This is a genomic window from Streptomyces sp. SCSIO ZS0520, from assembly GCF_025643355.1.
GTDB classification, from domain to species: Bacteria; Actinomycetota; Actinomycetes; order Streptomycetales; family Streptomycetaceae; genus Streptomyces; species Streptomyces physcomitrii.
In genome coordinates this window covers 7608848-7666518 of sequence record NZ_CP092644.1, presented here as the reverse complement: position 1 = coordinate 7666518, position 57671 = coordinate 7608848, and the positions used below count along the sequence as shown (strand labels likewise).

At 73.4% G+C, this 57671-nt stretch carries 45 protein-coding genes (2 of these 45 running past the window's edge); 25 read left to right on the top strand and 20 right to left on the bottom strand.

Annotated features, from left to right (window positions below):
* Nucleotides 1-560, bottom strand: the 5' portion of a protein-coding gene (locus MID12_RS31445) for a TetR family transcriptional regulator (protein ID WP_052482895.1). The gene continues 172 nt to the left of window position 1, outside the view; only the first 560 of its 732 coding nucleotides appear in the window; its start codon is at nt 558-560; its stop codon lies beyond the left edge, outside the window.
* A gap of 106 nt (nt 561-666) precedes the next feature.
* Nucleotides 667-1587: an ROK family protein gene (locus MID12_RS31440; RefSeq protein ID WP_263172568.1), complete on the bottom strand. Its 921-nt coding sequence runs from the start codon at nt 1585-1587 to the stop codon at nt 667-669.
* Nucleotides 1588-1979: 392 nt separating this feature from the next.
* On the opposite strand from MID12_RS31440, the gene MID12_RS31435 reads away from it, so the two are divergent.
* Together MID12_RS31435 and MID12_RS31430 are read left to right on the top strand one after the other, a co-directional pair.
* Nucleotides 1980-3011, top strand: a complete 1032-nt coding sequence (locus MID12_RS31435; RefSeq protein WP_263172566.1) for an oxygenase MpaB family protein — start codon at nt 1980-1982, stop codon at nt 3009-3011.
* 70 nt (nt 3012-3081) lie between these two features.
* Entirely contained in the window at nt 3082-5778 is a 2697-nt protein-coding gene (locus MID12_RS31430; RefSeq protein ID WP_040255649.1) for a SpoIIE family protein phosphatase, read from the top strand.
* 25 nt (nt 5779-5803) lie between these two features.
* Here the strand turns inward: MID12_RS31430 and MID12_RS31425 are convergent, their stop codons facing one another.
* Together MID12_RS31425 and MID12_RS31420 are read right to left on the bottom strand one after the other, a co-directional pair.
* Nucleotides 5804-7183 (bottom strand): family 43 glycosylhydrolase, encoded by a 1380-nt coding sequence (locus tag MID12_RS31425; protein WP_263172563.1) that lies wholly within the window; start codon nt 7181-7183, stop codon nt 5804-5806.
* A 411-nt stretch (nt 7184-7594) separates the two neighbouring features.
* Complete coding sequence (locus MID12_RS31420) at nt 7595-8611, bottom strand: LacI family DNA-binding transcriptional regulator (RefSeq protein WP_078845346.1); 1017 nt, start codon at nt 8609-8611, stop codon at nt 7595-7597.
* 149 nt (nt 8612-8760) lie between these two features.
* Between MID12_RS31420 and MID12_RS31415 the strand changes: the two genes are divergently transcribed.
* The 4 genes from MID12_RS31415 (at nt 8761) to MID12_RS31400 (ending at nt 13887) form a co-directional block, all read left to right on the top strand.
* On the top strand, nt 8761-10584 hold the full coding sequence (locus tag MID12_RS31415; RefSeq protein WP_263172561.1) for a glycoside hydrolase family 2 protein: 1824 nt from the start codon (nt 8761-8763) through the stop codon (nt 10582-10584).
* Between the two features lie 74 nt (nt 10585-10658).
* A complete protein-coding gene (locus tag MID12_RS31410; RefSeq protein ID WP_263172559.1) occupies nt 10659-12005 on the top strand; it encodes an extracellular solute-binding protein in 1347 nt (448 codons plus the stop codon).
* A gap of 32 nt (nt 12006-12037) precedes the next feature.
* On the top strand, nt 12038-12949 hold the full coding sequence (locus tag MID12_RS31405; RefSeq protein WP_263172557.1) for a carbohydrate ABC transporter permease: 912 nt from the start codon (nt 12038-12040) through the stop codon (nt 12947-12949).
* Nucleotides 12946-13887: a carbohydrate ABC transporter permease gene (locus MID12_RS31400; RefSeq protein WP_263172555.1), complete on the top strand. Its 942-nt coding sequence runs from the start codon at nt 12946-12948 to the stop codon at nt 13885-13887. The genes MID12_RS31405 and MID12_RS31400 overlap by 4 nt, the downstream gene beginning before the upstream one ends.
* Before the next feature lie 126 nt (nt 13888-14013).
* Here MID12_RS31400 and MID12_RS31395 read toward each other — a convergent pair whose 3' ends face one another.
* Entirely contained in the window at nt 14014-15123 is a 1110-nt protein-coding gene (locus MID12_RS31395) for an exo-alpha-sialidase (protein WP_263172554.1), read from the bottom strand.
* Between the two features lie 755 nt (nt 15124-15878).
* Between MID12_RS31395 and MID12_RS31390 the strand changes: the two genes are divergently transcribed.
* Both MID12_RS31390 and MID12_RS31385 read left to right on the top strand, forming a co-directional pair.
* Nucleotides 15879-16844, top strand: a complete 966-nt coding sequence (locus MID12_RS31390; RefSeq protein WP_040255637.1) for a pirin family protein — start codon at nt 15879-15881, stop codon at nt 16842-16844.
* A 200-nt stretch (nt 16845-17044) separates the two neighbouring features.
* Nucleotides 17045-19069: a family 43 glycosylhydrolase gene (locus MID12_RS31385; RefSeq protein ID WP_263172551.1), complete on the top strand. Its 2025-nt coding sequence runs from the start codon at nt 17045-17047 to the stop codon at nt 19067-19069.
* Nucleotides 19070-19145: 76 nt separating this feature from the next.
* Here the strand turns inward: MID12_RS31385 and MID12_RS31380 are convergent, their stop codons facing one another.
* On the bottom strand, nt 19146-20078 hold the full coding sequence (locus tag MID12_RS31380; protein ID WP_263172549.1) for a 2-hydroxyacid dehydrogenase: 933 nt from the start codon (nt 20076-20078) through the stop codon (nt 19146-19148).
* 126 nt (nt 20079-20204) lie between these two features.
* On the opposite strand from MID12_RS31380, the gene MID12_RS31375 reads away from it, so the two are divergent.
* Nucleotides 20205-21602 carry an MFS transporter gene (locus MID12_RS31375; protein WP_263172548.1) on the top strand — a complete coding sequence of 466 codons (1398 nt, stop codon included), beginning with the start codon at nt 20205-20207 and terminating at the stop codon, nt 21600-21602.
* A complete protein-coding gene (locus MID12_RS31370) occupies nt 21599-22354 on the top strand; it encodes an IclR family transcriptional regulator (protein ID WP_263172546.1) in 756 nt (251 codons plus the stop codon). Before MID12_RS31375 ends, MID12_RS31370 begins: the two co-directional genes overlap by 4 nt.
* 41 nt (nt 22355-22395) lie before the next feature.
* On the opposite strand, the gene MID12_RS31365 is transcribed toward MID12_RS31370, so the two are convergent.
* Entirely contained in the window at nt 22396-23067 is a 672-nt protein-coding gene (locus tag MID12_RS31365) for a DUF1345 domain-containing protein (RefSeq protein WP_237283000.1), read from the bottom strand.
* A gap of 336 nt (nt 23068-23403) precedes the next feature.
* On the opposite strand from MID12_RS31365, the gene MID12_RS31360 reads away from it, so the two are divergent.
* The 3 genes from MID12_RS31360 (at nt 23404) to MID12_RS31350 (ending at nt 28217) form a co-directional block, all read left to right on the top strand.
* Entirely contained in the window at nt 23404-25884 is a 2481-nt protein-coding gene (locus MID12_RS31360) for a glycoside hydrolase family 172 protein (protein ID WP_263172543.1), read from the top strand.
* Between the two features lie 168 nt (nt 25885-26052).
* Nucleotides 26053-26844: a polysaccharide lyase gene (locus MID12_RS31355; protein WP_263172541.1), complete on the top strand. Its 792-nt coding sequence runs from the start codon at nt 26053-26055 to the stop codon at nt 26842-26844.
* A gap of 77 nt (nt 26845-26921) precedes the next feature.
* Nucleotides 26922-28217 carry an MFS transporter gene (locus MID12_RS31350; protein ID WP_040255628.1) on the top strand — a complete coding sequence of 432 codons (1296 nt, stop codon included), beginning with the start codon at nt 26922-26924 and terminating at the stop codon, nt 28215-28217.
* Nucleotides 28218-28338: 121 nt separating this feature from the next.
* Here MID12_RS31350 and MID12_RS31345 read toward each other — a convergent pair whose 3' ends face one another.
* From MID12_RS31345 to MID12_RS31310, 8 genes are all read right to left on the bottom strand, one after another.
* The gene (locus tag MID12_RS31345) at nt 28339-29634 is read right to left on the bottom strand and encodes a haloacid dehalogenase-like hydrolase (protein ID WP_263172539.1); all 1296 of its coding nucleotides are present in this window, start codon (nt 29632-29634) and stop codon (nt 28339-28341) included.
* A 111-nt stretch (nt 29635-29745) separates the two neighbouring features.
* Entirely contained in the window at nt 29746-32082 is a 2337-nt protein-coding gene (locus tag MID12_RS31340; RefSeq protein ID WP_263172537.1) for an FdhF/YdeP family oxidoreductase, read from the bottom strand.
* Between the two features lie 118 nt (nt 32083-32200).
* Nucleotides 32201-32482, bottom strand: coding sequence for a hypothetical protein (locus tag MID12_RS31335; protein WP_040255621.1), 282 nt, complete (start codon nt 32480-32482; stop codon nt 32201-32203).
* A gap of 68 nt (nt 32483-32550) precedes the next feature.
* Complete coding sequence (locus MID12_RS31330) at nt 32551-35163, bottom strand: ATP-dependent Clp protease ATP-binding subunit (protein WP_263172535.1); 2613 nt, start codon at nt 35161-35163, stop codon at nt 32551-32553.
* A 28-nt stretch (nt 35164-35191) separates the two neighbouring features.
* A complete protein-coding gene (locus MID12_RS31325; protein WP_263172533.1) occupies nt 35192-36658 on the bottom strand; it encodes a glutamate decarboxylase in 1467 nt (488 codons plus the stop codon).
* A 107-nt stretch (nt 36659-36765) separates the two neighbouring features.
* On the bottom strand, nt 36766-37719 hold the full coding sequence (locus MID12_RS31320) for a Dyp-type peroxidase (protein WP_263173573.1): 954 nt from the start codon (nt 37717-37719) through the stop codon (nt 36766-36768).
* A 148-nt stretch (nt 37720-37867) separates the two neighbouring features.
* Nucleotides 37868-38500 (bottom strand): DUF1345 domain-containing protein, encoded by a 633-nt coding sequence (locus tag MID12_RS31315; RefSeq protein WP_263172531.1) that lies wholly within the window; start codon nt 38498-38500, stop codon nt 37868-37870.
* Between the two features lie 417 nt (nt 38501-38917).
* Entirely contained in the window at nt 38918-40432 is a 1515-nt protein-coding gene (locus tag MID12_RS31310; protein WP_263172529.1) for a hypothetical protein, read from the bottom strand.
* A 242-nt stretch (nt 40433-40674) separates the two neighbouring features.
* Here MID12_RS31310 and MID12_RS31305 point away from each other — a divergent pair, with 242 nt between their 5' ends.
* The 3 genes from MID12_RS31305 to MID12_RS31295 all read left to right on the top strand — a co-directional run bounded on the left by MID12_RS31305 (nt 40675) and on the right by MID12_RS31295 (nt 42870).
* Complete coding sequence (locus MID12_RS31305) at nt 40675-41181, top strand: hypothetical protein (RefSeq protein WP_263172528.1); 507 nt, start codon at nt 40675-40677, stop codon at nt 41179-41181.
* A gap of 161 nt (nt 41182-41342) precedes the next feature.
* The gene (locus MID12_RS31300; RefSeq protein ID WP_263173569.1) at nt 41343-41630 is read left to right on the top strand and encodes a tetratricopeptide repeat protein; all 288 of its coding nucleotides are present in this window, start codon (nt 41343-41345) and stop codon (nt 41628-41630) included.
* A gap of 85 nt (nt 41631-41715) precedes the next feature.
* Nucleotides 41716-42870, top strand: coding sequence for a methyltransferase (locus MID12_RS31295; RefSeq protein ID WP_263172527.1), 1155 nt, complete (start codon nt 41716-41718; stop codon nt 42868-42870).
* A gap of 51 nt (nt 42871-42921) precedes the next feature.
* Here MID12_RS31295 and MID12_RS31290 read toward each other — a convergent pair whose 3' ends face one another.
* Nucleotides 42922-44406, bottom strand: coding sequence for a dihydrolipoyl dehydrogenase family protein (locus MID12_RS31290; protein ID WP_078845532.1), 1485 nt, complete (start codon nt 44404-44406; stop codon nt 42922-42924).
* A 138-nt stretch (nt 44407-44544) separates the two neighbouring features.
* Here MID12_RS31290 and trxA point away from each other — a divergent pair, with 138 nt between their 5' ends.
* Nucleotides 44545-44943: a thioredoxin gene (gene trxA / locus MID12_RS31285; protein ID WP_040255613.1), complete on the top strand. Its 399-nt coding sequence runs from the start codon at nt 44545-44547 to the stop codon at nt 44941-44943.
* A gap of 144 nt (nt 44944-45087) precedes the next feature.
* Here the strand turns inward: trxA and MID12_RS31280 are convergent, their stop codons facing one another.
* Nucleotides 45088-46149, bottom strand: a complete 1062-nt coding sequence (locus MID12_RS31280; protein ID WP_263172524.1) for a LacI family DNA-binding transcriptional regulator — start codon at nt 46147-46149, stop codon at nt 45088-45090.
* Between the two features lie 239 nt (nt 46150-46388).
* On the opposite strand from MID12_RS31280, the gene MID12_RS31275 reads away from it, so the two are divergent.
* The 6 genes from MID12_RS31275 to MID12_RS31250 all read left to right on the top strand — a co-directional run bounded on the left by MID12_RS31275 (nt 46389) and on the right by MID12_RS31250 (nt 52062).
* Complete coding sequence (locus MID12_RS31275; RefSeq protein ID WP_263172522.1) at nt 46389-46853, top strand: type II toxin-antitoxin system PemK/MazF family toxin; 465 nt, start codon at nt 46389-46391, stop codon at nt 46851-46853.
* Between the two features lie 468 nt (nt 46854-47321).
* Nucleotides 47322-48602: an ergothioneine biosynthesis glutamate--cysteine ligase EgtA gene (gene egtA / locus MID12_RS31270; RefSeq protein ID WP_040255609.1), complete on the top strand. Its 1281-nt coding sequence runs from the start codon at nt 47322-47324 to the stop codon at nt 48600-48602.
* Nucleotides 48599-49987 carry an ergothioneine biosynthesis protein EgtB gene (gene egtB, locus MID12_RS31265; RefSeq protein WP_263172519.1) on the top strand — a complete coding sequence of 463 codons (1389 nt, stop codon included), beginning with the start codon at nt 48599-48601 and terminating at the stop codon, nt 49985-49987. The genes egtA and egtB overlap by 4 nt, the downstream gene beginning before the upstream one ends.
* Nucleotides 49987-50742, top strand: a complete 756-nt coding sequence (egtC, locus tag MID12_RS31260; protein ID WP_040255605.1) for an ergothioneine biosynthesis protein EgtC — start codon at nt 49987-49989, stop codon at nt 50740-50742. Before egtB ends, egtC begins: the two co-directional genes overlap by 1 nt.
* Nucleotides 50739-51701, top strand: coding sequence for an L-histidine N(alpha)-methyltransferase (egtD, locus tag MID12_RS31255; protein ID WP_040255603.1), 963 nt, complete (start codon nt 50739-50741; stop codon nt 51699-51701). The genes egtC and egtD overlap by 4 nt, the downstream gene beginning before the upstream one ends.
* A gap of 145 nt (nt 51702-51846) precedes the next feature.
* Entirely contained in the window at nt 51847-52062 is a 216-nt protein-coding gene (locus tag MID12_RS31250; RefSeq protein WP_040255601.1) for a dodecin, read from the top strand.
* A 45-nt stretch (nt 52063-52107) separates the two neighbouring features.
* Here the strand turns inward: MID12_RS31250 and MID12_RS31245 are convergent, their stop codons facing one another.
* Entirely contained in the window at nt 52108-52596 is a 489-nt protein-coding gene (locus MID12_RS31245; RefSeq protein ID WP_263172517.1) for a hypothetical protein, read from the bottom strand.
* Nucleotides 52597-52694: 98 nt separating this feature from the next.
* Here MID12_RS31245 and MID12_RS31240 point away from each other — a divergent pair, with 98 nt between their 5' ends.
* Together MID12_RS31240 and MID12_RS31235 are read left to right on the top strand one after the other, a co-directional pair.
* Nucleotides 52695-53717 carry an LLM class flavin-dependent oxidoreductase gene (locus MID12_RS31240; protein WP_263172516.1) on the top strand — a complete coding sequence of 341 codons (1023 nt, stop codon included), beginning with the start codon at nt 52695-52697 and terminating at the stop codon, nt 53715-53717.
* A gap of 84 nt (nt 53718-53801) precedes the next feature.
* The gene (locus tag MID12_RS31235) at nt 53802-54716 is read left to right on the top strand and encodes a LysR family transcriptional regulator (protein ID WP_168538994.1); all 915 of its coding nucleotides are present in this window, start codon (nt 53802-53804) and stop codon (nt 54714-54716) included.
* A gap of 80 nt (nt 54717-54796) precedes the next feature.
* Here MID12_RS31235 and MID12_RS31230 read toward each other — a convergent pair whose 3' ends face one another.
* Entirely contained in the window at nt 54797-56932 is a 2136-nt protein-coding gene (locus MID12_RS31230; protein ID WP_263172513.1) for a putative bifunctional diguanylate cyclase/phosphodiesterase, read from the bottom strand.
* Nucleotides 56929-57671, bottom strand: the 3' portion of a protein-coding gene (locus MID12_RS31225; RefSeq protein WP_263172512.1) for an SAM-dependent methyltransferase. The gene runs 64 nt beyond the window's last position; only the last 743 of its 807 coding nucleotides appear in the window; the start codon falls outside the window, past its right edge; its stop codon occupies nt 56929-56931. Before MID12_RS31225 ends, MID12_RS31230 begins: the two co-directional genes overlap by 4 nt.

Sequence of the window (57671 nt, the reverse complement as noted above, 5' to 3'; positions counted from 1 at the left end):
GCGGCGTCGCCCCTGCCGTCCGTGCGCAGCCAGGCGCGCAGTCCGTGGTTGTGGGCGGCGACCACGGCGGCGGCGATGACCTCGGCGCGCAGGGCGCCGTCGCCGCGGACGGTGAAGCGGTCCCGGAGGTAGGAGGCGAGGGTCCGCTCGTAGCTGCGGACCACGGACAGCTCGTAGACGCGGAGGCCGGGGACCTGTTTGGTGAGCCGGTAGCGCTCCACGGAGAACGTGGGGTTCTCCGCGTACATGCGCATGACGAGCCGGGCGGCGTCGCAGGCCCTCAGGACCGGGTCGTCGGTGTCGGCGCTCGCGTCGAGGAAGGCGGTCATGTCCTTCAGGCAGCGCTCGTGGTCGGGGAAGACCACGTCCTCCTTGGAGGGGAAGTAGCGGAAGAAGGACCGCCGCCCGACCCCGGCCTGGGCGACGATGTCGTCGACGGTGGTCTGCTCGAAGCCGCGCTCCAGGAAGAGATCGAAGGCCGCCGCGATGAGGGCCTCGCGCATGGGGGGTTTGACCGGCGCGGCGGGGGCCTCCTGGCCGGAGTTCTGGGCGTCGCTCATGCCGTGAACGTAGCAGCCCCGCCGCGGCGGGCCGCACACCGTCCGAGGGCCAAGATCCCCGGGCGCTCCGGCACCCCGCGCAGGTCAGCGGTGTGCACGGGGCCGGTCAGGCGGCGGCCGGCGCGCGCAGGTCCTCCGCGCGCAGCGCGGCGCCCAGGCAGCCGACCCGGCCGCCGAGCTTGGCGGCGGTCAGCCGGGGCGGCGGGCGGAAGGTCAGCCGCTCGGCGAGGGCGCCGCGCAGCGGGGCGAAGAACGCGGGCCCCGCCTCGACGAGTTCACCGCCGAGCACGATCCGGTCGAAGTCCACCACCCGGGTCAGCGCGGCAAGACCGTCGGCGAGTGCCTCCAGCGCCTCCTGCCAGATCTCCGCGGCGGTCTCGTCCCCGAGGGCGGCGCGGCGCTGCACCTCCTGGGCGCTGACGCCCGCCTCACCGGTCAGGCAGGTGTAGCGGTCGGCGATCGCGGGAGCGGAGGCCAGGGTCTCCACGCAGCCGCGGTTGCCGCAGGCGCAGCGGGGCCCGCTCGGCCGGACGACGAGGTGCCCGATCTCCCCGGCCCCGCCGCGGTCGCTGCCGAGCGGGCGTCCGCCGAGCATCAGGGCGGCGGCGACCCCCGCGCCCACCGGTACGTAGGCGAAGTTCGCGCAGCCCCGGCCCGCGCCGAGGCGGCTCTCGGCCACGGCACCGGCCCGTACGTCGTGGCCCACCGCGACCGGCAGGCGGATGTGCTCGCCGAGCCAGTCGCCGACCGGCATGTCGTACCAGCCGAGTCCGGCGGCGTAGAGCACCGTGCCGGAGGCCTCGTCCACCAGGCCGGGGACCACGATCCCGGCCGCGACGGCGGGATCGCCCTCCCGCGCGGCACCGGCGGCCAGCCGGTCCGCGCAGTCGAGCACGCTGTCGACGACATCGTCCGGGCCCAGCTCCGGGCGGACCGGCGTCCGGTACGCGTCCAGGACGCGGCCGCTCGCGGCGACCGCCTCGCCGGTGATGCGGCTCCCGCTCACATCGAGGGCAATGACACTCATCGGCACCCCGTTCCCCGGTGCCACCGGAGCACCGTCGGCCCTCGGGCCTGGTGCGCCGGGCGACCGGCTGCGTCGACAACACCGCCCTGGCGCAAAGACGGCGCGATTCTGCTTGAAGTTGATTGATATATAGCGACAGTCGTCACGTATGCGCAAGTGAAGGCGCTCTTTCGAGGTTCCTCGACCGGCCTTCGGACACCCCTCTCGCCAGGCCGGATCCCGCCCGTCGCCCCGCCCGGGCCGTTGCCCCCGCCCGGTTTCCGCCGGATCATCACCGCGGACCGGCCGAGCCGCGGGGGGGGCCGCGGCACCCGGCCGTGTCCTTCCGCGCCCCGGCGCTGTTCCTGCTCTCGGGCACGGCTGAACCCGGCACCCGGACGAAAGGCGGACCGATGAGCGAGAACGGCGGAACGACGGGCGGACCGAAGAGTGCGGCGAAGGACGGGTCGACGAGCGGACCGAAGAGCGGATCGGGGCCCCGGCTCCGCGGCCGGACGCGCGGCCTCCGACCGTGGAGCCGCGACCACTGGCCGCGCCGCATCGCCCTGCTCGACCCGGAGGAGGACTACGAGGAGATCTACCGCATCACCTCCCTGCACGAGTTCCCCTGGGACATGAGCCAGGCGCTCAGCTTCGCCCTCTACCGCACCTACGCGGTGCCGAGCCTCGGCGAACTCCTCGCCACCACAGGGGAGTTCACCCGGCGCACCCGGAAGCGGTACGAGGACACCGCGCTCCTCCTGGAGGCACCGGTCGAGCACGGCGGGGACTCGCCCGAGGGACGCGAGGCGGTGCGCCGCATCAACCGGATGCACCGGGCGTACGACATCCGCGAGGAAGACTTCCGCTATGTGCTCGCCACCTTCGTGGTGGTGCCCAAGCGCTGGCTGGACGACTACGGCCACCGGCCCCTGTCCCCCGCCGAACTGCGCGCCGCCACCCGCTACTACCAGGTGCTCGGGGCGCGGATGGGCATCAAGGACATCCCGGAGAGCTACCAGGAGTTCGAGGAGCTGCTCGACACGTACGAGCGCCGCCACTTCGCGTACAGCGAGGGCGGCCGGGCGGTCTCCGACGCCACCCTGCGCCTGATGCGCTCCTGGTATCCGCGGCCCGTACGCCCCCTGATGGGACTCGCCGCCCGGTGCCTGCTCGACGCACCGCTGCGCGAGGCCTTCCGCTATCCGGCCCCGCCCGCGCCGCTCGGTGCGCTGGTCCGGCGCGGGCTGCGGCTGCGCGGACGGTTCGCCGGGCTGCTGCCCCCGCGCCGCAAGCCGCTGCACATCCGCGAGACGGCCCGGATCCGCGGCTACCCGCACGGCTACGTCCTCGCGGACCTCGGCACCTTCCCCGGCGGCTGCCCCGTACCGCACCAGGATCAGGACGGCCGGGAGCAGCGCCTCCCCGGTGGACCGGCTTCCTGAACCCGGCCGCGGAGCCGGGGGATTCGTGGCAGGTTGGCCCACCTGACGGGGAAGGAGGTAGAAAGAGCGTATGGCCCAACGCGACGGACGCTCCCGCTTGGTTCTGTGGATGCGTACGGTCGCAGGCCAGGTCTTCCTCCTCCAGGCGACGATCGTGGTGCTGCTCGTCGTGGTGGCGCTGGTGACGCTCGTCCTGCACTCGCGGGCGGACAGCGAGCGGGAGGCCCGCAACCGCTCGGTGGCGGTGGCCGAGACCCTCGCCGCCGCCCCCGGTCTGGAGGCGGCCCTCGACAGCCCGGACCCCACGGCCCTGCTCCAGAAGCGGGCCGAGACCGCCCGCAAGCGCTCCGACGTCGACTTCGTCGTGGTGATGAACACCCAGGGCATCCGCTACACCCACCCGCTGCGGGACCGGATCGGGAAGAAGTTCGTCGGCACCATCGAACCGGCGCTCAAGGGGCGGCTGCTCACGGAGAAGGTCGACGGCACCATCGGGCCCCTGGTGCAGGCCGTGGCCCCGGTGAAGGACCCGGACGGCAAGGTCGTCGGACTGGTCTCGGCGGGCGTGACCATCGACCACGTCAGCAGCCATGTGGAGGACCAGCTCCCGGTGCTCCTCGGCTCGGCGGCCGGTGTCCTGCTGCTCACCACCACCGGCACCGCCCTGGTGAGCAGGCGGCTGCGGCGCCAGACACACGGCCTCGGCCCCACCGAGATGGCCCGGATGTACGAGCACCACGACGCGGTGCTGCACTCGGTGCGCGAGGGCGTCCTCATCGTCAGCGGCGACGGCCGGGTCCTGCTCGCCAACGACGAGGCCCGCAGGCTGCTCAGCCTCCCGCGCGATGTCGAGGGGCAGCCCGTCACCGCGCTCGGGCTCAGCGCCCCGACGGCGCGGCTGCTCGCCTCCGGCGAGGAGGCCAGCGACGAGGTCCTGCCGATCGGCGACCGGCTGCTCGCCGTCAACCAGCGCACCACCGAAGAGGCCGGCGGCCCGCCCGGCAGCGTCGCCACCCTGCGGGACACCACCGAACTGCGCGCCCTGACCGGCAGGGCCAATGTCGCCCGCGGCCGCCTGAAGCTGCTCTACGACGCCGGGACCGAGATCGGCACCACCCTGGACGTGACCCGCACCTGCGAGGAGCTGACCGAGTTCGCCGCCGGGCGCTTCGCCGACTACGCCACGGTGGACCTCGTCGAGACCGTGCTGCGCGGCGAGGAGCCCACCAGCACCGGCGCCGGTCAGGACATGCGCCGCACCGCGCTCAGCGGCCCGGAGAAGACCGCCCTGTATCCGCTCGGGCACACCGTGCACTTCGCGGCGCGCACCCCCATGGACTCCGGGCTCGGCCGCGGGGCCGCGGTCCTCGACACCGACCTGGCCGCCTACTCCGGCTGGCAGCGCCAGGACCCGGCCCGGGCCGAGGAACTCGTCGCGCACGGCATGCACTCGATGATCGCGGTGCCGCTGCGCGCCCGGGGCGTCATCCTCGGCATGGCGATGTTCTGGCGCGCCGGGGGCTACGAGCCCTTCGAGGAGGAGGACCTCTCCCTCGCCGAGGAACTCGTCGCCCGGGCGGCGGTGAGCATCGACAACGCCCGCCGCTACTCCCGCGAGCACACCATGGCGGTCACCCTGCAGCGCAGCCTCCTGCCGCGCACCCTGCCCGCCCAGGACGCCCTCGACGTCGCCTACCGCTACCGGCCCGCGCAGGCCGGGCTCGGCGGTCTCGGCGGGGTGGGCGGCGACTGGTTCGACATCATCCCGCTGCCGGGGGCGCGCGTCGCCCTGGTCGTCGGCGACGTGGTGGGGCACGGGCTGCACGCGGCCGCCACCATGGGACGGCTGCGCACCGCCGTGCACAACTTCTCCAGCCTGGACCTGCCGCCGGACGAACTCCTGTGGCACCTGGACGAGTTGGTCACCCGTATCGACCAGGACGAGAGCGGCGAGAGCGGCGACCTCGCCGTCACGGGGGCCACCTGCATCTACGCGATCTACGACCCGGTGGCGGGCCGGTGCACCATCGCCAGGGCCGGCCATCTGCAGCCGGTGGCCGTGCACCCCGACGGCCGCGCCGAGACCCTCGACGTCCCCGGCGGCCCGCCGCTCGGCCTCGGCGGGATGCCCTTCGAGACTCTTGAGCTGCCGCTCGCCGAGGGCAGCCGCCTGGTCCTGTACACCGACGGGCTGGTCGAGAACCGCAGCGAAGACATCGACGAGCGCCTGGAGTTGCTGCGCCGCACCCTCCAGCGGTACGCGGCGAGCACCCCGGAGGACACCTGCGAGCAGGTGCTGCGCACCATGGTCCCGCAGCAGCCGCGCGACGACATCGCCCTCCTGGTGGGCCGCACCCGCGTCCTCGGCCCCGACCAGGTGGCCCAGTGGGACGTCCCGGCGGACCCCTCCGAGGTGCGGCAGCTGCGGGCCGCGGTGGTGGCGAAGCTGGGCGAGTGGGGGCTCGACGAGGAGGCGGTCACCACCGAGCTGATCCTCAGCGAACTCGTCACCAACGCCATCCGCTACGCCGAGGGCCCGATCCAGGTACGGCTGATCCGCGACCGCGAGCTGATCTGCGAGGTCTCCGACCACAGCAGCACCTCCCCGCACCTGCGGCAGGCGGCGACCACCGACGAGGGCGGCCGGGGCCTGTTCCTCGTCGCCCAGTTCGCCGAGCGCTGGGGCACCCGCTACACGGCGACCGGCAAGGTCATCTGGACCGAGCAGCCGCTGCCCGCCGCGGCACGGACCGTCGGGCCGCGCTGAGGCGGCCCGGCGGCGGGCGCGGTCCTCAGGCGACCTCGGCGCTGTCGAGTTCGGTGAAGAAGGCGCCCTTGCCGAGGCGCAGGGTGTTCCAGCCCTCGCGCAGGTCCACCGGCACCGCGACGGTGCGCCAGTTGTCCCAGCCGGTGTACGGGTAGGCCACCTCCCCGGCGGCGGCGCCGTTGACGGTGAGCGTGTGGGAGGCGGCCGTCTGCGCCGAGCCGTCGAGGGAGCCGTTCCCGTACCGCACGGTCAGTGTGTGCGCTCCGGCGGTCGGCACGAAGACCGAGAACTCGACGTAGCTGTCCGCGAAGTCGATCTTCCCGACCGCCTTGCCGTCCAGCGCCCCGGTCGCCGCGCGCACCACGGCGTTGTGCACCGTGGCGTTCTCCGCCTGGTAGAGCACCTTGCTGCCGTTCACCACCGGATAGCCGTTCGCCCAGCCCAGGTCGGCGGCGTACAGCGCGCGGCGGCTGTGGTCGGCGCTCCAGCCGTGGAAGAGGATGCGGTCGCGGCCGTCCGGACCCGCCACCACGTCCTGGCCGCCGGGTCCGATGACCGTCCCGCCGAAGGTGTCCGTGGTCATCAGCGGGTTGGCGGCCTTGGTGTACGGGCCCTCCAGGGCGGGGGCGACCGCGTAACTGGTCTTGTAGCGCTCGTCCGCGTAGGAGTCGGCCGAGTAGAAGAGGACGTAGTGGCCGTCGCGCTTGACCAGGGTGGGCGCCTCGATCACATTGCCCTCCCAGGCGCGGTCCTGCCGGATCAGCCGGACGGCGCCGCCGGTGGTGGCCGTGCCGTCCGCGGAGACCGCCTGCAGATGCAGCCAGGTGTCCAGGGCGCAGCAGTTGCCGTCGTTCTTCCACAGCAGGTAGCGCCGGCCGCCCTCGGTGTACGAGGCGGGGTCGATCGCGCCGCCGTCGGCCGCCGGGCAGACCAGCGGGCCGCTGCCCACCGGCTGGAAGGGGCCGCTCGCCGAGGCGGCGGTGGCGACGCCGATGCACTGCTTGTCGCTCGCCTGGTCGCGGGCCACGTACCACATGGTGAACCCGGCGCCGTTGTCGAAGACCTCCGGCGCCCAGACGAGGCCGCGGTCCGGGCGCGCCCAGGCGCCGAGGGCGGGCAGCACGTCCGCGGCGCCGTACGTCCAGGAGCCGAGGTTCGCGGAGGTGGCGTGCTGGATGTTCTTGCCCTCGCCGTTGGTGGCGTAGGCGTGGTAGGTGCCGCCCTCCTTGACCACGTCCGGGTCGGGGAAGTTGCGGTCCAGGACCGGCCCGGGGGCGGCGGCAGCGGCCGGGCTCCCGGTCAGGCCGACGAGTCCGACGAGGAGGAGGGCGAGGGCGGCGAGGAGCGCGGCCGGTCTGCTGGTACGCAGACGGGCGGTACGGGAGCGGGTACGGGTGGGCGGCATGCGGATCCCTTCCAAGGTTGCCGAGGCGTACTCGAAGCGAACTGGTCAGGGTGCGGAGAACTCGGGGAGCGCTGAGCACTCGGGAGCGCCGCGGGGGCGCTGCGCGCTGCGGAAGTGCAGAGGGTGCGACGGGTGCGGCAGAAGAACATCGAGCCGATTTACATCGATGTAACTGCTACCGAAGGTAGGAAGACATGAGCGGACTGTCAATGGATGAGCCGGAGAAGGCACCGAAGGCAGGAGAAGCCGCAGATGACGGAGATAGCAGGGACAGCGGGGATGACGGGAGATGACGGAGATGACGGAGATGACGGGAACAGGAGGCAACGGGAGGGACAGCGGGCATGGCGGAGAAGCCGGAAAGGGGCCGACTCCCTTGCGACGGTGGGCAGTACGCGCCCCGCGCCCGCCTCAGCCGCCGGAGCTCTCCCGCACGATGAGGCGGTACCCGGCGACATGGTGCGAGGGGCCGGACTCCCGGTCCGGGCGCTCGATGCGGTCGAGCAGCAGGTCCACCGCGGCGCGCGCGATGCCCTCCTTGTCCGGGGCGATGGTGCTGATGGTCGGGATGGTGAAGCGGGCGGCCTCGATGTCGTCGAAGCCGACCACGTCGAGGGCGCCCGGCACCGGCAGCCCGTGCTCGTACAGCGCGCGCACCGCGCCGAGGGCCAGGTGGTCGTTGAGGCAGAGCAGCGCGTCCGGCGGTTCGGGCCGCTCGGCCAGGGCGCGGGCGGCGCGAGCGCCGTCCAGCCAGTGGAAGGCGTCGACCGGGACCACGAGCCCGCTGTCGAAGGGCACCCCGGCCGCCCGGAGCGCCTCGCGGTAGCCGAGGGTGCGCAGCCGGTCGGTGCCCTGGCGCCCGCGCAGCGCCCCGCCGACGACGGCGATCCGGCGGCGGCCGCGGGCGAGCAGGTGCGCGGTGGCCTCCCGGGCCGCCGCGACGTTGTCGATCCCGACGTGGTCCAGGGTGCCGTCCCCGTGCCGCTCGCCGAGGAGGACGACGGGCAGGTGCGGGGCGCGCTCGGCCAGGTCGCGGGCGGTCAGGGTGAGCGCGCTGAGCACCACGCCGTCGGTGATCTGCGCCTCGAAGCCGCTCAGGGCGGCCAGTTCGCGGTCCCGACGGCCGTCGGTCTGGTGGAGCAGCACGGTGCAGCCGCGGCGTTCGGCCGCCGTCATCACATGCTTGGCCAGTTCGGAGAAGTAGGCGACGTCGAGTTCGGGGACCGCGAGGGTGATCATCCCGGTGCGCCCGCGCCGCAGTTGGCGGCCCGCGAGGTTGACCCGGTAGCCGAGGGCCTCGATGGACTCGCGCACCGCCGCCCGGGTCGCGGGGGCGACGTGCTCGTAGTCGTTGAGCACATTGGACACGGTTTTGGGTGAGACGCCCGCGTGTGCCGCGACGTCCTTGATCCTGACCCTTGCCGCCACTCTCGCCCTCCTCAGCTGCGGTGATCGTACCCAGCGTGACGGCGGGGCCGTTCGGCGGGGCCGACTGCGTCCAGGGTATTTACATCGATGTAACCACGTGGTGGCATGGGCCCGCCGCACCCTTCGCACCCGTACGAAGCGAGGAGCAGATGAGCTCTCCCCTGCCCGAGGACCTGCCGCGTCCGGAGCACCCCCGCCCGCAGTTCGTCCGTGCCGACTGGCTGAACCTCAACGGCACCTGGGAGTTCGAGATCGACCGTGCCGACTCCGGTCTGGAACGCGGGCTGCGGGAAAGAGAGTTGAGCGGCACCATCACCGTGCCGTTCTGCCCCGAGTCGGAGCTGTCCGGGATCGCGGACACCGACTTCATGGAGGCCGTCTGGTACCGCCGCCGGTTCACCGTCCCGGCCGAGTGGGGTAGTTCGCGCGTACTGCTGCACTTCCAGGCCGTGGACCACGACACCACGGTCTGGGTCAACGGCACCGAAGTCGCCCGCCACCGGGGCGGGTTCACCCCCTTCACCGCCGATCTCGGCGGGGTCGCGGAACCCGGCGAGGAGGCCGTCGTGGTCGTCCGCGCCCGGGACAGCAGGCACGGGCCGCAGGCCCGCGGCAAGCAGGCGACCTGGTACGCCAACACGCACTGCCACTACACCCGCACCACCGGCATCTGGCAGACGGTGTGGCTGGAGGCGGTGCCCCGCGCCGCCCGCCTCAAGCGCCCCCGCCTCACCCCGGACCTCGGCTCGGGCTCCCTCTACGTCGAACTCCCGGTGACCGCCAACCTGCCCGGCCACCGGGTGCGGGCCGTGCTCGGCGAGGAGGGCACCGAGCTGGTGCGCGCCGAGGCCCGGGCCGACCTCGACCTGTGCCCGCGGCTGGCCCTGGCGCTCCCGCCGGAGCGGGTCCGGCCCTGGAGCCCCGCGGACCCGCACCTGTACGAGCTGCGCCTCCAACTCCTGGACGCCGAGGGCGAGGTGGTCGACGACGTGGTCTCGTACGCGGGGCTGCGCTCGGTCGCCCTGCGCGGCAAGCAGGTGCTGCTCAACGGGGAGCCGGTGTTCCAGCGGCTGGTACTGGACCAGGGCTACTACCCGGACGGCCTGATGACCGCGCCCACCGAGGACGCCCTGGTGCGGGACATCGAACTCGGCCTGGAGGCGGGCTTCAACGGGGCCCGGCTGCACCAGAAGGTCTTCGAGGAGCGGTACTTGTACCACGCGGACCGCCTCGGCTACCTGGTCTGGGGCGAGTTCGGGGACTGGGGCTGCGAGACCGGGCAGCGCGACGACAACCAGCAGCCGGACGCCTCGTACCCCGCGCAGTGGCTGGAGGCGCTGGAGCGCGACCACTCACATCCCGCGATCATCGGCTGGTGCCCGCTCAACGAGACCTATCAGCGGCTGCACGACCGGATCACCCGGCTCGACGACGTGACCCGGGCCATGTTCCTCGCCACCAAGGCGGCCGATCCCACCCGGCCGGTGATCGACGCCTCCGGCTACGCGCACCGGATCGCGGAGACCGACGTCTACGACGCGCACTGCTACGAGCAGGACCCCGAGGTCTTCGGCAAGCTCATGGACGGACTCGCCGAGGACACCCCCTACGTCAACACCGGCCCACAGCAGACCACTTGGTCGCTGCCCTACCGCGGACAGCCCTATTTCTGCAGCGAGTTCGGCGGCATCTGGTGGGACCCGGCGGCCGCCGCCGAGGCCGCGGGCGACGAGAGCGACAGCTCCTGGGGGTACGGCGAACGGCCGCGCACCGAAGGGGAGTTCGTCTCCCGTTTCACCGGTCTGGTGGATGTGCTCCTGGACGACCCGCACATGTTCGGCTACTGCTACACCCAGCTCACCGACGTCTTCCAGGAACGCAACGGCGTCTACCGCTTCGACCGCTCCGAGAAGGTCGACACCCGCGCGCTGCGAGCGGCGCAGCAGCGGGCCGCCGCCTTCGAACGCCCCTGAAGCCCCACCGATCCGCCACCTCACCTCCCCTTCCTGCAAGGGGACTTCGCCCCTATCCGACCTCAGGAGGGCTCATGAGTGCACTCCCTTCGGGCCCGGGAGAACCCGCGCGCACCTCCCGGCGCCGCCTGCTCACCGCGTCCCTGGCCTCCGCCGGGGCACTGCTCACCGGCGGCTCGCTCAGCGGCTGCGGCGCCGCGCTCGCCTCGGACGAGGGCACGGTGCGGCTGTGGGACCTGTTCAGCGGCGCCGACGGCGGGCTGTTCAACGAGATGCGGGACGCCGCCCGCAAGGACATGCCCGGCACCCGCCTGGAGCGCACCGTCCTCGAATGGGGCACCCCCTACTACACCAAGCTGGCCATGGCCTCGGCGGGCGGCCGCGGCCCCGACCTCGCGGTCTGCCATGTCTCCCGGCTCGCGGGCTACGCGCCGACCGGGCTGCTCGACCCCTGGGACACGGCGGAGCTGGCCGCGTACGGCGTGCGCCGCGAGGACTTCTCCGAGGCGGTGTGGGGCCGCACCCAGTACCAGGACCGCCTGTACGCGGTCCCCCTGGACACCCACCCCTTCATCGTCTTCTACCACCCCGAACCCGCCGCGAAGGCAGGGCTGTTGACCTCTGACGGCGCCCTGGACACCGAGGCCTTCTCCTCCCCGGAGCGCTTCCTCGCCGCGGGGCGGGAGCTGGCGAAGGCCTCCGGGAAACAGGGCATCGCCTTCGGCTACGTCAACGACCCCTCCCAGGGCTGGCGGCTCTTCTACGGCCTGTACCGGCAGACCGGCGGGCGCCTCGCGCTGCCCGAGGGCGGCCCCGCCGAGATCGACGAGGACCGGATGGCCGAGGTCATCGCCTTCATGGCCAAGCTGGTCGACGGCCGCGCCAACCCCAAGAGCCTCGACTACTTCTCGGGGATCGCCTCCTTCACCAACAAGCAGACCGCGATGACCCTCTCCGGCGACTGGGAGCTGGCCACCTACCGGGCGGCCGACAAGAAGGTGGGCGCCGCCTCCTTCCCGACCGTCTTCGGCACCCCCGCGGTCTACGCCGACTCGCACGCCTTCGTGCTGCCCCGCCGCCCCGACGCCGACAAGGGCCGTCGCGAACGCACCCACCGGGCCGTGGCCGCCCTGCTCAAGGCCTCGCGGGTGTGGGCGACGGCCGGGCACATCCCCGCGTACCGGCCGGTCACCCGCACCGGGGCCTACGCCAAGCTCCAGCCCCAGGCGCACTACCTGGCGGCGCAGGAGCATGTGGTCCTCGACCCCTCGGCCTGGTTCGCCGGTGCCGGATCGGACTTCCAGAACGCCATGTCGCAGGTGCTCCAGCAGGCCCTGCTCGACGGTCTGGCCCCGGACCGCGCGGCCCGCGCCATGGTGCGGCGCCTCAACTCCTTCCTCTCCAAGCCCAGTCCGGCCTGAGGGCCGGTCCGCCCCGCGCAGGAGGCACGACGATGTCCTCTCCCCCCGCTTCGGCGCGCACCGGCTCCCGGCCGGCCCGCCGCACCCTTCCGCCGGGTCTGCTCTTCGCCCTGCCCTTCCTGGTGCTCTTCGGCCTCTTCATGGTCTGGCCGATGGTGCAGGGGCTGTGGATGAGCCTGACGGACGCCTCCCTGTCGGCGCACGACCCCTCCTTCATCGGCCTGGACAACTTCCGGGAGGCGCTGGGCGACGAGGAGATGTGGCGCTCGCTCGGGCACACCCTGCTGTTCACCCTCTTCTCCACGGTCCCTCTGGTGGCGGTGGCGCTCGGCATGGCGCTGCTCGTGCACACCGGTCTGCCCGGCCAGTGGGTGTGGCGGCTCGCCTTCTTCGCGCCCTATCTGCTGCCGGTCGGCGTGGTGAGCCTGCTGTGGCTCTGGCTCTACCAGCCCGATCTCGGCCTGTACAACCACCTCCTCGGCGCGGTCGGCCTGGACGGGGTGGCCTGGCTGAGCGACGAGTCGGTGGCGATGTGGGCGATCGTGCTCGCGACCCTGTGGTGGACGGTGGGCTTCAACTTCCTGCTCTACCTCGCCGCCCTCCAGGCCATCCCGGACCACCTCTACGAGGCCGCCGCCATCGACGGCGCCGGTGCCTGGCGCCGCCTATGGTCGATCACCCTGCCCCAGCTCAGCCGGATGACCGGGGTGATCACGGTGCTGCAGATCCTCGCCTCGCTGAAGGTCTTCGACCAGGTGTACCTGCTCACCAAGGGCGGCCCGAACAACTCCACCCGCCCGGTCATCGAGTACCTCTACGACGTGGGCTTCACCGGCTACCGCCTGGGCTACGCCTCCGCGATCAGCTACCTCTTCTTCGCCCTCGTCCTCCTCGCCTCCGCCGCGCAGTTCGCGGTCCTCCGCCGCCGGGAGAAGCAGTCATGACCACCACGCATCCGCCCCTGCACGGCACCGGCGAGACCACCGCGGCGGCCCCCGCGCGCCGCCGCCCGGCGCGCGGGACCGAGCCGTACGCACGCCGCTCGCTGACCCTCGGGCAGAGCCGCCTGGCCCGGGTGCTCGCGTTCGCCGCCCTGCTGCTCTTCACCTCGACCTGGCTGCTGCCGCTCGGCTGGGGCGTGCTGACCGCCCTCAAGTCCGAGCAGGACGCCAGCGATCCGGAGCACTGGCTCTGGCCGCGCTCGGGTTTCACCCTCGACCGGTTCTCCGAGGTGATCAGCCGGGGCGACCTGCCGCTGTGGATGTTCAACAGCTTCGCCATCGCCACCGCGGTCACCGTGCTCACCGTCGCGGTCTCGGCGATGGCCGGGTACGCCTTCTCCCGGACGCTGTTCCGGGGCCGCCGGGTGCTGTTCGCCCTCACCGTGGCCGCGGTGCTCGTCCCCCCGCAGCTGCTCATCGTGCCCTGGTTCCGGCAGATGATCACCCTCGGCATCGCCGACACCTATGCCGCGGTGATCCTGCCGCAGACGGTGGCGCCGGTGATGGTCTTCATCCTGAAGAAGCATTTCGACTCGCTGCCGCGGGAGTTGGAGGAGGCCGCGCGGATCGACGGCGCGGGCCACTGGCGCATCTTCTGGTCGGTGCTGCTGCCGCTCTCCCGGCCCATGCTGGCCGCCGTCGCGGTCTTCGTCTTCATCGGCGCCTGGAACAACTTCCTGTGGCCCTTCGTCTCCACCTCCGACCCGAATCTGATGACCCTGCCGGTCGGCATCACGGCGGTGAAGAACGCCTACGGGGTGCAGTACGCGCAGACCATGGCGACCGCGATGCTGGCCGCACTGCCCCTGGTCCTGGTCTTCCTCTTCTTCCAGCGGCAGATCGTGAAGTCGGTGGCCACCACGGGTCTCGGCGGTCAGTGAGGCCGCTGCCCCACTGCGGTGGGGGGGGCAAGAGGGTGGCTCAACTCCCGTGTGCCGGGCCCGCCTTCACACCACATCGTGGGTGAAGACGGGCCCGGCGGTCGGGGAGCGCCCGTCAACTGCCGCTCAGCTGGCGCCGGTCGCGAAGTAGGGCTTGCAGACGCCGCCGTCCCAGTCGGTGGCGACCTCCAGGACCTGCGCGCCGTCGGCCGAAGGCAGCAGCGCGGAACTGTAGTTGGGGCAGAAGTCGACCGTGGTGAAGCTGACGGCGACCGGAGCGGCGATCTCCCGCCAGGCGCCGTTGCCCGAGGCGCTGTTGGTCCACACGGTCTTGCCGCTCCCGGCGGCCACCGAGCCGTCGCGGTTGTACATGACCTGCCCGACGAGCAGCAACTTCCCCTGGGGATTGCCCGGTTCGGGCGCCCAGGCGACGGTCGGGGCGTGCTTGAAGTACTTGCCGTCGGCGGTCTCCGGCCGGATCCCCAGATCGGTCGGGCTGCCCCAGTTCCAGCCGTCCGGCGAGGTCCGGTATTGCACGACGCAGGCGTACTGCCCGGCCGCCGCGCAGATCTCGTAGCTCATGAAGTACGTACCGCTGGGCAGCCTGCGCACCACGGCCATGCCGGGCCGGTCCGAGTTCAGTCCGCTCGCGAGGGTGTCGTGGTGCCCCGTCCAGGTGAGGCCGTCCGAGGTGCGCGCCGCGACCAGTTTCTGGCTGTGCACCCCGTCCGTCTCGTCCGAGTAGTGGCAGACCAGGTTGCCCTCGGCGTCGACGGAGAACTCCGGTTCCCACAGGCCGCGGTCGTTGGGCGCCGCGGCGACCGTGGACAGGTACTGCCAGCTGCGGCCGATGTCGTTGCTGCGGAAGACCCTGATCGCCATTCTGCGCCCGGGCTCGTCCTGACCGACGGAGGCCGACCAGAGCAGGGTTCCGGCGGGCAACTCGCCCACCTGCTGCGGCAGTTCGTACAGCGTCGAGCAGCACAGGCCCTGCCCGCCCGCGGCCTCCGGATCGGCGACGGCACCGACCTGCGCGAAGCTCGCGCCGCCGTCGGTGCTCTCGTGGATCGCGCCGAGTCCGTTGTTGCCCTGGAAGGTGACCACGGAGGCGAGGACGCGCCCGTTGGCCGAGCCGCTGTGCTCCAGGCGGATCGCGCGCGGGTACAGGCCGGTGTCCGTACGCAGCGGGGTGCCGGTCGCGGCTGCGGCGGGCGGAATCTGCCCGAGCAGCAGCACGGACAGCAGGGCGAGGAAGCCGAGGGAGCGCAGAGACCTCAGGGAATTCCGCCACTGGGGTCGATGAGACGAGTGGGATCTGTGGGAACTGGGATATCTGAGGGATCTGAGAGTTCCGAGGGAGAGAAATCCGTACTGCACGTGCCCTCCAGTCGATGGAAAAGTCGATGGAAAGAACGCTGACGGCCCCCGCCGTACAGAAGCTGAAAGTAAGGGTTCCGTGCAACGTTGTACAGAGTGCGGTCCTCCGCATTTGCACGGGGGTCTCGGGCGGAGACCGGGCCGGCGCGGGACGTCAACTCCACGTCAGGGGGCGGCACTCGGGTCCGTACCTGCACAGGGCACGGACCCCTGCGACGAGTCGCCGAATCCCGGTCGCGTAAGGGGAATCGGCTCCCCGACCGTTGACACTTCTTTCGCCTCGGTGGGACCTTCCTAGAACACGGGCGAAAACCTGTCACGCCGTCAGCCCCCACCGTGCACACCCTCGCCCGCGCATTTCCCGCGCCCTTTCCGGCTGCGGCTTTCCCTGTTCCGGCTGCGGCTTTCCGCTGTGCGTCGCGCGTCGCTGCTCACGGTCGCGTGCCGCTGGGCATGCGTTGCGGGCCGCACCTCACGCGTCGGCCCCTGCGAGTCGGCCCGCGCATCGGACCTGGCGCGAGGAGCGCGAGCCCCCGAGCCGCACCCTGTTGCGCCCCCTCCCCGAACGGGGCGCCGAACCCCGCGCACCGGACCGGCAGCACTACCTTGGGCCCATGAGCAACCTTGAACGCCAGGCCGTACCGAGCACCTGCGGTGGACGGGGCTTCGTCGTCGCCGAGCCGGTACGCGAGTTGCTGAGCCCGCGCGCGGTGAAGCTCGGCGAGTCCACCGAGGTCCGCAGGCTGCTGCCCAACCTCGGCCGCCGCATGATCGGCGCCTGGGCCTTCGTCGACCACTACGGCCCCGACGACATCGCGGACGAGCCGGGCATGCAGGTTCCGCCGCACCCGCACATCGGCCTGCAGACGGTCAGCTGGCTGCACGAGGGCGAGGTGCTCCACCGCGACTCCACCGGCAGCCTCCAGACGATCCGGCCGCGCGAACTGGGCCTGATGACCTCGGGACGCGCGATCAGCCACTCCGAGGAGAGCCCCCGGTCGCACGCCCGCTATCTGCACGGCGCCCAGCTCTGGGTGGCCCTGCCGGACTCCGACCGCCACACCGAGCCGAAGTTCGAGCACCACGCCGAGCTGCCCGTGGTCACCGCCCCGGGCCTGCGGGCCACCGTCCTCCTCGGCGAACTCGACGGCGCCGCCTCACCCGGCACCACCTACACCCCGCTCGTCGGCGCGGACCTCGCCCTCGCGGCAGGCGCCGAGGCCCGCCTCCCGCTGGTCCCCGACTTCGAGTACGGCGTGCTGTGCATGTCCGGCGAGACCTTCGTGGACGGCGTTCCCGTCACCCCCGGTTCGATGCTCTACCTCGGCTGCGGCCGGGACGCCCTCGACCTGCGCGCCGGCTCCGACAGCGGGCTCATGCTGCTCGGCGGCGAGCCCTTCGAGGAGGAGCTGATCATGTGGTGGAACTTCGTCGGCCGCTCCCAGGAGGAGATCCAGCAGGCCCGCGAGGACTGGATGACCGGCTCCCGCTTCGGCGAGGTGAAGGGCTACGACGGCGCACCGCTGCCTGCTCCGGAGCTGCCGGGCGTACCGCTGAAGCGGCGGGGAAGGGTGCGCTGAGCAGGAGAAGCGCCGCTCGCCGTTCGAGGTTCCGCGGCGCCTGCGCCGTACTCCCCGCTCCGGGCCCGACCGGCCTGCCCTGACGGCTCGTTCCCGCGCGGGGCCGGGTGACGCGATCCGGTCCGGTGTCTTGACCCCGGCCCGGCGCTGCCCCTAACTTGCGCTGAAATCGATTTCTCGGGTGGATGGCGGAGGAGAACATGCGAGTGAAGCGCGCCGCGGTCGCCGGGCTGGCCCTGCTCACCCTGTCGCTCGCCCTCGGGGCGGGCCCCGCCGACGCCGGGGGGACGCGCTCCGCCGACGCGCGGGAGGACCTCACCTGGGTGGGCGCGGGGCCGGTCCGGAAGGTCTACGACACCTCCGGCGAGACCCCCTCCCGCTACCTCAACGACCACGCGGTGATCAAGGGCCCCGACGGCACCTGGCACATGTACGGCATCACCGGCGAGGAGGCACCGCCGGGGCAGGCGCCCGACTCCAGCGGCGAGGACACCTTCGCCCATGCGACCGCGCCGAGCCTGAAGGGCCCGTGGACCACCCGGGAGCCGGTGCTCACCGTCGACCCCGACTACGGCGAGGACCACCTCTGGGCCCCGCACGTGATCGAGCACGAGGGCACGTACTACATGTTCTACTCGGGCGGCGGCGGGGACCGGGACGCCACCATCAACCTCGCCACCTCCAAGGACCTCTCGCACTGGACCCGGATCCCCTCCGGCCCGCTCTTCCGCGACGGCTGGGTGGCCCGCGACCCCTTCGTCACCCGCGTCGGCGACCACTGGGTGATGTACTACACGGCCACCGCGACCCCCGAGGGCGGCAGCCACATCGTGGCCTACCGCACCAGCGAGGACCTGGTGCACTGGAGCGAGCGGGGGACCGCCTTCACGGACACCACCGCGAAGGAGAACTCCGCCCCGGTGACCGAGTCCCCGTTCGTGGTGCACCGCGGCGACTGGTGGTACCTGTTCACCGGCCCGCGCGGCGACGGCTATGTGGGCACCGACGTCTTCCGCAGCAAGGACCCCACGCGCTTCGCCCTCGACGGCTACGCGGGCCATCTGCCCGCGCACGCACCCGAGATCGTCCAGGACGGCGAGGACTGGTGGGCCACCCACAGCGGCTGGTTCCAGGACGGCCTCCATCTCGCCCCGCTGCACTGGCGCTCCACTCCCCCGCTCTGGCAGGGCCCGCAGAACCCGTCCTCGGTACGGGGCGCCGACGGGCGGCTGCAGGTCTTCGCCCGCGAAGCCGAGGGACCGGGTCTGCGCCGACGTGTCCAGACCGCCCCGAACGGCGGCTGGGGCCCCTGGGAGAAGTTCGGGGACACCCTCGCCACGGTGCCCACTTCTGCGCGTAACGCCGACGGCACCCTCGAACTCTTCGCCGTCGAGGACGACGGCACCCTGCTCCACCGCCGCACCTCCCCCGGCGGCGACTGGGGCCCCTGGCGCGCCCTCGGCGGACGCGCGGGCGCCGCGCCGACGGTGGTGAAGGCGGCGGACGGCCGACTGGAGATGTTCGGGATCGCCCCCGGCGGCGCACAGTTGACCCACCGCCGGCAGCTCTCCCCGGGCGGCGACTGGGGCCCGGAGGAGCGCTTCGGCGGCCCGGCGGCCAGCCCGCCCGCGGCGGCAGCCGACGCCGAGGGACGGCTGCACGTGTTCTTCGTCGAGCGGGGCGGCGCCCGCGTCTCCCACCGGAACCAGAGCGCGCCGGGCGGCAGTTGGGGCGACTGGCGGGAGTTCGGCGGCCCGGCCGGCGGGCGCCCGGTGGTGGCCGCGAACGCCGACGGCCGACTGGAGGTCTTCCTGCTCGGCCCCTACGGCGACAAGATCGCCAACCGGCACCAGACCGCGCCCGGCGGCGACTGGAGCGCGTGGTCGGACTTCGGCACCTTCGCCGGTGGCGCCCCGGCCGTGACCCGCAACGCGGACGGCCGACTGGAGGTCTTCGCGGTCGGCCCCGGCAACGACTACCTGTCGCACCGCTGGCAGACCGCGCCCTCGGGCGGCTGGAGCACCTGGGAGACCTTCGGCGGACCCGCGCAGTGCGCCCCGACCCCGGTGACCGAGGCGGACGGCCGGATCACCGTCCTCGCCATGGAACCGGAGGGCGCCGGGCTCTCCAGCCGTACGCAGACCGCCCCGTCGAGCGGCTGGGCGGACTGGCAGCGCTTCTCCGCCGAACCGGTGGGCGGCACGGCCTGCGCCTCGGCGAGCTGAGGGGGCCGGGCGCGCTCGGCGGCGGGGAGGGGCAGCACGCGGAACGGCCCGCGTGCTGCCCCTTCCCGCCCCCGCCTCACTCCTCGCCGACGGGGTTCAGCAGTGCCGCTCCTTGGGCCCACCGGCGGACCTGTTCCCCGATCAGCTTCTCCGCCCGCGGCCGGAAGGAGGCCGAACCGCCCGCCACATGAGGGGTGATCAGCACACCCGGCGCCCTGCGCAGCGGGTGGGCGGCGGGCAGCGGCTCCGGGTCGGTGACGTCGAGAGCGGCGCGCAGCCGGCCCGACCCCACCTCGGTGAGCAGGGCCCCGGTGTCCAGGGTGGCCCCGCGGCCGACGTTGACGACGAGGGCGCCGTCCGGCAGCGCGGCCAGTTCCTCCGCGCCGAGCAGCCCGGTGGTGGCCGGGGTCTGCGGCAGGACCAGGGCCGCGATGTCGACCTCCCGCAGGACGGCCGGGAGTTCGGAGACCGGGTGGACGTCCTCGGCGGGCCGGGGGCGCCGGGCCACCCGCACCACCTCGGCCTCGCAGGCGAGCAGCCGGGACTCCAGGGCCCTGCCGATGGAGCCGTACCCGATGATCGCGACCCGGCTGTCGGCGAGGGAGCGGGTGAAGTGCGGGGCCCAGCGGCCCGCGTGCTGGTCGGCCGCCCAGCGGGGCAGTTCGCGCTGGGCGGCGAGGATCAGGGCGAGGGCGTGCTCGGCGGTGGAGGCGTCGTGCAGTCCGCGGCCGTTGTGCAGGGCGACCCCGGCGGGCAGCAGGGGCCGCAGCTTCTCCACCCCCGCGCTCAGCGACTGGACGGCCCGCAGCCCGGGCAGCCGCGGCAGCAGCCGGTGCGCGTCCGGTACGGCGTAGGGCATCACCCACAGGCCGACCGAGTCGAGCGCCCGCTGCGGCAGGGCGGGCTCCCCCGCGCCGCCGTCCCAGACCCGCACCTCGATCCCCGGCGGCCAGGGGCCGAGCCGCCGGTCGAGACCCTCCCAGGGGACCAGGACACCGTTCGCGTTCATCGCTGCTCCTTTTGACGGCGGAGTCCGCCCGGGGCGGGCGGCACCCATTGACCCGGCAGACACGCACTCGTAACGTCTTCCCATCCAGTGAAACACTTTCCATCTCACGGAAAAGGAAGGGGTGGAGTGACAGTGACGTCCTCCTCGGCCTCGGGCAGCGGTTTCTGGGGCTCGGCGCGGGCCCGCCATCTGATCCCGGTGGCCTTCCTGACGTACTCGCTCGCCTATCTCGACAAGTCGAACTACGCGATCGCCTCCGCGGGCGGCATGGCCGAGGAGCTGCGTCTCTCCGCCAACGCCGACGCGCTCATCGCCGCCTCGTTCTTCCTCGGCTACTTCCTCTTCCAGATCCCCGGCACCATCTACGCCGAGCAGCGCAGCGCCCGGCGGCTCGTGGCCTGGTCCACCGTGACCTGGGGGTGCCTCGCCGTCGTCCAGGGGCTGCTCAGCAGTCCGGCGCAGCTGATCGCGGTGCGCTTCGCGCTCGGTGTCGTCGAGGGCGCCGTACTGCCCTCGATGGTGATGCTGCTCGGCCGCTGGTTCACCCGCCGCGAGCGGGGCCGCGCCAACACTCTGCTCATCCTGGGCAATCCGGTGACCGTGATGTGGCTCTCGGCCTTCTCCGGCTGGCTGATCTCCGTCTCCGACTGGCGGGTGATGTTCATCGCCGAGGGCGTGCCCTCCGTCCTGTGGGGGCTGCTCTGCCTGCGTCTGATCAAGGACCGGCCGGAGGAGGTCGGCTGGCTCGGCGAGCACGAGCGCCGGGCGCTGCGCGCCGATCTCGCCGCCGAGCGGGCCGCCGCCCCGCCCCCGGCCGGTTCGCTGCGCGAGGAGTACGGCCGCGCCCTGCGCTCCCGGGGCGTGCTCCTGATGGGCGCCCAGTACTTCTTCTGGTCCTTCGGCATGTACGGCTTCGTCTTCTGGCTGCCCGCCCTGGTCAAGAAGGGCTCCGGCGAGGGCATCGGCGCCACCGGCCTGCTCACCGCCGTGCCCTACGCCTTCGCCGCCGTGGCCATGCTCGTCAACTCCCGCCTCTCCGACCGCGGCGGGCGCCGCGCGAGCGCCGTCTGGCCCTGGCTCCTTGCGGGCGGGCTCGCCCTCTTCGGCTCCTGGGCCGCGGGATCCGCCTTCCCGCTCGCCTTCGCCCTCCTGGTGGTGGCGGGCCTGTGCCTGTACGCCCCGTACGGCCCCTACTTCGCCCTGGTCTCCGCGCTGGCCCCGCCGGGGGTCGCCGGAGCGGCCGTCGCCCTGGTCAACTCCCTCGGCGCACTGGGCTCGTTCGCCGGTACCTACCTGGTCGGCTGGGTGCGCGGGACCTCGCTCGGCGACGGCGGCGCGCTCGCCCTGATGGCCGGGTGCGCCCTGGTCTCCGCGGCGCTGATGGCCGCCGTACGCGAACCGGCCGCCGCCTTCGCCGGGACCGGTACGGTGAGCGGGGCCCGGGCCGGGTCCCTCCCGCCGCCGCGGGGCAGGACGGTGACGCCCACCGGGGCCACCGGAGCAGAGGGGGAAGCGGCACCGTGACCACGCCGTCCGACGACATGCTGAGCCGGGGTCTGCGCCTGCTGACCGTGCTGGCCGACCACCCCGCGGGCCTCGGCGTGAGCGCCACCGCGCGGGCGGCGGACCTGCCGGTCAGCAGCGCGCACCGGCTCCTCGGCCGACTCGCCGCCGAGGGATTCGTCGCCTACGACGAGGACGCCCGCCGCTACGCCGTGGGCGCCCGGGTCCTGGAGCTGGCCCGCGGCTTCCAGCGCTCCCCGGGCGGGTACTCGGCCGCCGCCACCCCCCTCCAGCGGCTCGCCGCACGCACCGGGCTGCCCGCCATCGCCGGGGTGCTCCAGGCCCCGGACGTCCTCCTCGTCCTCACCGCCCAGGGCAACCAGCACCTCCAGCTGCGCAGCGCCGAGGGCACCCGCAACGCCTGGCACGCCACCGCGCTGGGCAAGGCCCTGGTGGCGGCCCGTCCCGAACGGGAGCGCGAGGAACTGCTCGGGGCCCCGCTGGCCACGGTCACCGCGCACACCCGGACCGATCCGGCCGCCCTGCGCGAGGAGCTCGACCGGGTCCGCGCCCGCGGCTGGGCCGAGGTCGAGGAGGAGAACGAGATCGGGGTGCGCTCGGTGGCCGTCGCCGTCCCCGCGACCGAGGGCCCGCCCCGGCTCGCGATCTCCCTCGGCGCGACCGTCGTCCTCACCTCGGCGGAGCAACTCCACGCCCACGTACCGGACTTGCGCGCCTGCGCCGAGGAGGTGGGAGCGCGGATGACGGGGTGAGGGGCGGGCCTGCTGCCCAGGCTCCCTCCGTCCGGGGAGGGCTAAGCCCCACTCAAGGCGGACACCAGGCCAGCCACCGTCACGGTGTTGAAGACGAAGGCGATGACGGCGTTGGCCGCCACGGTGCGCCGCATCTCGCGGGTGGTCACGGTCACGTCGGTGGTGCCGAAGGTCGTCATCACCGACAGGGCGAAGTAGACGTAGTCGGCCCAGACCGCGGGGCCCTCGCCGGGGAAGTCGAGCGCCCGCTCCCCCGCCATGAGGTTGTCGGCGTGGAAGGCGACCGCGAAGGAGACCGCCACGCAGACCCAGGCCACGGCGACCAGGGCCAGCGCGAGCACCGCGCGGGGCAGCGCCGGGAGTGCGGAGCCGAGGTGCCCGGGGAGCCACAGCACCGCGGCGACCAGGGCGGCCTCCGCGATGAAGATCGACACCCCTGGGCCGGGCGCGGTCCCGAGGACGTAGCGCTGGAGCGTGGTGCCCCGCTTCGTGCGGTGGGCCCAGGCGCGGATCCGGGCCGGGGAGGCGCTCAGGAACGCGGCCAGGGTGAGCGCGAGATAGCCGACGAGATAGGTGAAGGTCACCAGGACGCTCACATCGGCCGCCGAGAGCTGCGTCGTCCCGCCGTCGAGGACGAGGAGGAGCGCCGTCGAACAGCCCGCGAGGACGCCGCCGGCCGCCGCCCGGCGGCGTTCGGAGAGCCAGTGGTCCACGGACGAACTCCTCGGCAGGGTCCCGGCGGGCGGCGCGGGCCGGTGCGCTGCTTCCGGCCACGGAGAAGGTAACGGCATCCGGCTCCGGTGGGCCGGTGACACGGCCGGGGCGGGCCTCCGGGCACCGCGCGGGCCTGGGGCTTCGGCGCGGCTGCGTGGATTGTCCGGCCGCGTGATGACGAAAACGATTACACGAGGGTGCCCGTTGTCCGACCCGATTGCCCTCAGCCGCCTTGGTGGAACCCATTGACGCGCATGCCAGTCGGCCCTAACTTGCCTGAAATCGATATCAGAAGAGGGTTGAGGGAGGGACGCGTGATGCGTCGAAGAGGCAGGTTGGGCACAGCGGCGGCCTCGGCCCTGGCGGCCGCGCTGTTCCTCGGCGCCGCGCAGGTGCCGGACGCCGACGCCGCCGGGAGCGGAACGGCACCGAAGGCGGCGGACAAGGGACCGGTCGGCTGGGACACCTACCGCCGCCTGGACCGGATGCCCGAGTTGGGCGGCGGTGCGCGTACCGCCCAGTTCTCCAGCTTCGACCGCACCGGCGGCAACGAGGACGGCTTCGACGGCCGTTACGCCTGCCTCCGTCAGAGCGCGGCGGGCTGTGTGATCGCCGAGCGCTCCGGCGCGGGCGAGGTCGGCGCCATCTGGTTCACCCGCGACGAGGGGGATGTGCGCAAGACCGGGCGGATCACGATCGAGCTGGACGGCGAGAAGGTCGTCGACGCCCCGCTGCAGGACGTGGTCGACGGCAAGCTCGGCGCCCCCTTCGTCCACCCGCTCGTGGCGAACGCCGACCAGACCTCCGGCGGCGTCTACATCGAAGTGCCGATGCCCTTCCGCGAGTCCATGCGGATCACCACCGAGCACAACCCGCTCTTCCACCATGTCTCGTACCGCACCTTCGACGACGCCGAGGGCATCACGACCTTCGACCCCGCCGATCCCGCTCAGGACGTCGTCGACACCCTGAAGGCCGCCGGTACCGCGGACCCCAAGCCCGCCCAGCCCGGCGCGAAGACCACCCGCTCGCAGCTGGACCTCGCCCCCGGCGCCAGCCAGACGCTGGCCGCCTCGGACACCCCCGGACTGCTCTCCGCGCTGAAGCTGACGCTCCCTCAGGCCCCGTACGTGGAGGCGGGATCGGAGACCGACGAGGGCCGGGCCTTCGGCAAGGACGGCTCCAGCACCTTCACCGTCGAGGTCGACCCGGCGAACCAGGGCGTCCGGCTGAGCCGCCGCTACGACCCGATGATCGGCCGGCAGACCGCCTCGGTCACCGTGGACGGGCAGCCCGCCGGGCAGTGGGGCCCGACCGGGGCGCAGGGCGCCGGGCTGTGGGCCGAGGAGTCGCTCGACCTGCCCGCCGCCCTCACCGCGGGCAAGTCCCGGATCACGGTGAAGAACGCCTTCGTCTCCTCCGACCTCGACGTCAACGAGTTCCGCTACCGCGCCGAGAGCGCGGTGGGCGGCGGCCACCAGCTCAGCGACACCGTCGACGTCGGCGACCCGGCGGACGAGTCCGCGCACGGCTACCGGATCACCGGCCAGACCTGGGAGGGCGTACGCACCTACGACCACGCCCTCGACGAGGCGCAGCGCGCGAAGCTCGCCGCCGCCCGCAAGCTGCTCACCGGCCTGCGGCTGCGGATCAGCTTCGACGGGGAGCGGACCGTGGACTCCCCGCTCGGCGAGTTCTTCGGCTCCGGCCACGCGGTCGCCCCGGTCCACTCCCTGATGTCCGGCATCGACGCGCCCCGCTCCGCCTTCAGCTCCTGGTGGGCGATGCCGTACGCGAAGAACGCCGAGGTCCAGCTGTACAACGGCAGCGGCACCGCGGTGACCGCGGGCACCGCCGAGGTCACCGCCGCCCCCTCGAAGGAGCACGCGGCGGCGGTCGCGGCCGGGACCGAGGGCCACTTCCGCACCTCCTCGCACGCCGGGCCGACCACCCCCGGCAAGGACTGGTCCTTCCTCGGCGCAGAGGGCAAGGGCAAGTTCACCGGCGTCAGCCACACCATGACCGGCGCCCTGAACCGCAACTTCCTCGAAGGGGACGAGCGTTCCTACGCCGACGGCTCCCGCACCCCGGAGATCCACGGCACCGGCAGCGAGGACTTCTATCAGAGCGGCTGGTACTTCAACCGCGGCGCCTACTCCGCCCCGTTCAACGGCAACCCGGCCCACCTCACCCCGGCCACCGGCTGCCCGGCCGAGCGCGACTGCACCGGCGCCTATCGGCTCCTGATCGCCGACGCGGTGCCCTTCACCACGGGCCTCGACTTCGGCATCGAGCACGGGCCCACCAACGACCAGCAGGCCGACTACTCCTCCACCGCCTACTGGTACGGCCGGGCCGAGAAGGGCGCCGAGACCACCGACACCCTCGTCCTGGGCGACGAGCAGAGCGAGCAGCAGCACGGCTACACCTCGGCGGACCCGGGCGCGGTGACCCCGCTCGACTCCCGCTTCGAGGGCGACCGGGCGGGCGCCCCGCGGCTGACGGCCGACACCCGGGCGGCCGAGGCGGCCGTCACCTTCTCGCTGGCCGTCGACTCCGGGAACGACGGGGTCCGCCTGCGGCGCCTCTCGGACCAGAAGGAGGCGGGGCAGCGGGTCGCGGTCAGCGTGGACGGCGTGCGCCTCGCGGACTGGTCGCAGCCGCTCGGCAACGGCGAACGCCGCTGGCTGGAGGACGTGTACCAGCTGCCCGCCTCGGTCACCGCGGGCAAGGACAGCGTCGAGGTCACCCTGACCCCGGCCGAGGGCGCCCCGGCCTGGTCGGCGGCGCGGTACGAGGCGATGAGCCTGAAGTAGCCGGGACCCCGGGGCGGGCGCCCGCCGACTCGATCGCGGGCGCCCGCCCCGGACCCCGGAGAAGAACGTCACGTACGGATCCCCTCCCGGCGGGACCCGGTGGCGTCACGCAAGCACCAGGCGAACCGGCCCGGAGCGCCCGGGCCGGGCACGACCGAAGGGAGAGACATGACGCACCCTCAGTCCTTCTCACGCCGCCGGATCCTGCGGTACACGCTGCTGTCCGCGCTCGCGCTGCCCGCGGCGGCGCTCGGTGGCGGGGCCGCCGTCGCGGGCGCGCGGGGTACGGGGCGGACGGTGCCGGTGGACGAGGTGCCGCCCTTCGACGTCCAGTGGTCGACCGACTTCGCGAACGGCTGGGAGGGCTGGCTGGACACCCCGTGGAACGACGAGCCCCAGGGCGAGGTGGCGCGGCCGACCGTGGTCGACTCCCCCACCGGGGAGGGCAGCAGCGGCCGCTTCCATCTGGCGGGCGGTCAGCAGCGCAACGAGTCGCAGCCCGACGCGGCGCAGGACATCACCGAGGGGCAGACCCTCGTCGTACGGTTCACCGACTTCCTGGAGGAGGGCTTCCCGGTGGACACGGACGACTGGCAGGTGGTCCTCCAGTTCAAGAACGAGGGCACCGGCTCGCCTCCCTGCGAGATCAAGATCGGCAACGGCCAGTACCTCCTGGACGGCGACAGCGGGGGCTGGCACCACGAGATCGGTCCCGCCGTCACCGGGCAGCCGGTGGACATCGCGGTCCGCATCACCTTCTCCGAGGACCCGGCGAAATCGGCCATCGACGCCTGGTACAACGGCGAGCAGACCCTCTCGGGCGTCTTCCCGGAAGGCGCCGGCACCCTCTACCCGGGCCTGTCGAGCTACCTCAAGACCGGTCTCTACCGCAGCCCCGGCATCCAGGAGGCCGGCACCCGCCACCTCACCCGCCTGCTGATCGGCACCCCCGCGGACTGAGGCGCCGAAGGTCCTGTCAGTGCCTGCTGCCATAGTGAACCCCGGTCAGAAAGAGGAGCGCACCCACCGGGACGGTCGTGGACACCAGCAAGAACAGCGCTGAGCCGCAGTCGGAGCAACCCGCGCCCGCGGCTTCCCCAGGGCGGGGCTGGCGCCGCTGGGCCATGGACACCCGGCCCCTGCGGCGCCCCGCGTACCGGCGGCTGTGGGCCTCCACCATCGTCACCGCGGTCGGCAGCCAGCTCACCGCGGTCGCCGTGCCCAAGCAGATCTACGACATCACCGGCTCCTCCGCCTGGGTCGGCGCCGCGAGCATGGCCGGGCTGCTGCCGCTGATCGTCTTCGCGCTGTGGGGCGGGGCGGTCGCCGACAGCATGGACCGCCGCACCCTGCTGCTGATCACCAACACCGGTATCGCGGTGACCTCGCTGCTCTTCTGGATCCAGGCCGTCACCGGCCTCGGTTCGGTGACCGTGCTGATGCTGCTGCTCGCGGTGCAGCAGGCCTTCTGGGGGCTCAACGCCCCCGCCCGCAGCGCCTCCATCGCCCGGCTCGTCCCGGAGGACGAGCTGCCCGCCGCCAACGCGCTGGGCTCCACGGTCATGCAGACCGGCCAGGTCCTCGGTCCGCTGCTCGCCGGGGTGCTGATACCCGTCGTCGGCCTGCCCGAGCTGTACCTCCTGGACGCCCTGGCGCTGTGCGCCACGGTCTGGGCGGTCCACCGGCTGCCCGCCCTGCCACCGCTCGGGGCGAGCAAGCGGCGCGCGGGCCTGCGCGAGATAGCCGCCGGTTTCCGGTACATCTCGGGGCACGCCGTGCTGCTGCTCTCCTTCCTAGCCGACATCGTCGCCATGGTCCTCGGCATGCCCCGGGCCCTGTTCCCGCAGCTCGCCGCCGAGACCTACGCCCCCTACGGCGAAGGCCTCGCGCTGGGGCTGCTGTTCGCGGCGATACCCATCGGCGCGGTCCTCGGCGGGCTGTTCTCCGGTACGTTCTCCCGGGCCCGGCGGCACGGCTGGATGGTGATCGGCTCGGTGGTCGCCTGGGGCCTGGCCGTCACCGGCTTCGGGCTGAGCGGCAGCCTGTGGCTCGCGGTGGTCTTCCTCGCCCTGGCCGGGGTCGCCGACATGGTCTCGATGGTCTTCCGCGGGGCGATCCTGCTGTCCGCGGCCACCGACGAGATGCGCGGGCGGATGCAGGGCGTCTTCACGGTCGTGGTGGCCGGCGGCCCCCGGCTCGCGGATGTGCTGCACGGCACCGCGGGTTCCGCCTTCGGCCCCCGTACGGCGGTCGCGGGCGGCGGCGTCCTGGTCGTCCTGCTGACCCTGGTCCTCGCCGCGGCGATGCCCGCGCTGCGCCGCTACCGCGTCTGAACCGGCGGCCGTCCGCCCCGGCGGCGCGGCAGCCGTGCGGACGGCCCGGCCGGAACCGGGGCCGCCCGCGGGTGAGTTGTGCGCTGTGCTCCTCGCTGCCCCTGCCTGTCGGCAGCGGTGCTCAGCTCCCGTGCACCGTGTCCCGCTGGTCCGGGATGATGCTGCCGTCCGCGCGGCGGACCGGGCCGAGGGTGCCGTCCGGGTTGGTGAAGCCGGTGGTGGAGCAGGGGTAGGCGCCGTCCTTTGCGGGCAGCGGCTCCAGGAACATCGGGTTGATCAGCCACCTGCCGTCCGCGTTGTCGTAGGCGCGGCACATGATCTCGTTCTTGTTCCGGTTGAGGACGAGCCGGGCGCCGGTGGCGTCGCCGACCATCGTCACATCGGTGTCCGCGTCGCCCGCGCCGATCACCAGGCGCTTGTGCGGGGCCTGCTTCTTCCAGGCGTCCGGGCCCTTGACGCCGAACACCCGCTCGTTGAGCCAGCAGCGCTTGCCCTCGATGTACGGCATGACCGCGCCCTTGCTCGCGGGCTCGCCGCCGCAGCCCTCCTGGGTGTAGGTGATCCGGCCGTGCCGGTCGAGCAGATTGCGGATGGCGAGGGTGTGCGCGTCGTCCAGGCCGACGCCGCCGCTCCAGGCCTTGGTCACCGGGGCGCTGCCCGCGGAGTCGATCCACACCGCGAAGCCGGCCTTCTTCAGCACCCGGATCAGATCCTTCATCTGCGGGTTGTAGCGGGCGTAGGCGTGCAGGGTGTGGGTGCCGACCTTCTGGGTGGCGCCGACGGGTGCGGCCAGCGCCTCGTCGCGGGAGGCACGGGCGTACGCCGTCACCTCCGCCTCGGTGTGGCCCGCGAAGAGCTGCGGCACCCAGGCGTACTGGGGCAGGGTGCGGCGGCTGTTCCACTTCCCGGCGAAGGCCTTCTCGCCGTTCATCAGGGTGGCCTCGCTGCGGATCGAGAAGATCTCGTCCGTGCAGTCGGTGTCGGTGGAGGTCGGCAGCGGCCTGCCGACCGGGACCTCGGTGCCGCAGGCCTCGGTCAGCGTCCGCTCGGCCTTCGCCGTCAGCCAGGGGCTGGTGTCGGACCAGCGCGCGGGGCGCAGGATCTTGTCGTGCTTGAGCGCCCAGGCGATGGCGAGGTCGGTGATGTCGTTCTTGCTGACGGTGTTGTCCCAGTCGAAGGCGGCGACCGGGCGGTTGCCGTGCCGCAGGTGCGGGTTGCCGCAGCTGCCGTGCTCGTCGATGACCTCCTGGAGGTGCTCCCGGTTCTCGCCGTACCAGGGGAGGTCGGTGGCGAGTCGGGGGCAGCGGCCCCGGTCGGGGGCGGGCTCGGCGGCCTGGGTGGCGCCCGCGGGGAGCAGGGCACCGAGCAGGGCGACCGAGGTGAGCCCGAGGGCGGCACCGAGCGGGGCAGTGCGCATGCGGCGACTCTCTTTCGTGTGGACCACGGCAGGACGCCTCGCACCGTACGCGCAACGATCATCCGCGTACACCCTGCGCGCGGGGCCGCCCGGCCGCCTCGCCCGAGTGCCCTACGCGACCGCTCGACCGGACCGCGTGATGGTGACCTTGACGTGCTTCATCAGCGGCTGGTCGCTCTGCGTGCTGTAGTCGACGATGGCGCAGAGCACGTTCATCTCCGGCATGTATCCGGCGGCGCAGCCGCGCGGGATGTCGTACGGGACGGCGAGGAAGCCGTCGAGATGGCGGTGGCTGCCGTCCTTGGCGGTGCTGGTGATGTCGACCGGTTCGAACTCGGCGAGGCCGCGCTCGCGCATGTCGTCCTTGTTCATGAAGACGAGGGTGCGCAGGTTCTTGATGCCCCGGTAGCGGTCGTTGTCGGAGTAGATGGTGGTGTTCCACTGGTCGTGCGAGCGCATGGTGCCGAGCGCCAGGGTGCCCGGGGCGGGGACCACGTCGGGCAGCGGGGCGGTGGAGAACTCGGCGCGTCCGGAGGGCGTGAGGAAGACCAGTTCGCGGGCGGGCTGCTTGATGCGGAAGCCGAGCGGCAGGCGCACCCGCCGGTTGCAGTCCTCGAAGCCGTCGAGGGCCTGCGCCATGGTGTCGCGGATGCGGTCGTAGTCCTCGATGTACCACTCCCAGGGGGTCTCGCTGTCCGGGAGGGCGGCGCGGGCCATGCCCGCGATGATGGCGGGCTCGGAGAGCAGGTGCGGTGAGGCGGGCCGCTTCATGCCGAGCGAGAGGTGGACCATGCTCATCGAGTCCTCGACCGAGGTGCTCTGGACGCCGCCGCGCTGGCGGTCCTTCTCGGTGCGGCCGAGGCAGGGCAGGATCAGCGCACGGCGGCCGTGCACCAGGTGGCTGCGGTTCAGCTTGGTGCTCACCTGCACGGTCAACTCGCAGGAGCGCAGGGCCTCGTAGGTGTAGGGGGTGTCGGGCGCGGCGAGCGCGAAGTTGCCGCCCATGCCGACGAAGATCTTCACCTCGCCGCGGTGCATGGCCTGGATGGTGCCCACGGTGTCCAGTCCGTGCGCGCGCGGCGGGTCGATGTGGCAGGCCTTGGCCAGGCGGTCCAGGAACTCCTCGGTGGGCCGGTGGTCGATGCCGCAGGTGCGGTTGCCCTGGACGTTGCTGTGCCCGCGCACCGGGGAGGGGCCCGCGCCCTCGCGGCCCAGATTGCCGCGCAGCAGAAGGAGGTTGACGATCTCCCGGACGGTGTCGACGCCGTGTTCGTGCTGGCTGACGCCGAGGCACCAGCTGACGATGCTGCGGTCGGCGTCCCCGTACACCCGGGCCGCCTTGAGGATGTCGGCGCGGCTGACGCCCGACTGGTGCTCGATCTCCTCCCAGGAGGTCGACTCGCAGACCTTGCGGTACTCCTCGAAGTAGGCGGTGTGCCGCTCGACGAACTCCTGGTCCACGCTCTTGGGGTCCGTCTTCGCCTGCTCCAGGACCGCCTTGGACATGCCGCGCAGCAGGGCCATGTCGCCGCCGATGCGGGGCTGGAGGTTGAGCGTGCTGGTCGGGGTGGACTTGAAGAGGGCCATGTCCGTGAAGTCGTGCGGCACGATGGTCTTCGTCGCGGCGGCCTCGACCAGCGGGTTGATGTGCACGACCTGCGCGCCGCGGCGGTAGGCCTCGGAGAGGGCGGTGAGCATCCTCGGCGCGTTGGAGGCCGCGTTGACGCCCATGATGAACAGGGCGTCGGTGGCCTCCCAGTCCTGGAGGTCGACGGTCCCCTTGCCGGTGCCGAGGGCGGCCTGCAGGGCGCGGCCGCTCGCCTCGTGGCACATGTTGGAGCAGTCGGGCAGGTTGTTGGTGCCCAGCTCACGGGCCATCAACTGGTAGAGGAAGGTGGCCTCGTTGCCGAGCCGGCCCGAGGTGTAGAAGGAGGCCTGGTTCGGGTCGTCGAGGGCGCGCAGGGCGCCGCCAACCAGGGCGAAGGCCTCCTGCCAGCCGATCGGTACGTAGTGGTCGGACTCCGGGTCGTAGACCATCGGCTCGGTGAGGCGGCCCTGGTCCTCCAGGGCGAAGTCGCTCCAGCCGGAGAGCTCGGTGACCGAGTGCGCGGCGAAGAACTCCCGGCCGACGCGTTTGGGGGTCATCTCCCAGGTGACGTGCTTGATACCGTTCTCGCAGATGTCCAGGTGCAGGCCCTTGGTGTCGTCGGGCCAGGCGCAACCGGGGCAGTCGAAGCCCTTGTTCTCGTGGTTCATCCGCATGATCGCCCGCGGCCCGTCCACGAACGCCCGCTCCTGGAGCAGGAACCGGCTCACGCTCTTGGCCGCGCCCCAGCCCGCCGCCGGGTGGTGGTACGGGTGGAAGTGCGGCTCGCCCGCGGGCTCCGGGCCGACGGGGGCCTCCGGCTGCGCGGGTGCCTGTTTCCGGGGTTCGTGGGGGGCGTTCACAGCGCACACTCCTTCGCCGCACGGGCCTGACGGGTCCTGGCCCGCACGAGCCTAGGCCGGTGGGCGGCCCCCCGCCAGGCGGCCCGGTGACCGCCCGGCGGGTCGCGGCGGCCCGGTCTCAGCCCCGGTAGCGGGTGGGCGGGAAGGGCGCGCGGGTCCTGCGGGTGGCCTCGCCGGAGGGCATCTCACCGGCGCCCACCGCGCGCTCGACCTGCTCGCGCACCGCCCGGTACTCGGCGTCCGGGTCCGGTGCGGCCCCGGTGGGCAGGCCCGCCTCGGCGCGCTCGCGTGCGGTGCGCTGGTCCAGCTCCTCCTGGTCGGGGCGGCGCGGCATCCCCCTGCCGTGGCCGTACTCCGGGTCTCCCTCGACGGCTTGGTTGGGCTTGTGGTGGTGTGCCATGGGTCCGTCCTCCTCCGGTACGCCCCGCGCCGCTCGGCCGGGGCGCCCGCTGCCTCAGGACTTCTGCCTCAGGACTTCGCGTCCGGGTCCGTTCCGGGGGCTTCCTTCCCGGCCTTCGGGGCCTTCGGGTCCTTCTCGGCCACCGGCTTCGCCCGCGCCGGCTTCTCCTCCTTCGGGGCCGCGTCCTGCCCGTGCGGGTGCGCGCCGTTGCTGCTCACCGTGCAGTGCAGCGAGTTGTCCCGTACGTCGGCGACGATGGTGTCGCCGGGCTCCGCCTCGCCGCCGAGCAGGAGGGAGGCGAGCCGGTTGTCGAGTTCGGTCTGGATGGTGCGCCGCAGCGGGCGGGCGCCGAACGCCGGCTGGTGGCCGTGGGCGATCAACAGCTTCTTGGCGGCCTCGGTGACGTCCAGCTCGATGCCCTGGGCGTGCACCCGGTGCTCGCTCTGGTCGAGGAGGTGGTCGACGATCTCGCCGAGGTCCTCCTCGGTGAGGCTGTGGAAGAGGATGATGTCGTCGATGCGGTTGAGGAACTCGGGCAGGAAGCGGCCCCGCAGGTCCTCCATCAGCTCGTCCTTGATCTCGGACACATCCCCTTCGTGCGCGATGATGCGCTGCGCCCCGATGTTCGAGGTCATGATCACCACGCAGTGCCGGAAGTCGACGGTACGGCCCTGGGCGTCGGTGAGGCGGCCGTCGTCGAGGAGCTGGAGCAGCGCGTTGAAGACGTCCGGGTGCGCCTTCTCCACCTCGTCGAAGAGGACCACGCTGTACGGCTGCCTGCGGACCTTCTCGGTGAGCTGGCCGGCCTCCTCGTAGCCGACGTATCCGGGAGGGGCGCCGACGAGCCGGGCGACGGTGTGCTTCTCCTGGAACTCGCTCATGTCGAAGCGGATCATGCGGTCCTCGTCGCCGAACAGCAACTCCGCGAGCGTCTTGGCCAGTTCGGTCTTGCCGACGCCGGTCGGGCCGAGGAAGAGGAAGGAGCCCACCGGGCGGTCCGGGTCGCCCATGCCCGCCCTATTGCGGCGTACGGCCTGCGAGACGGCGGTGACCGCCTCGTCCTGGCCGACGATCCGGGAGTGCATCTCCTCCTCCAGGCGCAGCAGCTTCTCCTTCTCGCCGGCGGTGAGCTGGGAGACCGGGATGCCGGTGCGGCGGGAGACCACGTCCGCGATGTCCTCGGCGGTGACGGAGACGACACCCGCCCGGCGCTCCTCCACGCCCGCGAGCTCGCCCTCCGCCTCGGCGATCTCCCGCTTCAGCTGCCCGGCCCGGTCGAAGTCCTCGGCGGCGACGGCCTGGTCCTGCTCGCGGCGCAGCCGGGCGAGGCGGTCCTCGCGGCTGACCACCTCGGTGGAGCGGCTCGCGCTGCGCAGCCGCACCCGGGCACCCGCCTGGTCCATCACGTCGATCGCCTTGTCGGGCAGGAAGCGGTCGCTGATGTAGCGGTCGGACAGCTCGGCGGCGGAGGCGAGGGCGCCGTCGGCGAAGCGGACCTGGTGGTGCGCCTCGTAGGCGTCGCGCAGCCCTTCCAGGATCTGCACGGTCTCCTCGACGGTGGGTTCGGGGACCAGGACGGGCTGGAAGCGGCGTTCCAGAGCGGCGTCCTTCTCGATGTGCCTGCGGTACTCGTCGATGGTGGTCGCGCCCACCACGTGCAGTTCCCCGCGCGCGAGGGCGGGCTTGAGCATGTTGCCCGCGTCCATCGAGCCCTCGCCGGTGGCGCCCGCGCCGACCACGGTGTGCAGTTCGTCGATGAAGAGGACGATGTCCCCGCGGGCGTTCTGCACCTCCTCGATGACCTTCTTCAGCCGCTCCTCGAACTGCCCCCGGTACTGGGCACCCGCCACCATCCCGGACAGGTCGAGCGCGACCACCCGCTTGTCCTTGAGGGTGTCGGGGACCTCGCCCGCCACGATGCGCTGGGCGAGCCCCTCCACGATCGCGGTCTTGCCGACCCCGGGCTCGCCGATCAGCACCGGGTTGTTCTTGGAGCGCCGGGAGAGGACCTCGACGGTCTGCTCGATCTCCTCGGCCCGCCCGACCACCGGGTCGAGCTTCCCGGCCTTCGCCTCCTCGGTCAGGTCCCGGCCGAACTCGTCCAGGGTGGTGGCGGGTTGCTTGGCCTCGCCGGGTGCTGAGTCGGCGCGCGCGGCCTGCTCGGTGAGACCGGCCAGCTTGCGTACGTCCTGGCCCTCCGCGCCGAGCAGCCGGGCGGCGCCGGTGTCGGTGTCGTCGAGGAGGGCGCCGAGGATGTGCTCGGGGCCGATGTAGGAGACCCCGGCCGCCTGGGAACGGGCGTAGGCGGCGGCGAGGACGCGCTTGGCCGCCGGGGTGAGGTCGGGCTGCGCGGAGGGCTCGCCGGACTCGCGGGGCAGCACCTCGGCGATCCGCGCGGCGAGGGTGTCCGGGTCGGCGCCCGCCTGGGCGAGGAGGGCGCGGGCCGGGTCGACCTTGGTGGCCGCCCACAGCAGGTGCTCGGTGTCCAGGTCGGAGGTGCCGTCCTCCAGGGCCCGCCGGGCGGCGAGGTTGAGCAGCTCGTGCGAGGACTCGGTGAGCAGCCGTCCGATGGGCACCCGCTGCACGGCGGGCGGCGAGGAGGCCGGCGAGGTGCCGAAGAACCGGTTCAGCAGGTCGCTGAAGGGATCGGACGAGCCGAGACCGAAGGAAGACATCGACATGGCAGCTCCTGGTGCGGCGAGGGGTCCTTCAACCGAAACGCGGGGCGGACGGCTCCGCAAGCGGAGGCGGTACGGCCTCCTCGCAGTGGTGGAAGGGGGTCTCCGCGCCCCGGTCGCGGACCAGGGGCCGGGGCTGCTCGCGCAGCTCGGGCAGCACCCGGTCGAGGTCGTCGAGGAGCAGCGCCGCGAGGTCGGAGGTGAAGCCGTTGCGGCACACCACCCGGCAGACCGCGAGGTCCTCCCGGTGCGCGGGGAAGGTGTAGGCGGGCACCAGCCAGCCCGCCTCGCGCAGCCGCCGGGACACGTCGAAGACGTCGTAGGCGCGGATGTCCGGCGCGGTGGTGAAGGCGAAGACCGGCAGCTCCTCGCCCCGGGTGAGCAGGCGGAAGTCGCCGAGGGCGCCGATCCGCCCGGCGAGCCCGCGGGCGACGTCCCGGGTGGCCTGCTGGACGGCGCGGTAGCCCTCGCGGCCGAGCCTGAGGAACATGTAGTACTGCGCGGCGACCTGGGCGCCGGGGCGGGAGAAGTTGAGGGCGAAGGTCGGCATGTCGCCGCCGAGGTAGTTGACGCGGAAGACCAGCTCCTCGGGCAGCGCCTCGGCGTCCCGCCACAGGGCCCAGCCGACTCCCGGGTAGACGAGTCCGTATTTGTGACCGGAGGTGTTGACGGAGGCGACCCGCGGCAGCCGGAAGTCCCACAGCAGCTCCTGGTCGAGGAAGGGCGCGATCATCGCGCCGGAGGCGCCGTCGACGTGCACGGGGATGTCGAGGCCGGTGCGTTCCTGGAGTTCGTCCAGGGCGGTGCACAGCTCGGCGATCGGCTCGTAGGAGCCGTCGAAGGTGGAGCCGAGGATGCCGACGACACCGATGGTGTTCTCGTCGCACAGCTCGGCGGCGGCCCGGGGGTCGAGGTGGAACCGCTCGCCCTCCATGGGGACCTGGCGGGCCTCCACCTCCCAGTAGGCGCAGAACTTGTCCCAGCACACCTGGACGTTGACGCCCATCACCAGATTGGGCCGGGCGCCCGGGTAGCGGTCGGCGTTGCGCAGCGCCCAGCGCCGCTTGAGCGCCATCCCGGCCAGCATGCAGGCCTCGCTGGAGCCGGTGGTCGAGCAGCCCACCGCGGCCGAGGGGTCGGGGGCGTGCCACAGGTCGGCGAGCATGGCCACGCAGCGGCGCTCCAGTTCGGCGGTGCGCGGGTACTCGTCCTTGTCGATCATGTTCTTGTCCCGGCAGTCGGCCATCACCAGCCCGGCCTCCGGCTCCATCCAGGTGGTGACGAAGGTGGCCAGGTTCAGCCGCGCGTTGCCGTCCAGCATGAGTTCGTCGTGCACCAGCTGGTACGCGGTGGCGGGCGCGAGGGGCGCCTCGGGCAGGCGGTTCTCGGGCGGGGACTCGGTCATCGCGGCGGCCGGATTCGCCGCGCCGTGCAGGGGGTTGACGGCCAGCTCGGGCTGGACGCGGCTCGCGGGGGTTCCGTGCGAGAGAGGTGCCATGGCGGGCTCCCTGATCCGGCCCGACCCGAAGGAAGGGCCCTAGGTACGCGGGGCCTGGGTGATCGGGGCGGGCTCGCGGTGCGGATTGCCGGTGCTCTCGGGCGTGGTCATGATCGGTCTCCTCCGGGGCTGCCGGGCGCGGCCGGGAGGTCGTCGAGGAAGTCCGCGGTCGGTACGTGGAAGAGGCAGCCGGTGATCGCGGTCGAGAAGTCGAGGATGCGGTCGTGCGGGGCCCGGCCCTCGCCGAGGAACATGTTCCGCAGCATCTGCTCGGTCACGTCCGGGGTGCGCGCGTAGCCGATGAAGTACGTGCCGAACTCGCCCTCGCCGACCGTGCCGAAGGGCATGTTCTCGCGGACGATCTTGCGTTCCTCGCCGTCCTCGCCGGTGATCGTGTTGAGCGCCACATGGGAGTCGGCGGGCTTGGCCTCGTCGGGGAGTTCGACGTTGGCGGCCTTGGTCCGGCCGATGACCCTCGCCTGCTCGTCGTCGGGCAGGGTCTGCCAGGCGGGCAGGTCGTGCAGGTACTTCTGCACGGTCACATAGCTGCCGCCGCGGAAGTCCGGGTCCTCCTCGCCGATGAACACCGCCTCGTGGGCGAGCCGGCCCTGCGGGTTCTCGCTGCCGTCCACGAAGCCGAGCAGGTCGCGCTCGTCGAAGTAGCGGAAGGCGTGCACCTCGTCGACGACGGTGACCGCGCCGCGCAGGCGCTCCGTGAGCAGCCGGGCCAGCTCGAAGCAGAGGTCCGTCCGGCGGGCCCGCAGATGGAAGAGGAGATCGCCGGGGGTGGACGGGGCGCGGTGGCGTTCGCCGGTCAGCTCCACGAAGGGGTGCAGCCCGCGCGGGCGGGGCCCGGTGAAGAGCCGGTCCCAGACCGCCGAGCCGATGCCGATCACGCAGGTGAGCAGATCCTCGGGCGCGCGGTAGGCGACCGAGCGGCGCAGGCCCGAGACATCCTCCAGGAGGCCGCGGACCGTGTCCTCGTGTCCCGGGGTGACCGTGGCCACCAGGAAGATCGCGGCCCCGGCCGGGGGCACCACCACGGCCTGCGACTCCACCACGGGATCACCCTTCCCGGAGCGCTCGGCCCCGTCCTGCGTCCGCGGGTGCTCGGCGAGCACCCTCCCTCCATCCTGCTGCGTCCCGTGGCGGACCGCGCGGGAAGCGGGAAGACGGCCCGGCCCGGTGTGAGGCGCCGCGCTCGCGGGGTCAGCCGCTGACGATGCCCACCACCAGGTTGATGGCGGTGGCGAGAATGCTGGTGCCGAAGACGTACGAGAGCAGGCAGTGCCGGAGCGCTATGGCGCGGACGACCGGGCTGGAGACATCGGTGTCGGAGACCTGGTAGGTCATCCCGAGGTTGTAGCTGAAGTAGAAGAAGTCCCGGTAGGCGGGCGGCTGCTGGGAGTTGAAGTCGATCCCGCCCCCGTCGCGGCAGTACACGTAGGCGTAGCGGGTGGCGTACATCAGGTGCATCGCGGCCCAGGCCATGAAGACCCCGCCCAGCGCCACCGCGGCCGCGGCGTGGCTGTCGTCGGCCTTGTCCCGCAGGAGCAGCAGCACGATGCCGACCAGACCGCAGAGCGCGGCCGCAACCACGGTGAGTTCCTCGACGAGCGGGCGGAAGTCCTCCCGGTGGGCGTTGTGGCGGGTGGCCTCGGCGTCCATCGGCCAGAGCACCGCCCAGCCCGCCACGACGAAGACCAGTTCCGTCGCGGCCGCACCGGCCAGCACGCCGAGCGAGGGCTCGGCAAGGAGTCCGACGACGAGGCCGACGACCGCGCCGAGCACCACCGAACCGGCGAGCCGGGGCACGGCGTCCAGCGGCAACCAGGTGCGCATAACACCTCCAGCGTAGTGCCGTCGGCACGGACCGTCCTGGTGAGCAGACCCGTGCGGACCCGCCCGGGCAGCGGCCCGAACGGGCGCCGCGGGGACGGAGACGGCGCAGTTCCCCGACGGGTCGATGGCTCCAGGACGGCGCCCGGGAGGACCGGCCCGTCAAAGAGACCGGGGCATACGGGCGGCTGCGGACCAGGGGCAGCAGAGGGTACGGAGGTATCCACAGGCCATGCCGACTCTGCGGGGATTCGCGCCCTGGCCGCCTGCGTCGCGGCCGCCGCCGGGGCAGACCGCGCGCCGACCCGGGAGCCCGGGCCGCCGCCCCAGACCCAGGTGCAACCGGCGGTGGAGGAGGTAGCGAGAACCTGCGCCCTGAGCACTCCCCCACCGCCCCGCGGGAGGTCTCTCAGCGCCTGCTCATCGGGTGATCAGCGTCATCATGGCCGAGCGCACCTGCGCCTTGGAGGCCTTGACGTTCACATCCGCGGGCGGGCCGATATCGGTCGGACGGGGCAGGAAGGTCTCGTACTTGAGGACCTGGGGGCAGCTCTCGCCGCTGATCTGCAGCTTCCGCTCGGCCACCAGCTTCCCGGTGCGCAGCTCGTACACCTTCGCCGGAACCGCGATCTTGTGGAAGGTGACGTCCGTGGAGCCGCTGAGCGCGAGCTTGCTCTCGTACGGGCAGGTCCGGACCGGTGTCCCCTCGGCCTCCTCGTCCACGCAGACCACGAGGGCGGCCTTGGTGGGGTCCTCGACCCGCCACTTCGCGGCGATCCTGCCGGTGTACTCGTCGTTGCCGTAGAAGAGCGCGCGATTGGCCCCCTTGCGGTAGGCGGGGGCGCCGCTGTACTTCGCGGGCCTGGTGCAGTACGTGGGCTGGACGTCGGTGGAGTAGCCCTCCAAGAGGCTTCTGACGTGGGCCAGTTCGATGGCGAGCGTGGCCTTCCTGGACCGCTCGCGGGCCTCGCCGGTGCGCTGGTCCCCGGGGTACTGGCTGAGCAGCTGCTCGTAGCGCTCGCGCGCGGTCTTCCAGTGGTCGTCGGCCATCAGCGCGTTGCCGCAGCCGAGGAGCGCCGCGGGGGCGGTGCGCGCGGCCGTGCCCGCGGACCGGTCCAGCGGCCCGCGGGCCTGCTTGCGTTCCCGGAGCCAGTCGGTGACGGTGACGGTACGGCAGGGCTCCTCGGTGGGCAGCCCGTCGAGGAAGCCGTCGAGGACCGTCTCGACCGTACGGTCCTGGCCCGGCTCCCCGAGCACCGAGGCGAGGCGCCGGAAGCCCGCGTCCAGGGCGTCCGTGTCGCCGGTGAGCCCCTTGGCCAGGCTGGTCCTGGCCCTGCCCAACTCCTCGCAGGCGTCGGCGAGTTCGTCACCGCGGGCGGTCGACGGGGCGTCCGCCAGGCGGTGGCCGGACCACACCCGCTCCTCGGCCGCCAACACCCCGGCGCAGTCCCCGCGTTCCCGTGCCTGGTTCGCGCTCCGGTCGATCCGGTGGGCGTCGTAGCGCAGCAGTCCCGCGCCGAGCAGCACCACCAACGAGAGGCCGAGCGCGGCCAGTTGGGGACCTCTACCCGGCATCCGGCCGGTGGCGCGGCCCGCGAGCCACCACCCGTGCGCGAGCCCCGCCGCCCACCACCCGAGCAGCAGGGCCTCGCACCACGGCCGGGCGACCGAGGCCGTCAGGCAGACGAGGACGAGGGAGCCGGCCGCCGCGCCGAGCGCGAGCCTGCGCCGCGCGAGCAGCAGATAGCCGAGGCCCAGTAGGGAGGCGTTGCCCAGGGCGATCAGCAGCCGGTCCAGGGGAGTTGACGGTCGGGGACCCCGGACCGTCGGGGCCTGCGCCGGTGGTGGCACCGGAGCCTGCGGCGGCTTCGGTGGCTGTGCCGACGGGCCCTCCGGCGTCGGCTCGGGCGGTACGGGGTGCGTCCGCTCGTCCATCCTGATCTCCCCCTGTCACGAGACGCGTGCGCGCGGTGCCACATTGTGCGGGCCCGGCCCGGGACCGGTCCCGGCATGTGCGACGGCAGCGGACCGGTGGCAGGCGGAACCCCCTCCCCCGGGACCCCTCCCGAGCCCGCCCCGTACAACAGCCTTGTGCAAACAGCCGGTTGACTGCCGCATGGCACCACCGGCCGCCTGCCGCGCGGCGGGCACGGCAGGACGAGAGCGAGGAGTGGGCGATGGGCGCGTACGGGTACCGGAGCACGGGAGCGGCGGTGGCCTCGGTGTCACTGGGGTTGGTGCTGGCCCTCGCGGGCTGCGGAGGGGAGGACGAGGCGGACGGCGCCGCACGGGGGTCGGCGCCGTCCACCGCCGAGAAGCGGGCCACGCCGTCGAAGACGCCCGCCCGGAAGCCCTCCCCGTCCGCCTCTCCCACGGCGAAGCCCTCGCCCACCGGCACCTCCGCCGCGGACGGCACCGATGTCGGCGCCTGCTACGACGGGCGGTGCGAGATCGCCGTCTCCGAGCCCACCGAGATCGCCCTCGACGGGCGCTTCGAGATCGCGGACTTCTCCATCGCGCGGGTCACCTCCTCCTCGGTGATCGTCGAGGGCACCGGCCGCGGCGGCACGTTCATGCAGACCCAGGTGGGCGCGGGCGGCACCGGGGGCCTCAACGGCCTCGGCTTCCGGGTGAAGTCCCTCGCCAAGGGGACGGCGGTGCTCGCCTTCTTCCCGGAGAAGTAGCCGGACCGCCCGTGCGGTGGCGCCCGGCACCCGGCCGGGAATGCCGGTGCCACCGCCCGCGTTGACAGCGGCCGAAGGAGGTACCTGTGAACGTGCAGCGGCAGGACGACAGCACCTACTACACCCACGGGACATCGGCGGAGCGCTGGTCGCGGGCGCGGATGTACTTCGACGCCAAGGAGTTCGCCCCGGCCGCGCGCGTCCTCGTGGACCTCGTCGCGGAGGAGCCCGGCCGCCAGGACACCCGGCTCCTGCTCGCCCGCGCCTACTACCACTCCGCCCAGCTCTCCCGTGCCGAACGGGAACTGCGCGTACTGGTGGAGGGCGATCCGGTGGAGCAGTACGCCCGGCTGATGCTGGGCCGCACGCTCCAGCGCCAGGGCCGCGACGAGGAGGCGGTCCCGCATCTGCGCCTGGCGGCGGCGCTCGGGGGCGAGTTCCCCGGGTGAGCGCGGCCCGCTGAGGTGGCGGCGGGGGGAGCGGGGGCGGACGGCCGCCGCTCCCCCCTCGCCGCTCGGCTAGCCTGGTCGCACGATGAACGACCCTTTCCCGACGCCCTGGGGCGAGCTGACACTCCACCGTTTTCCCGACGATCCGCGGGAGCGGTTCCGCGCCTGGGACGCCGCCGACGCCTATCTGCTGCGGCACCTCGCCGAGCAGGGGCCGAAGGCGGCCCGGCCGGTCGTGGTCGGCGACCGCTGGGGTGCGCTGACCACCGCGCTCGCGGACCGCGGGCCGGTGCTGATCACCGACTCCTATCTGGCACGGGAGGCGACCCGGGCCAACCTCGCCGCGGCGGGCCACGCCCCGGACACCGCCACCCTGCTCACCTCCCGGGAGGCGCCGCCCGACCGGATCGACCTGCTCCTGGTCCGGGTGCCGAAGTCGCTGGCCTTCCTGGAGGACCAGCTGCACCGGCTCGCCCCGTCGGTGCACGAGGGGACCACCGTCCTCGCCACGGGCATGGTGAAGGAGATCCACACCTCCACCCTGCGGCTCTTCGAGCAGATCCTCGGCCCGACGACGACCTCCCTGGCCGAGCGCAAGGCGCGGCTCGTCTTCTGCGCCCCGCGCCCCGGGGGCGAGCGGGACGAGGCCCCCGCCAACCCCTGGCCGCACCGCTACGCGCTGCCCCCGGACACCGGCGTGCTCGCCGGCCGGACGGTCACCAACCACGCCGGGGTCTTCTGCGCCAGCCACCTCGACATCGGCACCCGCTTCTTCCTCCAGCACCTGCCGACCGGGCTCGGCACCGCCGAGGTCGCCGACCTCGGCTGCGGCAACGGGGTCGTCGGCACCGCGCTGGCGCTCGCCGAACCCGGCGCCCGGCTGCACTTCACCGACGAGTCGTACCAGGCGCTCGCCTCGGCGGAGGCCACCTTCCGCGAGAACCTCGGGGCGGACCGCGCGGCCGAGTTCCGGGTCGGCGACGGGCTCGCGGACTTCCCGCCGGGCTCCCTGGACCTCGTCCTGTGCAATCCCCCCTTCCACAGCCACCAGGCGACCACCGACACCACGGCCTGGCGGATGTTCACCGGCGCCCGCCGCGCGCTGCGCCCGGGCGGCGAGCTGTGGGTCGTCGGCAACCGCCATCTCGGCTACCACGCCAAGCTCCGGCGCCTGTTCGGCGGCAGCCAACTGGTCGCGAGCGCACCGAAGTTCGTGGTGCTGCGGGCGGCCAAGCGCTGAGCCGCCCCGCGCGGCCGCGCCTCTCGGCGGCGGTACGTCAGCCGCCGTACGTCAGCCCCGGTACGTCTCCAGGAGGCGCAGCCACACCTCGCTGATCGTCGGATACGCGGGCACGGCGTGCCACAGGCGCTCGACCGGGATCTCCCCGGCGACCGCGAGGGTGGCCGACTGCAGGAGTTCGCCGACGCCGGGGCCGACGAAGGTGACGCCGAGCAGCACCTCGCGGTCCAGGTCGACGAGCATCCGGGCCTTCCCGCGGTAGCCGTCGACGAAGAGGGCGGCCCCGGCGACCCCGGACAGGTCGTAGTCCACCGCGCGCACCCGATGGCCCGCCGCCTCGGCCTCGGCGAGGGTGGGGCCGACCGCGGCCACCTCCGGGTCGGTGAAGACGACCTGCGGTACGGCCCGGTGGTCGGCGGTCGCCGCGTGGGCGCCCCAGGGGTCGCTCTCCAGGAGGGGGACGCCCTGGGCGCGGGCGGCGAGGGCGGCGCCCGCGATCCGGGCCTGGTACTTGCCCTGATGGGTGAGGAGCGCCCGGTGGTTGACGTCGCCGACCGCGTACAGCCAGTCGAAACCGTGCACCCGGCAGCTGTCGTCCACGTCGAGCCAGCCGCCCGGTTCGAGGCCGACCGTCTCCAGGCCGAGGTCCTCGGTGCGCGGGGCGCGGCCGGTCGCGAAGAGGACCTCCTCGGCCTGGACGCTCCCGCCGTCGTCGAGCCCGAGGGTGACGGTGCCGCCCTCCCGGTGCACGGAGGTGACCGAGACCCCGAGGCGCACCTCGGCCCCGGCGCCGCGCAGTGCCTCGGCGACGAGCTCGCCCGCGAAGGGCTCCATCCGCGGCAGCAGCCCCTGGTCCCGGGCGAGCAGGGTCACCCGGGAGCCGAGCGCCTGCCAGGCGGTGGCCATCTCCACGCCGACCACCCCGCCGCCGACCACCGCGAGCCGGGGCGGCACCGACTCGGCGCTGGTCGCCTCGCGGCTGGTCCAGGGCCGTGCCCCGTCCATGCCGGGCAGCTCGGGCAGCACGGCCCGGCTGCCGGTGCAGACGGCGACGGCGTGCCGGGCGGTCAGGGTGCGCCGGGCGCCGTCCGGGGCGGTGACGGTGACCCGCCGGGTGCCGTCGAGCCGGCCCTGCCCCCGGTAGAGGCGGGCCCCGATGCCGTCCAGCCACTGGACCTGGCCGTCGTCCTTCCACTGGGAGGCGAAGGCGTCCCGGTGGGCGAGCACCGCCTCGGCGTCGAGCGGCCCCTCGACCTGCCCCCGCACCCCGGGCACCCGGCGGGCGTCGGCCTGGGTGATCACCGGCCGCAGCAGCGCCTTGCTGGGCATGCACGCCCAGTAGGAGCACTCGCCGCCGACGAGTTCGCTCTCCACCACCGCCACGCTCAGCCCCGCCGCCCGCGCGCGTTCGGCGAAGTTCTCGCCCACCGGCCCGGCGCCGAGCACCACCACGTCGTACTCGCTGGTCCCGCCGTCCGTCCCGCCGGTCCTGCCGCTCTGCTCGCCTGTCCCACCGGTGTTCGCGCTTGACGTCATGACGCCAGTCTGGACCGAGGTGTGCGCGGGGGCCACACGGGTACGCGCGCGGAATACGTGGCGAACAGGCACCGTTGTGCGCAGCGGAAGCCGGTACGAATCGATCCGCCGCCATCCGATATCCGATGAGGGGACACCATGACCAGCACAGTGGAACTCACCAAGGAGAACTTCGACCAGACGGTCACGGACAACGCCTTCGTCCTGATCGACTTCTGGGCCTCCTGGTGCGGTCCGTGCCGCCAGTTCGCCCCCGTCTACGAGAAGGCCGCCGAGTCCAACCCGGACCTGGTCTTCGGCAAGATCGACACGGAGGCCCAGCCGGAGCTGGCCCAGGCCTTCAACATCCAGTCGATCCCGACCCTGATGATCGTCCGCGACCAGGTGGCCGTGTTCGCGCAGCCCGGCGCCCTCCCGGAGTCCGCCCTGGTGGACGTGATCGGGCAGGCCCGGAATCTCGACATGGACGAGGTACGCAAGTCGATCGCGGAGGCGGAGGCCGCCCAGCAGGCGGGCGGCGCCGAGTCCGGGGCCTGAGCCCCGGCGGAGAAGAGCGACCGGCAGCGGGCGCGCCCTCGGGGTGCGCCCGCTGCCGCGCGTTCCGCGCCTGCCCTCAGCGCCGCGCCCGCCCGTCCGTGCGGTGCGCGCCGTACGCGCCGTGCCTGGCCTGCCGTACGGTCCTCAGCTCGACTCGCGTGCGACCAGCGTGACGCCGAGCAGATCGCGCACGGTCGGGGAGGCCCCCGGATGGCGCACCGTGCGGTCGACCAGTTCGGCCAGCTCCTGGGCCGAGGGCAGGTCCATCCGCACCGTGGTCAGGCGCGGGCGCAGCAGCCTGCCGAGCATGAGGTCGTCGACGCCGACCACCGCGGTGTCCGCGGGCACCCGGATACCCCGGTCCTGGAGGGCCGCCATCAGGAGCATCGCGTACTCGTCGCTGTAGGCGAAGACGCCGTCCACGCCCCGCTCGGGCCAGTCCGCGGCGAGCCGGGCCGCCGCCGTCTCCTCGTAGGCCAGGGGCAGTTCGGTGACCTCGGCGCCCGCCCGGGCGGCCGCGGCCCTGACCCCGGCAAGCCGGGCGCGCGCGTACACGGCGAGGGCGGGCTGCTCCGGCATGACGACCCCGAGGCGTCGGCGGCCGCGGGCGAGCAGGTGCTCCGCGGCGCAGCGCCCGACCTCGCCGTGGTCGGTGAGCAGGGCGTGCGCGCCCTCCACCGGGCAGGGTCCGACGGTGATCACCGCGCGGGCGCCGGAGCGCTTGAGGACGGCGACCCCGGCGGGCCCCAGCTCGTGGATGCCGGGCGCCACCACGGCCACCGGCCGCAGCTCCGCCCAGGCGAGGGCGGCCTCGTCGCCCGTGAGACCGGCGCTGCCGTACTGCACCACGGTGTAGTCCAGGCGGCTCAGCGCCCACTGGAGGTCGTGGAAGAAGCGGTGGTAGAGGGTGCCGACCGGGGCGGTCGGCGCGGGCATCAGGACCATCCGGCTCTGCCCGGCGCGCAGGCTGCGGGCGGCGGCGTGCGGGACGTAGCCGAGCTCCTCGGCGGCCTCGCGCACCCGGCGGCGGGTGGGTTCGCTGATGCGCACCGCGGTGGCGTTGTTCAGCACATAGGAGACCGTGGCCCGGGAGACTCCGGCGCGGCGGGCGACATCGGCGCTGGTCGGCACCGCGCCCGTGGACCGCTGCCGAGGGACGCGCGGCGGCGCGCCCTGCGTCTCGGGTTCCTCCGGAATATGCCTCATGACCTGTGCATCCTGTCACGCGGGGCGGTGCGGCGAACCGGCGGATACGGGGCGGCCGTTGGGCGGTGGGGGCCGCTGACGTGGCCGTACGCGCGGCGGGCGCCGGAGGAGTGGGGAGCGCACCCCGGCGCGGAACGGGGTTGTACGCGCCCGGCGCGAGGGCGCCCTCCGGGGTCCGCGCGCCGGAGTGGGCGACCCCGCGCACGGGCCGGGCGCGCGCCTTCTCTAACGTTGCCGCCGTGACAGCCCACACCGAACCACCCCGCGGCGGGGCACCCGCCGGTCCCGGCCGCTCCGGTCCCACCGCCACCACCCAGGCGGACCCCGCGCGGGTGGGCCGGGTGCGCACCGAGTACGCGCCGGCGCACGACGGCGACCCCGACCCCGGGGAGATCGTCTGGACCTGGGTGCCCTACGAGGAGAACGACGGGCGCGGCAAGGACCGGCCGGTCCTGGTGGTGGCCCGGGAGGCGGGCAGCACCCTGCTCGCCGTCCAGCTCTCCAGCAAGCGGCACGCGAACGACCGGGAGTGGGTGCCGATCGGCAGCGGCCCCTGGGACAGCGCGGGCCGCGACTCCTGGGTCGACCTCGACCGGGTGCTGCGGGTGCACGAGAAGGGCATGCGGCGCGAGGCCTGCGCCCTGGACCGCGGCCGCTTCTCCCTGGTGGTGAACCGGCTGCGCGAGCGCTACAGCTGGCGCTGAGGCACCCCGCGCCCGCCCCCTGACGGCGCTCCCCCGCTCCCCCGCTCCCCCGCGCTCCCGGCGCACCCCGGGCGCTCACACGCCCGTACACGCCCGAGCGCGCACCGGTGCGCCGCCGTGCACGCTGCCCTCCTCCGCGGGCCCGCGCACGATCCCGCGCCCGGGCCCGCGCACGCACGGTCGCCCTCCAGCGCGACACCGCGCGCGCTCTCGGCGAGAATGTCCCTTGTCTGCACCACCAGGGGGCGGTGCCGGTCTCCGGCGCCGCCCCCGCCGCGATCCCGGGCATACCCCGGGCGATCCCGGGAAACGGGAGAGCGCGAGGGTCCGGGCACGCGAGGCCGCCACGACGGGAAGCTTTCGCCCGGCTTGGGCACTCTTGTGGGATCCGCCGAGAAGGTTTTGGCTGTACGGGTGGGCGCCACCGTGCCCGCCTTTGCGCCGAACGGAGATCAGGAGAACCCTGGGATGTCCGAAGGAGAATGTACGAGTTCCGACACGGGAGTCTCCGTGGCGGACGTGGACGACATCGTCCACGGCATCTGCTTCAAGACCGGCCCGCCCCGCACCGTGGGTGTCGAGGTCGAATGGCTGCTGCACGACCCCGCCCGGCCGCATGAGCCGCTGACGGCCGAGCGCCTGGAACAGACCTGCCGCGCACTGCGCGCCCTGCCCCTCAGCTCCCCGCTGACCGTCGAGCCCGGCGGCCAGCTGGAACTCTCCTCCCTGCCCGCCCCCGCCCTGATGGACTGCGTGGACGCCGTCACGGCGGATCTGAACCTGCTGCGCACGGCGCTCGCCCCCCGGGGCCTCGCGCTCACCGGGCACGGCACCAACCCCTGGTGCGAGCCCACGCGGCTGCTGCGCGAACCGCGCTACGACGCGATGGAGGCCTACCTCGACCGGGCCGGTCCCGCCGGTCGCGGCATGATGTGCGCCTCGGCCTCGGTGCAGGTCTGCCTCGACGCCGGATACGAGGAGCCGGGACCCCTCGGCCACTCCCGGCGCTGGCTGCTCGCCCACTTCCTCGGCCCCGTCCTGGTGGCGGCCTTCGCCAACTCCCCGCTCCTCGCGGGCCGGCTCACCGGCTGGCGGTCCACCCGGCAGTCCTTCTGGGCGGGCATCGAACCGGGCCGCAGCGCCGCTCCCGCGCTGGACGAGGACCCGCGCACGGCCTGGTCGCGCCGGGTCCTGGACGCGCCCGTGATGTGCCTGCGCGAGGAGTCCGGGCCCTGGCCGGTGCCAAAGGGGCTCACCTTCCGCGACTGGGCCGAGGGCGCCGGGCCCCGAAGACCGACCCGGGCCGATCTGGAGTACCACCTGACCACCCTCTTCCCACCGGTGCGCCCGCGCGGGCACCTGGAGCTGCGCATGATCGACGCGCAGCCGGGCGAGGACGGCTGGGTGGTGCCCTTCGCGGTGACCACGGCCCTCTTCGACGACGCGGCCGCCGCGGAGACGGCCTACCGCACCGTCAAATCGCTCGCCGAACGCTGCGGGGACGGCCCCGCCCCGCACAACGCGCTGTGGGAGACCGCCGCCCGCGAGGCCCTGCGCGACCCGGAGCTGCACGAGGCCGCGCTGCGCGTCTTCCGGGCCGCCCTGGAGGCGCTGCCGCGGATCGGGGCGAGCGAGCGGGTGCTGCGGGCGGTGGGCGAGTTCACCGAGCGCTATGTCTCGGCGGGCCGCTGCCCCGCCGACGATCTGATCGACAGTTTCACCGTGCACGGGAAGGACCTTCCGCGATGACCGGCCGCGACCGTACCGACGAGACCACCGCGACCGCCCCGGTCGCCGCGGCAGAGGCCGCCGCACCGCCGCCCGAGGTACTGCGCGAGCGCGCGCTCGCCGCGCTGCTGCGGGCCCGGGAGCGGACCTCGCTGCTGACCGACTGCGTGGACGAGCGCGAACTCACCGCCCAGCACTCGCCGTTGATGTCCCCGCTGGTCTGGGACCTCGCCCATATCGGCAACCAGGAGGAGCAGTGGCTGCTGCGCGCCGTCGGCGGCCACGACCCGATCCACCCGGAGATCGACCCGCTGTACGACGCCTTCGAGCACCCGCGCGCCGAGCGGCCCTCGCTGCCGCTGCTTCCGCCCGCCGAGGCGCGGCGCTACGCCGCCGAGGTGCGCGGCCGGGCCCTGGACGTACTGGAGCGCTCCGCCTTCCGCGGGACGCCCCTGACCGACGCGGGCTTCGCCTTCGGCATGATCGCCCAGCACGAACAGCAGCACGACGAGACGATGCTGATCACCCATCAGCTCCGCAAGGGCGAGGCCGCGCTGACCGCCCCCGACCCGGCGCCGCCGCCCGAGGAGCCGGAGCGGCCCGGTGAAGTCCTCGTCCCCGCGGGCGAGTTCACCATGGGCACCTCCACCGAACCCTGGGCGCTGGACAACGAACGCCCGGCGCACCGCGTGTCCACCGGCGCCTACTACCTCGACACCGCCCCGGTCACGAACGGCGCCTACCTCCGCTTCCTGGAGAGCGGCGGCTACGAGGACCCCTGCTGGTGGCACCCCGAGGGCCTGCTGCACCTGCGCAGGCAGCAGATCACCGCCCCGCTGTTCTGGCGCCGCGAGGGCGGCCGGTGGCTGCGCCGCCGCTTCGGGGTCACCGAGGAGGTACCGCCGAACGAGCCGGTCCTGCACGTGAGTTGGTACGAGGCCGATGCCTACGCGCGCTGGGCGGGGCGGCGGCTGCCGACCGAGCGGGAGTGGGAGAAGGCGGCCCGCCACGACCCGGCGACCGGCCGCTCCACCCGCTTCCCCTGGGGCGACGCCGAACCGACCGCCGAACACGCCAACCTGGGCCAACGCCATCTGCGCCCGGCACCGGCGGGCAGCTACCCGAAGGGCCAGTCACCGCTGGGCGTACGGCAGTTGATCGGCGATGTCTGGGAGTGGACGTCGAGCGGCTTCGACCCCTACCCGGGCTTCGCGGCCTTCCCCTACCGGGAGTACTCGGAGGTCTTCTTCGGCCCCGAGTACAAGGTGCTGCGCGGCGGTTCCTTCGCCGTGGACGCGGTGGCCTGCCGGGGCACCTTCCGCAACTGGGACTATCCCGTGCGGCGCCAGATCTTCTCCGGCTTCCGTACCGCCAGGGACGCCGCCCCCGGGGAGGGGATCGCCTGATGTGCCGTCACCTCGCCTATCTGGGACCGCCGTTGCCCTTCGGCGACCTGCTGCTCGCGCCGCCGCACGCGCTGTACCGGCAGTCCTGGGCCCCCCGCCACCAGCGGCACGGCACCGTCAACGCCGATGGTTTCGGGGTGGGTTGGTACGCCGAGGGCGACCCGGCACCGGCCCGCTACCGGCGCGCGGTCCCGATCTGGGCCGACCTGTCCTTCACGGACCTGGCCCGGGTGGTGCGCACCGGCGCCCTGCTCGCCGCGGTCCGCGACGCCACCGAGGCGGGCGCCGACGGGGAGGCCGCGGCCGCCCCCTTCGCGGCGGACCGCTGGCTGTTCAGCCACAACGGCGCGGTCACCGGCTGGCCGGACTCCCTGGCGCCGCTCGGCGCCGGGCTGCCCCCGGCCGCGCTGCTCCGCCTGGAGGCGCGCTGCGACTCCGCCCTCGTCTGGGCACTGCTGCTCGGGCGGCTGCGCGCGGGCGAGGAGCTGGGCGAGGCCATGGCCGCGACCGTACGGGAGGTGGCCGAGGCGGCGCCGGGCTCCCGGCTGAACCTCCTGGTCACCGACGGCGAGCGGATCGCCGCCACCGCCTGGGGCGACAGCCTCTACGTCCTCGCCCGCCCCGGCGGCGGCACGGTCGCCGCCTCCGAGCCCTATGACGAGGATCCCCGCTGGCAGCAGGTGCCGGACCGGACCCTGCTCCTCGCGGAGCGCGGCGAAGTCCTGCTGACCCCACTCAAGGAGCCGTCCGCGTGAGCCCCTTCCATCTCACCCGCACCCTGCCCGAGGACGCGACCGGCGCCGCCCTGCGCGCCGACGTCCGGCACGGACTGACCCGTACCCCCAAGACCCTGCCGCCCAAGTGGTTCTACGACGCCCGGGGCAGCGAACTCTTCGAGGAGATCACGCGCCTGGACGAGTACTACCCGACCCGCGCCGAGGCGGAGATCCTGCGGGACCGCGCCGGGGAGATCGCCGCCGCGGCCGGGGCGCGCACCCTGGTGGAGCTGGGCTCGGGCTCCTCCGAGAAGACCCGGCACCTCCTGGAGGAGATGGCGGGGCTGCGCGCCTATGTACCGGTCGACGTCAGCGCGAGCGCGCTGAGCCAGGCCGGGCGGGCGCTGGCCGAGGAGCATCCCGGCCTCGATGTGCACGGACTGATCGCCGACTTCACCGGGGCGCTCACCCTGCCGGACACCCCGGGACCCCGGCTGCTCGCCTTCCTCGGCGGCACCCTCGGGAACCTGCTCCCGGCGGAACGTTCCGCCTTCCTCGCCTCGGCACGCGCCCTGCTCGCACCGGGCGACGCGCTGCTGCTCGGCACCGACCTGGTGAAGGAGGAGGCGGTCCTGGTCGCGGCGTACGACGACGCGGCGGGCGTGACCGCGCGGTTCAACAAGAACGTCCTGCTGGTCGTCAACCGCGAACTCGGCGCGGGCTTCGACCCGGACGACTTCGCGCACGTGGCCCGGTGGAACCGCGAGCAGGAGTGGATCGAGATGCGCCTGCGGGCGCTGCGCCCGCTCAGCGTGAAGGTGCCCGCCCTCGACCTGGTGGTGGACTTCGCCGCCGGGGAGGAGCTGCGGACCGAGGTCTCGGCGAAGTTCCGCGAGGAGGGACTGCGCGCGGAGCTGGCCGCCGCCGGGTTCGCCACCACCCACTGGTGGACGGATGCCGCGGGCCGCTTCGCGCTCTCGCTCGGCGTGGCCCGCTGAGGAGCGGCCCCGGCCCGCCCGCCGCCGCCTCGCGGACGGCGGCGGGCTGGGGCACCGTGGAGTGGTGTCCGCCGGTCCCCGCCGCACCTGATGCCGGGGACCGCAGGGCACCGCCCGAACCCCCGCACCACGAAGGAGTGGACGCATGTCCGACCACACGTACCGGGTCACCGAGATCGTCGGGTCCTCCGAGGAGAGCTGCGACGACGCCATCCGCAACGCGGTGCGCCGGGCCTCGCAGACCCTGCGCAACCTGGACTGGTTCGAGGTCACCCAGGTCCGCGGCCACATCGAGGACGGCGAGATCAAGCACTACCAGGTGGGCGTCAAGGTCGGCTTCCGCCTGGAGGAGGGCAGCTGACGTCCCCGCGCGGGGCGGGCAGGCGCCGGGCGGCGGGGGCAGGGCTCAGGTCCGCCCCTGCCGTTCCTGGGCGTCCCTGAGTTCCGGGGCGGGCGCGGCCCAGTCGGCGCGCACCACCCGGAAGCCCGCCCGCTGGGCCTCCAGGCAGACGAGGAGGTCGTCGTCGACCAGCATCCGGATCTCGCGGTCGCGGGCGATGGCGGTGAGGAGCTGCAGCTTGGTGCGGCGGGCCGGGCGCCGGTCGTCGTCGCGCCGCATCCAGATCCGCCCCGCGGGCAGCCCCTGCCGGGCGAGCCAGTCCTCGGTGTCGGCCCGGCAGCGCTCCGGCCGGCCGGTGAGGTACTGGATCTCGCACTCCTCGGCCGTCGCCCGCAGCAGGGCGAGGCCCTCGGCCAGCGGAGGGTCCTCGGGCGCGGCGGCGAAGAAGGCGTCCCAGTCGCGCGGCCTGCGCTCCAGGTGGTGCTGGCGGTGGGCGGTGTCGGCGAGGGTGCCGTCCAGGTCGAACAGGGCGAGGGGTTGCCGGGCGTGCGTCACGCCGAGCAGCGTACGTCGCGGGGGACCGCGTGGGGCCCGGCCCCCGGCGGCAGCGGTCCGGCCGGGAATCCTGAGGCACCCCGGGTGTTGAGAACAGTGTGAGCACCTCCCTGACCTCCACCCGGTTCTCCGTCCTCGACCGCTCCCGGATCCGGGCGGGCCGGTCCCCGGCCGAGGCCCTGCGGGAGACGGTGGACTTCGCCCGGCTGGCGGAGGAGCTGGGCTACCACCGCTTCTGGGTGGCCGAGCACCACGGCGTCCCCGGGGTGGCGGGCTCGGCACCCACCGTGCTCGCGGCGGCGATCGCCTCGGCTACCCGCCGGATCCGGGTGGGCACCGGCGGCGTGATGCTGCCCAATCACCAACCCCTCGTGGTGGCCGAGCAGTTCGGCGTCCTGGAGTCGCTCTTCCCGGGCCGGATCGACATGGGCCTCGGGCGCTCGGTGGGCTTCACGGACGGCGTGCGGCGGGCGCTCGGGCGCGGCAAGGACGAGGCGGAGGACTTCGCCGGGCAGCTCGCGGAACTCCTCGGCTGGTTCGGCGGCGGCTCCCCCACCGGGGTGCGGGCGCGCCCCGGCGAGGGCATGGACGTCCCCGCCTTCGTCCTCGCCACCGGCGCCGGGGCGCTGACCGCGGCCGAGGCCGGACTGCCCCTGGTCATCGGGGACTTCAAGGGCCGCGAGCGGCTCTTGGCGGCCGTCGAGCGCTACCGCGGCGCCTTCCGGCCCTCGGCGCGGCACCCCGAGCCGTACGTCATGGTGGCGGGCACCGTCGCCGTCGCCGCCACCACCGAGGAGGCCCGCCGGCTGCTCCTCCCCGAGGCCTGGGCCGCCGCCCACGCGCGCACCCGGGGCTCCTTCCCGCCCCTGTCCCCCGCCGCGGAGATCGACGGGCTGAGGATGACCGCCAAGGAGCGCGAACTCTACGAGTCGGGGCTGCGCGGCCAGCTGTACGGCACCGAGGAGGAGGTCGCGGAGCAGCTGGAGGTCCTGCTGAAGGAGACCGGCGCCCAGGAGGTCCTGGTGACCACGAGCACGTACGACCGCGCGGAGCTGCGCGCCTCGTACCGGAGGCTGGCCCGGGTGGCGGGCCTCGGGAAAGCGGCGGTGGACCCCGTCTGAACAGGGGCGGACCCTCGTATCAACCCAGGGCATCGAGAAGCGCTTGGCGATAGGCAGCCGCTATACCGGCACTATGCTGGCGGTATGCAATTCCAGCAACTCTCCTATTTCGTCGCGGTCGCCGAGGAGCGGCACTTCACGCGGGCGGCGGAAGTGGTGCACGTGGCGCAGCCCTCGCTCTCCCAGCAGATCCGCGCCCTGGAGCGGGAGCTGGGCGCGGACCTCTTCCAGCGGGCCCGCGGCAACATCACCCTCACCGACGCGGGCGAGGCCCTGCTCCCGCTGGCCCGGCGGATCCTCGCCGACGCGGACACCGCCCGGCACGAGGTCCAGGAGCTGGCCCAGCTGCGGCGCGGCCGGGTGCGCCTCGGCGCGACCCCGAGCCTGTGCACCGGCCTGCTCCCCGGCGTGCTGCGCGCCTTCCACGACCGCTTCCGCGGGGTGCAGCTGCTCATCGAGGAGGGCGGATCGCACGACCTGGTACGGAAGTTGGCGCGCGGGGCGCTGGACCTGGCCCTGGTGGTGCTGCCGCTGCCGACCCCCTCCCCCGCGCTCACCACCATCGAGGTGCTCAACGAGGACCTGGTGGTGGTCTCCGCCCCGGATTCGCCGCCGCCCGGGGACCGCGGGCGCCGGGTGCACATCAGCGACCTGGAGCGCGAGCCCCTGGTGATGTTCCGGCACGGCTACGACCTGCGGGAGCTGACCGTCGCCGCCTGCCGGGCCGAGGGCTTCGAGCCCCGGTTCGCGGTGGAGGGCGGCGAGATGGACGCCGTCCTCGGTTTCGTCCGGGCCGGGCTCGGGGTGGCGGTGGTGCCGCGCATGGTGGCGATGCGCGGGGACCTGCGGCTGCGCGTGACCCCGCTCGCCCGCCCCGGCCTCCGGCGCACCATCGCCCTCGCGCACCGCAGCGATGTGGCACCGCCGCGCGCCGCCCGGGAGTTCCAGCAGATGGTGCTGGCCCAGGCGCCGGTGCTCGCGGCGAAGAAGCCGGACTGAGCCGCCTCTGCGCCCAGGGTTCCCGGGCCCCGGAGAGCCCCGACTCCCGTACGGACAGCGGCCGTTGACCGTGCCCGGGATCAGCCGGTGGCGTCCGCCAGGGCGAGCTGGTGCAGGCGGTCGGGCGGGCCCGGACGCGCGTAGTACCAGCCCTGTGCGGTGTCGCAGCCCAGCTCGCGCAGCTGCTCGGCCTGGGCCCCGGTCTCCACGCCCTCCACGGTGACCGCGAGGTCGAGGTTGTGCGCCAGGGCGACGATCCCCTCGACGATCTTCAGGTCCACCGGATCGGCCGGGAACTGCTGCATGCCCTGGGTGAAGGAGCGGTCCAGCTTGAGGATGCTGACCGGCAGGCGGCGCAGGTTGGCGAGGTTGGAGTACCCCGTGCCGAAGTCGTCCAGGGCGATGTCGACGCCCATCTCGGCGAGCCTGCGCAGCGGCTTCAGAAGGTCGTCGTCGGCCCCGATCAGCGCGGACTCGGTGACCTCCAGGCACAGGCTGTGCGGGGCGAGGCCGACCCGCTCCAGGATCTCCACGGTGTCCGAGACCAGGCCCGGGTGGGTGAGCTGGCAGGGCGAGAGATTGACGTTGATGCGCAGCGGCCCGGCGTCCGCGTGGCGCTCCTGCCACTGCCGCGCCTGCCATACGGACTGCTCCAGGACCCAGCGGCCCAGCGGCACGATCAGTCCGGTGTGCTCGGCGAGTTCGATGAAGCGGTCGGGGCCGAGGATGCCGTGCTGCGGGTGCAGCCAGCGCACCAGGGCCTCGGCGCCGCGGACGCTGCCGTCGCCGAGGTTGACCAGCGGCTGGTACTCGATGAAGAACTCGCCGCGGGCGAGCGCGGCGGGCAGCGCGGTGGTCAGGCCGTGCCGGGTGATGGCGCGGGCGTCCTGGACGGGGTCGGCGAGCTCGAAGCGGTTGCCGCCGGCCGACTTGGCCCGGTACATCGTGATGTCGGCGCTGCGCAGCACCTCGGCCGCGCTGCGCTCCCCGGCGGGGCCCTCCACGATGCCGATGCTGCCGCGGACGGTCAGCTCCCGGCCGTCGATGCGGATCGGCGCGGAGAGGGCGTGCATGATGCGCCCGGCGAGTTCGTCGACCTCCTGCTCGGTGCCGTGACCGGTGGTCAGCGCGACGAACTCGTCGCCGCCGAGGCGGGCCACCATCTCGCCGGGGGCCGTGGCGCAGGACTGGAGGCGGTCGGCCACCTCGACGAGCAGCCGGTCGCCCGCGGCGTGGCCGAGGCTGTCGTTGACCGTCTTGAAGCCGTCGAGGTCGAGGTAGCACAGGCCGAAGCGGTTCTCGGGACCCGCGGCGAGCGCCTTCTCCAGGCGTTCGAAGAACAGCGTGCGGTTGGGCAGCCCGGTGAGCGCGTCATGGGTGGCCTCGTAGCGCAGCCGCAGGTTGAGCAGCCGCCGCTCGGTGGTGTCCTCCATCAGCGCCAGCTGGTACTGGGGCATGCCCTCGGCGTCCCGGAGCAGGGAGACCGAGAGATTGGTCCACAGCGCGGTGCCGTCCGGCCGGTAGAAGGCCTTCTCCACGTGGAAGTGCTCGCGTTCGCCGCGGGTCAGCTCGCCGTAGAGGTTCCACACGTGCGGGGCGTCGTCGGCGTGGGTCCAGTCCGAGACGTTGCGGTTGCGCACCACCTGCTCGGGGGTGCCGAGCATCCGCAGCAGGGTGTCGTTGACGTCGATGACGGTGCCGTCGAGGGAGGCGATGCTGATGCCTATCGCGGCGCCCTCGAAGACGGCGCGGAAGCGGGCCTCGCTGGCGTGCAGGGCCTCGGCCACCGCGCTGCGCGCCTTGAGGGCCGCCGCGGAGATGGCCTCCTGCTCGGCCAGGGTGCGCTCGCGCAGGGCGTGCGCGAAGCCCGCGGCCGCGGCGTGCTGGAGGCGGGCGCTGCGCGAGCGCATCTCCTCCTGGTCGCCCTCGGCGCCGCAGTAGAGGACGAGGTAGGCCTCGACCACGTCGAGGGTGCGGCTGAGCGCGTCCGGGTCGGTGCAGTGCGCGTCGACCAGGGCGGCGCCGACCGGGCGTCCGCGCGAGGCCTCGAAGACCGGGGCGCACAGCGCGTCCCTCAACTGGCGTGCCAGCGGGAAGAGTTGCTCCTCGAACTCCGGACGTGTCCGGGAGGTGGCCGTCAGCGGGTACACCGCCCGGCTCCATATCGTCGCGAACCGCCGTACTCTGTCTTCCGGTCCGTCCGGCTCCGCGGTCACGCCGTGCGCCCCACTCCGGCGTAACCCGCAAAGGAATACGGGTCCTCCTCCTCGGGGGCGATGTCCGGCCGCCACTCCGGCATCCGTACGAGTCCGGGGTCGAGGATCTCCATGCCGTCGAAGAAGCGGGCGATCTCGTCCTTGCCGCGCAGCTTCAGCGGGTTGCGGATGTTCTCGTAGACCCCGGTGACGCCCTCGGTGGGCTCGGCCGGCATGAGGTCGCCGGAGGCGTGCGTGAGGATGAGCAGGCTGCCGGGGGCGAGGGCGCCGCGGAGCTGTTCGAGGACCTCCTGCGGCCTGTCGCTGTCGTCGATGAAGTGCAGCAGGGCCACCAGGAGGAGGGCGACCGGCCGGTCCAGGTCGAGGGTCTCGCGCAGCTGAGGGCTGGTCAGGATCTCGCGCGGGCGGCGGAAGTCGGCGGCGATGACGGTGGCCCGGTCGTTGCCCGCGAGCACGGCCTCGCTGTGCGCGACGGCGACCGGGTCGTGGTCGACGTAGACCACCCTCGCCTCGGGGTCGGCGCGCTGGGCGATCTCGTGGACGTTGCCGAAGGTGGGAATTCCGGAGCCGATGTCCAGGAACTGGTCGATACCCTCCGCCACCGCGAACCCGACAGCACGGCGCATGAAGGCACGATTCGCCTGCATGATCTTCGGCAGACCCGGCAGGAACTCCATCGCCTTGCGCGCGGCATCCCGGTCGACCTCGAAGTTGTGCGAACCACCCAGGTAGTAGTCGT

What these genes read in the sequence shown, in the direction of transcription:
- MID12_RS31250 (WP_040255601.1), top strand. Translation starts at nt 51,847, where the DNA reads ATGTCCGACCACACGTACCGGGTCACCGAGATCGTCGGGTCCTCCGAG.
- trxA (WP_040255613.1), top strand. Translation starts at nt 44,545, where the DNA reads ATGACCAGCACAGTGGAACTCACCAAGGAGAACTTCGACCAGACGGTC.
- egtA (WP_040255609.1), top strand. Translation starts at nt 47,322, where the DNA reads ATGTCCGAAGGAGAATGTACGAGTTCCGACACGGGAGTCTCCGTGGCG.
- MID12_RS31235 (WP_168538994.1), top strand. Translation starts at nt 53,802, where the DNA reads ATGCAATTCCAGCAACTCTCCTATTTCGTCGCGGTCGCCGAGGAGCGG.
- MID12_RS31440 (WP_263172568.1), bottom strand. Translation starts at nt 1,587, where the DNA reads ATGAGTGTCATTGCCCTCGATGTGAGCGGGAGCCGCATCACCGGCGAG.
- MID12_RS31280 (WP_263172524.1), bottom strand. Translation starts at nt 46,149, where the DNA reads ATGAGGCATATTCCGGAGGAACCCGAGACGCAGGGCGCGCCGCCGCGC.
- MID12_RS31330 (WP_263172535.1), bottom strand. Translation starts at nt 35,163, where the DNA reads ATGTCGATGTCTTCCTTCGGTCTCGGCTCGTCCGATCCCTTCAGCGAC.
- MID12_RS31290 (WP_078845532.1), bottom strand. Translation starts at nt 44,406, where the DNA reads ATGACGTCAAGCGCGAACACCGGTGGGACAGGCGAGCAGAGCGGCAGG.
- MID12_RS31415 (WP_263172561.1), top strand. Translation starts at nt 8,761, where the DNA reads ATGAGCTCTCCCCTGCCCGAGGACCTGCCGCGTCCGGAGCACCCCCGC.
- MID12_RS31430 (WP_040255649.1), top strand. Translation starts at nt 3,082, where the DNA reads ATGGCCCAACGCGACGGACGCTCCCGCTTGGTTCTGTGGATGCGTACG.
- MID12_RS31425 (WP_263172563.1), bottom strand. Translation starts at nt 7,183, where the DNA reads ATGCCGCCCACCCGTACCCGCTCCCGTACCGCCCGTCTGCGTACCAGC.
- MID12_RS31435 (WP_263172566.1), top strand. Translation starts at nt 1,980, where the DNA reads ATGAGCGAGAACGGCGGAACGACGGGCGGACCGAAGAGTGCGGCGAAG.
- MID12_RS31345 (WP_263172539.1), bottom strand. Translation starts at nt 29,634, where the DNA reads ATGCGCACTGCCCCGCTCGGTGCCGCCCTCGGGCTCACCTCGGTCGCC.
- MID12_RS31380 (WP_263172549.1), bottom strand. Translation starts at nt 20,078, where the DNA reads ATGAACGCGAACGGTGTCCTGGTCCCCTGGGAGGGTCTCGACCGGCGG.
- MID12_RS31305 (WP_263172528.1), top strand. Translation starts at nt 40,675, where the DNA reads ATGGGCGCGTACGGGTACCGGAGCACGGGAGCGGCGGTGGCCTCGGTG.
- egtC (WP_040255605.1), top strand. Translation starts at nt 49,987, where the DNA reads ATGTGCCGTCACCTCGCCTATCTGGGACCGCCGTTGCCCTTCGGCGAC.
- MID12_RS31295 (WP_263172527.1), top strand. Translation starts at nt 41,716, where the DNA reads ATGAACGACCCTTTCCCGACGCCCTGGGGCGAGCTGACACTCCACCGT.
- MID12_RS31315 (WP_263172531.1), bottom strand. Translation starts at nt 38,500, where the DNA reads ATGCGCACCTGGTTGCCGCTGGACGCCGTGCCCCGGCTCGCCGGTTCG.
- MID12_RS31405 (WP_263172557.1), top strand. Translation starts at nt 12,038, where the DNA reads ATGTCCTCTCCCCCCGCTTCGGCGCGCACCGGCTCCCGGCCGGCCCGC.
- MID12_RS31410 (WP_263172559.1), top strand. Translation starts at nt 10,659, where the DNA reads ATGAGTGCACTCCCTTCGGGCCCGGGAGAACCCGCGCGCACCTCCCGG.
- egtB (WP_263172519.1), top strand. Translation starts at nt 48,599, where the DNA reads ATGACCGGCCGCGACCGTACCGACGAGACCACCGCGACCGCCCCGGTC.
- MID12_RS31390 (WP_040255637.1), top strand. Translation starts at nt 15,879, where the DNA reads ATGAGCAACCTTGAACGCCAGGCCGTACCGAGCACCTGCGGTGGACGG.
- MID12_RS31385 (WP_263172551.1), top strand. Translation starts at nt 17,045, where the DNA reads ATGCGAGTGAAGCGCGCCGCGGTCGCCGGGCTGGCCCTGCTCACCCTG.
- MID12_RS31310 (WP_263172529.1), bottom strand. Translation starts at nt 40,432, where the DNA reads ATGGACGAGCGGACGCACCCCGTACCGCCCGAGCCGACGCCGGAGGGC.
- MID12_RS31355 (WP_263172541.1), top strand. Translation starts at nt 26,053, where the DNA reads ATGACGCACCCTCAGTCCTTCTCACGCCGCCGGATCCTGCGGTACACG.
- MID12_RS31300 (WP_263173569.1), top strand. Translation starts at nt 41,343, where the DNA reads ATGTACTTCGACGCCAAGGAGTTCGCCCCGGCCGCGCGCGTCCTCGTG.
- MID12_RS31335 (WP_040255621.1), bottom strand. Translation starts at nt 32,482, where the DNA reads ATGGCACACCACCACAAGCCCAACCAAGCCGTCGAGGGAGACCCGGAG.
- MID12_RS31325 (WP_263172533.1), bottom strand. Translation starts at nt 36,658, where the DNA reads ATGGCACCTCTCTCGCACGGAACCCCCGCGAGCCGCGTCCAGCCCGAG.
- MID12_RS31400 (WP_263172555.1), top strand. Translation starts at nt 12,946, where the DNA reads ATGACCACCACGCATCCGCCCCTGCACGGCACCGGCGAGACCACCGCG.